The sequence below is a fragment of the Bacteroides galacturonicus genome (assembly GCF_003096855.1).
Taxonomy (GTDB): domain Bacteria; phylum Bacillota; class Clostridia; order Lachnospirales; family Lachnospiraceae; genus Lachnospira; species Lachnospira rogosae.
Map to the genome: position 1 here is coordinate 115,343 of NZ_QEOA01000003.1, position 57,671 is coordinate 173,013.

Below are 57,671 nucleotides of genomic sequence, written 5' to 3' on the forward strand. Positions count from 1 at the left end.
AATTGAAGCTCCTAAGAATTTTAGAAGATGTAAGAATATTACATTGTCGAATGTGGTTATGCCTGATGCGGCTGAGACACTGTGGAACTGCGATGATGTTACAATGCAGAAGGTCAGTGCCAAAGGTGATTATTTTGCAATGAACAGCCATAATATGAAGATATTGGATTTCCAGCTTGCTGGTAATTATCCATTTGATGGTGCTGAAAATGTAGAAATCCATAATGCCAAGCTTCTGTCAAAAGATGCGTTCTGGAACACGAATAATGTCACAGTATATGACTCATTTATATCAGGAGAGTACCTTGGCTGGAATTCTAAAAATCTTACACTTATTAACTGTACAATAGAAAGCCTTCAAGGTATGTGTTATATAGATAATCTTGTTATGAAGAATTGTACATTGATTAATACTACACTTGCGTTTGAATATTCTAATGTAGATGTGCAGGTTAATGGAAAAATTGATAGTGTTATGAACCCATCAAGAGGAATTATAAGGGCAGATGAAATTGGCGAACTTATTATGGAAAAAGATAAGATTCATCCTGAGGATACAGATATTGAATGCCCGGTTATTTCAAAAAGAACACAAAGATGATTATCTGTAAAATATTATTTTGCAGTTATCAGATATATTATAAATTTATTGAAGCGAAAGGAGAATATATATTATGTCAAGAAAGAATTTTGGAGCAAAGCCATTAACTTATCCACAGCCTGTATTTATTATTGCAACATATGATGAGAATGGTAATGCAGATGCTATGAACGCAGCATGGGGTGGAATAAGCGAAGGTGATGAGTTATCTCTTTGCCTTAGTGCAGGACATAAGACAGTTAAGAATTTATTAAAGACAGGTGCTTTTACAGTAAGTATGGCAGATGCCAAGCATGTCGCAGAGTGCGATTATGTAGGTATTGTGTCAGCTAATACAGTTCCTGACAAGCTTTCAAAGGCCGGTTTTACAACAACTAAGAGTGAGAATGTCAATGCACCAGTTATCAATGAACTTGCAGTATGTGTTGAATGTAAGGTCAAAAGCTATGATGAGAATATATGCAGACTTGTAGGACAGATAGTTAATGTAAGCGTTGATGAAGCTACACTTACAGATGGTAAAGTAGATGTTGCTAAGGTTGCACCAATTACATTTGACCCATTTAATAATGAATATTATGTACTTGGTGAAAAGGTTGGTAACGCATTTTCTGATGGAAAAGCTATCAAATAATTCAAAATAAGTGTTAAGTAATCAATTAACAGAATATTAGTATGTGAAATCCGCATTTATTCAGACAGTAATGTCTGGATAGGTGCGTTTTTTATAAGGAATTGCGATTATATTAAGCTTAAATTAAGATGGAATATTTTATAATATAAATATTTATAAGTATTGTTATACTTTGTAGTATTTTGCCGATATATTGTATGTAAATAATGTCAGAACGGATTTTGACAGATTGATTTTTCATTCAAGGAGGAGTGGATATGAGTAATACAATTTACAATGGAAGTTATCCTTCAATAGCAGAGAATTATGTTTACAGCAGTACAGGCACTTCAAAGGTAAAAACTAAGAGTGATGCAGGTAGCAATACTGCGAAGACAAGCGACACAGCATCTATTAAGGATACTTCGACAGTTAATAACACAAAGGCAGACGGAAAAGTTGCTGTAAATGGACAGACAATTGGCAATCCAAGATTAAGTGAGAAGGCATCTAAGTATTATGACCAGCTTAAGAAGAAATATTCTAATATGAATTTTATTCTGGTAAGTGAGGACCAGAAAGAATATGCAAAGGCACAGGCTTCAAACTATGCCAATGCTAATAATATGGTTGTTCTTATTGATGAGGATAAAATTGAGCGAATGGCTGAAGATGAGAATTACCGCAAGCAGTATGAAGGAATAATTGCCAATGCCGCAAGTGGTCTTTCACAGCTAGGACAGAGCATTGCCGCAACTGGAGCTAATGTTAAGGGTTACGGTATGCAGGTAAATGATGGTGGAACAGCTTCATTTTTTGCTGTACTTAAGAAGTCAGGGGCAGCACAGAAAGAAAGGATAGCCAAGAAAGCTGAACAGAAAAAAGAAGCTAAAAAGGCAGAAGCAAAGAAAGCTAAGAAGAAGGAAGAACAGGAACGTCTTGAGAACAAGAAAGACAGCAGGATAGATGATAACAGTGGAATAGAGGAAGATGAGGATACAGTAACTATAACAGCTTCTTCTATGGAAGAATTGTTACAGAAGATACAGGAATATACACAGAAGTATATGAACGATGATGTAAAGACTGATGATGAAAAGAAGGTAGGTCAGCAGTTCGATTATTCTGTGTAAAATATTATTGCAAAAGTACAATGGAAAGATAAATATATTTCTTTCATTAGAGAAAGGGGTTATGTATGGCTTTGAGTATTAATATTAATGTCAATAATTCAGATATTAGCATTAAGAACAGTAAGACTGGTGCTAAGAAGAATATTAAGTCTATATCAGCAGGTAATCTTAACGATATGACGGATAGGGAATTTAATATCAGCCAGAAAAGAAAGATTGCCAGAAAGCAGGCCATGAAGCTTATTTCAGATGCATGGGATAAGGATAATAAAGCAGCACAGGGTATTAAGGATATGGAGTCAGAGAAAGCAGATATTGCTAATATTAATGCTGATTTAAAGTCAAAGCTGAAAGATATAGATAAAAGTCAGAAGGATTTGCAGGAATTATATGGCGTACATTCAGAGTCACAGGAGCAGAAGGATCTTGAATTATTAAAGAAATATCAGGATAACAGAAATGGTGTATCTAATGACAAGTTTAGCAAAGAAGAAATTGACAGATTAAAAGAATTGCAGAATGAGCCATTAACAGAATATCAGAAGAAAGCCCTTATGATTAACAGTTCTAAAGATGCCATAAGGTCTCAGATAGACCAGAATGATCTTAAAGCAATGAATAAGACTATGTCTATCAATAATGCCAAGTTAGAGCAGCTTAAATCTCAGGATATGTTAAAAGCAGGAGATGCGGCAGACAGTATTATTGAAGCTGCTGATAAAGATATATTTGGTATGCTTGTTAATGAAGGTAAGCAGAATATAGATGATAATATGAAGGAACAGCAGGAAGAAGCTAAGAAAGCAGAAGAAGAGAAGGAAAAGAAGCAAGAGCAGATTGATGAAGCCAAGAAGAAACGTCAGGAAGAGAAAGAGCTTCTTGAAAATGAACAACAGGCAGACAAGCTTGAGCTTGATAATTCAATTAATAGTCAGGCTGTAGACCATTTATCAGAAGCACAGCAGCAGGTTGAGCAGCTTATGAAGAATAATAATATGGTTAATGAAGATATTAAAGGAATTGAGATTGACCTTAATTTCTAATTGACATTTTGTAGTAAATTCGTCTGGCAATTTGTTAGGCAATAATTATTGAAGTTAATAAAAAGCTGTCGTAGAAGACATATTTTTACAGTATATAGAGTTCAATAGCTTCTATATATTGTATAAAATGTTTCATACGGCAGCTTTTATTACTAATTATTAATTGATATATTTCCCATATTTACAGTGGCTTTTAGCAGAGTAGAGGAACTAAGATTATTAGTGTATGTGTTGGAGCATTTATTATTATATAATGTGATGTTACCCATATCTACACTAAGGTCGTAACCACAATCTTTATTCTCAGGCATACGGATGGTTAAATTACCCATATCTACATTAATAATTGCTGACTTATATGTGCAGTTATCAAATTTGCAGTTACCCATATTAATCTCTGCGTTAATCTTTTCAATATTGCTGTTAGAAGCTTTAAAGTTACCCATATTTAATGAAGCTGTTAAATAACCAATATCTATAGAGTCGATTTTAACATTTCCTACATTAGAAGATAAATGCAGGTCGCTTATAGACGCATTTTCGGGTATTCCTATTGTTATTGTACAATCTGCATTTTTAATATTACCAAGGAAATGTTCTGTAGATTGTGTCACATTAAGAGTACTGCCGTTAACAACAGCAGTAGCTTTAAAACGCTCTCCGCCCTCATATTTGAAGCTGTAAGTATCGTCTTTTACAATATTGATATGAGCTACAGTGCCATCGATTGTAATATTAGAAAATGCTTTTAATTCTTCGTAGAAATCGCAATTGTTTCCAGAAGAGGAAGCGGTTAATCGGTTGAATGGTGCGGCATTAAATATATTTCCTAATATACCAGCTATTATACATAAAGCGGTTATTATATATATGATAATAAGATAAATTCTTTTATTCATAGTGTTCTCCTATCTTAGACCCTCATATTATTTTCTTAAAACATTTTTTAATAAAGCATAGATTACCCCGGCAATAGGCCATATAACCCAGGTTATGTGCCAGTAGAATGTTAAAAAGCTGATAGAAAGGTAAATACAGCTTACTGTTGACCAGTACACGGACATAATAGCGGTGGCTGTAGGATTAATATATTCAACAGACTTATTAGCTGGTTTGGCATAATTGCCAGCTATTGTGTCAGGGTTGTTAAGTGATAGAAGCACTTTATAGGCTTTTGAAGCATTTGCCTGATATACAATTAAGAACACACCAATGCCGACAAAACATAATACTCCGGCACCACCAAGGTCGTCAAGAATTTCAAAGTTAAGTGCATCAATTATTATTGGAGGTATAACGCTCATGACACATAATGCAACACCAATGCTTAGACACAGCGAATGAATTGTACGCATATGGTCACATTCATTCTGAATATATGAGGCAGACTGGTAGTCAACGCGGCATTGTTTGTATTTGATATCATCAAATTGCTTAAGCATAATACCTGATAATACGAAAAATCCGACTGCAATCGCAATTACTGCCAACATAACAGCTACCATAATGTTTTCAATAAAGGTAATTCCAATCATATCTCCAATAATTGGAAATATAGGGCTTATAATACATAAAAATACGCCGATTGCAATGAGAATACTTTTCACATTGTAAGCTCTTATGTATTTCTTGATTTCTTCTATCGAAAGACATCTTCTGTTATCAGAAGGTGTATTGTACTGTTGTCTGTTAAGTCCGAGTGTTTCGGAAAGTTCATCAAGATTGCCGAATTCAGATATAACAGTTCCAACAGCTTCATTCTCACTTAAACCTTCTGATATCAGCTCATTGTATTTGTCTTCCATCATTCCCCATAGTTCCTGCTTGGCACGAAGAACTTCAGGAGTGTTCGGCATATTGGCGAACATAGTTTCAAGATAACTTTTGATTGTTTCCATAAGTTAATTCTCCTTCTTAATAAATTGTTCAACGACTTCTTTGGTAAGTGCCCATTCTTCACAGCGGGCTTTGTAATACTCTCTTCCGGCATCAGTTATGCTGTAGTAAGTTCTTTTCTTTCCACCATTGTCACCTACACCAGGGAATGAAGTTATATATCCATTCTTTTCCATTCGTGTAAATGCAGAGTAGAGAGTTGTTTCTTTCATAATATACTTTTCATTGGATAGAGCTTTAATCTGCTTAGATATTTCATATCCATATGATGGTTTGTCTAATAGAAGATAGAGTATCATAGTGTCGTTGTAACCTCTGATAATGTCACTACTTATACCAGCCATAAAACCTCCAAAAAAAATACTACGACTGGCATACTACGTTAGTCGTAGTATGTCTGTCGTAGTATTATATATCATAATATATTATATACTGTCAATACATTTGGTATAAAAATGTTATATTGGTTGGAAAATAGTATTTTAACTGTCATAAATAAAAAGAGGGGTTCTTGTTTGCTGACTACGCATAAGGAAGTTTTTTGAAATGTAGATGGAGTAACACTTTTCAGGGGGTTACTCCGTTTGCGTTTATGCTAATATTTGCTTGTATTCAGCGGGATTATCCTTAACTGTCTGTATAAGTTTTTGAAATTCCGATTCGTCTGGCTTTTGAAAAAACCGATTGCTGTAAAGGTAATATCCACTTTTACGGAATTGTGAGCGTGTTTCTTTAACTTTTCAATTTTTTGCGTAAAATAAAAAAGATTCCTGAAAAAACATATCGAAAACCTAAATTCTTACGCTATTATGTTTTATCTTAGCGAGCAGACCGTTTGTGTCCACAAATGGTAAAACTGCCACAATCCGTACCGTATTAGCGAGCAGTGTATTTGTTTCCTCAATAAAACAAATACCTCGTTAGGATTACATCTTAAGACCTTCTGTTAAAAAGAGTGCAAGATAAGTATATTTCTTAATTTGTGAAAATAGGAAAGAAGAAATAGATACCCTTGTAGCTAAAACGGAAATTGCTCAAGGATTGATTTTTACAAATTATATGATATCATAATAGTAAGATATCTTGATATCATTTGGAGGTGTTTTTTAGTGAATGAAAGAACAAAACAAGTACAATTCCGAATGCCTGAAGAAACACAAAAAGAATTAAAGAAAGCACTAATTGATGATAATAGCAGTTTTACTGATTTTTTTAATGAAGCAGCCATAGCGTACTTAAACAATCCCCAATTATATAAGCAAAAAAATTCTGTATTATTAAAAAATGAAAAAAACAACGAGGTGTATAATAATGGCTAAAAAGGAAGTTAAAACAGATTTGTGGGTATATGACCTATTAAAGCAAGCAGAAATATCATTAGACGCACAAGGAAGTAATATAAAAGAAATAGATGAAGCATTGAAAACTGCTTCTAAAAAAGGCACAGGAAATGTTGGTTTTCCCGAGTATGTTGGTGTTGTCAAAGATTATCTTTTAGTTATCGAAGATAAGGCTTCTTTGAGTAAACATATTAAATTAGACGACAAGAATTGTATTAGTGTTGAAGTTAATGCTGTGCGAGATTACGCAGTAAATGGAGCATTGTTTTATGCAAAACACCTTGCAAAGAATACTACTTATAAGAAAATTCTTGCTTTCGGCGTGTCTGGAGATGAAAGAAAGCACAAAATTTCTCCGTTATATGTAGACGAAACAGAGTTTTATAGAGAACTTCCCGAAGTGCAATCTTTTATTTCCTTTAACGAGGATAATATTGACGAATACTATACAAGAGAAGTTTTGAAAGAAGATACCGATACAGAAAAAGAAACTGCTGAAATTCTGAAAGACGCTGCTGTATTACACGAAGATTTGCGTAATTATGGTAATCTCCTTGATACAGAAAAGCCATTGATTGTATCAGGTATTATGCTTGCACTCCGAGAAGCAGAATTTAAGAATTTTTCTATTAACGATTTAACGGGCGACACCATCAAAACAGATGGTCAAAAAATATATGACGCTATTGACGCTAATCTTAAAAGAGCCAATGTTTCCCCTGCTGTTAAGAAAGATAAAATCTTGGGGCAGTTTGCTTTTATAAAAGACACTGTAAAACTGAATGAAATCGATGAGAAGTTAAACAAGACACCGCTTAAACATTTTGCTGAGTTCTTGTATGGAAAAATCTATCGCTCTATCCGATATTCCAAATCGGCAGAAGATTATATTGGTCGATTTTATGGGGAGTTTATGAGTTATTCGGGTGGCGATGGACAGACACTTGGAATTATTCTTACACCGAAGCATATAACACAGTTGTTCTGTGAATTGCTAGACTTAAAGCCTGAAGATGTTGTTTTTGACCCTTGTTGTGGTACAGCAGGATTTTTGATAGCAGCAATGCACAATATGCTCCAAAAAGCAGACAACGATATTCAAAAAAAGAGCATAAGGCAAAATCAGTTGCATGGTATTGAATTACGCCCGAATATGTTTACGATTGCCACTACCAATATGATTTTGCGTGGCGATGGAAAAAGCAATCTTATAAATGATGATTTCTTGAAACAAGAACCTAATAAGTTACAGTTGAAGCAAGCAACAGTCGGAATGATGAACCCACCATACTCACAAGGTTCAAAACAAAATCCCGACTTGTATGAAATAGCATTTACGGAGCATTTGCTTAATTCGTTAGCTGTTGGTGGAAGATGTGCAGTTATTGTTCCGCAATCTACAATGACAGGAAAATCCAAAGAAGAAGCGTCTATAAAGGCTAATATCCTTAAAAAGCACACTTTGGAGGGTGTTATCACTTTGAATAAGGACACTTTCTACGGAGTGGGAACAATGCCTTGCATTGCAATCTTTACAGCAGGAGAACCACACCCTGCTGATAAAATGTGTAAATTTATCAATTTTGAAGATGACGGATATAAGGTTGCTCCACATATCGGTTTGTTAGAAACTGAGTCGGCAAAGGATAAGAAACAGCATTTGCTTGATGTGTGGTTCGACAGAATAGAATGTGAAACAAGTTTTTGCGTACAAACTACTGTTGAAGCAGAAGATGAATGGCTACACAGTTTTTATTATTTCAACGATGAAATACCAACGGAAGAAGATTTTGACAAAACAATCGGAGATTATTTATCTTTTGAATTTTCAATGATTATGAAAGGTAAAAAATATCTTTTCGAGGAGGTGAAATCTGATGTTCAAAATGAAATTGACGGATAGAGAATGGAAAGCGTTTTACATTTCCGATGAGAAAGAAAATGGAGTATTCAAGTTAAGGGCTTCACTGTCGGGAATTGATAAAAACAAACTTCTTGATAGCAATGAACTTTCGATACCCTATATTACTCGTTCAGATTTTAATAATGGTGTTTCTCTGTTTGTTGGAAAAGAGCAAAAGGACAAATTCAAAATTGACAACGGAAATGTTATTACGATTGGGTTAGATACACAAACGGTATTTTATCAACCATATCCGTTTTATACAGGTCAGAATATACAAGTTCTTTACAATGACCATTTGGACAAATATGTTGCAAAGTTTATAATCCCACTTCTTAAAATGCAGGTTTCCAAATTGTCTTGGGGAGGAAATGGTGCAACATTAGGGAGATTAAAGCGTATGCAACTTTTACTGCCAATATCAGATGACGGACAACCTGATTATACATTTATGGAAATGTTCATTAAAGAGCGTGAAGCACAAAAGAGAAAAGAATATCTTGATTATTGCAAAGAACAGCTTAAAATTATCGGGGGGGGGTATAACCTAATACCTCTTGCTGATAAGCAATGGAAAGCATTTTTCATTGGTGGAGATAATGGGTTGTTTGAAATATATTCTGGAAAAAGATTAACAGTTGCAAATATGACTGAGGGCGAATGTCCGTTTATTGGTGCAACTGATTCTAATAACGGAATAACTAACTGGGTCGGTAATAGAAATGAAACATATGACTCAAATGTTTTGGGCGTGAACTATAATGGAAGTGTTGTAGAAAACTTCTACCACCCTTATCATTGTATTTTTTCTGACGATGTAAAAAGGCTTCATCTAAAAGAATGTGAGGATAATAAGTTTGCCTTGTTGTTTTTTAGCAGATTGATTTTAATGCAAAAGGCAAAATACACCTATGGATATAAATTTAATGGAACAAGAATGAATAGGCAAAAAATTTTAGTGCCAATAACAGATAGTGGTGAGCCGGATTATGAATATATGGAAAAATACAGTAGGAACTTATTGAGAGATATGATACAGAGGTATATTGATTATGCAGCAAACTGAATCAATATGCGTGAATGTTTTTTATTCAAATCTTTACATCTTATTTGTAAAATAATGGGTTTTAGTGTATCCCTAATGACTACCGTTTGGATTTGTCTATCCAAATGGTCTGCTCGCTAAGATTAGACAGTATTTAATAGTTCACACAAAACAAGGCACAACCAACGGATTCTTTTGCTCCGAAGGCTGTGCCTTTTCGTTATGTTATGTATAAATTACTTTGACTTTTTTCTTCTTGGCTTGCAGAATTTTAAACAGAACATCATCAACACAGTCCGTATATTTGCCCGCCGAGATAAGAGTGTTTTTCTCTGAAATAAGGCTCTTGATTATTAGTTTTCTTTCTTCCGATGTAAGATAAATATGATATTTTTTCGTACAAATATCACTTCCGTGTTAACGATTTCAGTTGCTCGATGTCGGATGTTATTCATCTTCTGAACCCATAACATCATATCTTTGGTTTTCAGACTCTCTGTAACATTTTCTTTCTCGGCAAGTGATTTTACAATCTGTTGAAACATTTTTCGGCTCGTATATCTACCTCTGCAAGGTGTTTGTTGAGCGTACCTTTGGTCAAATAGTTGTAATAAATAATGCGATTTTTTTCTTTCAGATGTCTTAGGTATCGCTGTCCCCACACACCAATTTCAAACGGTTATTCCTTTGGTAGTACAAGTGTTGGCAGACTGTAATCGCCGTTTGCTGTATAAGTTCCGGCAAGATTTTCGTAAATAGATTTAATTGAAAATCCTCCTTTGTTTTAGTGTAATTACATTTTACAAAAGATTTTTCAATAAAACCAATGTGCCGATTGCAGAAAAATAGACACCAACCAATTTGAACCGACCCCCAAAAGTTAGACTAAAATCTAACGATTGGGAGGTCGGTTTATTTATGCCAAAATATAGTTTTGAATTTAAGAAAAAAGTTGTAGAAGCTTATTTTCGAGGTGAAGGTGGTTATACATTTTTAGCTGAGAAATATTGCGTCAAAAACAGACGGCAAGTATTAAATTGGGTTCATTATTATGAAGAATTCGGTGATGACGGATTGCGACGTTCTAGAAAGAATCAAGAATACTCTTTTTAATTCAAACATCCCCCTGCTTTAGCTGTGGGGAGTGTCAACCCAGCTTAATACACCAGTTTTTACGGCGTTTTCATATCTTGAAATTTTATATTTCAGACGTTTCATAGTTGCTTCAATCTGTGCATGCTGTTCTTTAAGGGCATCAAGCTGTTCCTGTAAAAGCTGTCTTCTTGCTTCAAATGTTTCATCGCCTTCCTGATAAAGTTTCACATATTCAATAAGTGCTTCAATAGGAACTCCGGCATTACGCATACAGATGGCATTTTCAACCCAGCCAAGGTCATTTTCTGTATAATTTCTTATGCCACCGGAAGTGCGGGCAACAGTTGGTATAAGACCAACACGTTCGTAGTATCGTAGTGTATCTTGTGAAATATTATATTTCTGGCTTACTTCTTTGATTGTCATAATATCCTCCATTCATAATGGTCATTGGACTGATTATTATATCGTTATATTAACACTTAGAGTCAGCTTAAAGTCAAGTGCATTGTGAATGAATTAAAAAAATCAGGTGGAGAAGCACAGAAAATGTGGTATACTGTCATATAAAAGACTGTCCTATAAGCTGGATTAGCTAAGCGTTCTTAGATGTACACTGCGGAATGAATGATAATAATAATAGATAAGCACATACAAAATTCGTTAGTGCAGGACAGAGTTGTGATACAGTAATGTATTCGGAAAAGAGGTTTATTATGGGTTATGATAATGAATTTGATAATAAAATAAACAAGCTTACAGATTTTATTAATGAGTGTAATAGCATAGTGTTCTTTGGAGGTGCTGGGGTATCGACAGAGTCTGGAATACCAGATTTTCGTAGTAAGGACGGTTTATATAACCAGCACGATGTTGAATTTGATATGTATGAGCCAGAATATCTGCTCAGTGAAGAGTGTCTTCATCATAAGCCTAAGGTATTTTTTGAATTTTACAGACAGAAAATGGATGCAAGAAATGTAAAGCCTAATATAACGCATTATATGCTTGCCAGATTAGAGAAGCTTGGAAAGCTGGATAAGATTATTACACAGAATATTGATGGACTTCATCAGATGGCTGGAAGCACTAATGTGATTGAACTTCACGGTGCAACTACAAGAAATTATTGTGAAAAATGCGGTAAAAAGTATCCGGCAGATTATATATTTGAGAGCAGGGAAGCAATTCCAAGATGTGTTGAGTGTAACCATATGATACGACCAGATGTGACTTTGTATGGTGAACAGCTTCCAGCAGGTGCATATGAGAGTGCGGTGGAGGCTATAAGAAAGGCTGATATGTTAATAGTGGCAGGAACATCATTAAAGGTATATCCAGCGGCAGGACTTGTATGGGAATTTGCTGGAAAGCATCTTGTCGTAATGAATAAAGAACCGTTGGATTTCAAGCTGGATATGAATAAAGACATAGAGTTTAATTGTGCGATGGGTGATGTGTTCAGGGCACTTGATAAGAATATACAGTGATGAGAACATATGAATACAGTGTCAGTTATAATAGTATTAAGCTGTTGAATTAAGAGAATATATATAAATAAACACACTTTACTGGGCTGCTTAATTAAAGTTGACTTGTCAACAATCTAATGTTATGTTGATATAGCATTCACTAATGAATGTTAACAGAATGGAGAAATCATATGTCAGGGAATAAAGAGCAGATAGATGTTTCATTAATTGGTAATGACAAAATAGAAGAAGCAATTGTTAACATACAGAAAGAACCGACAGAGGAAAATCTTGTAAGAGCATTGTCTATAGTAAAACACAGAATGAATGATAAAGGTCAGCTGATAATAGCAGTAGAGCCGCCATTGCCAGATGGTAAGCTTAATTTGAAGGTTATAAAGACAGAAGACGGACAGATGTGGTGGATAGCTTACACAAGCTTTGATGAAGAATTAAAAGGTGCAGATAACATTAAATCGACGTTTTTAACAGATATAGATAAGCTGTTGAATTCAGCTTTGCAGGTTGATGAGATTAGCGGCATTATAATTAACCCTTGGAATAAGACGCTTATGATTGATAAAGAACTTATAAAGATTATAATAGGAAAAGAACAATAAAATGTTATATAAGTTTATAAGTATGAAAAAGAGGCGTAAGATAATATGCAGGAATTAAATAAAGCGATAGATGATATACGGTCAAAAGGTGAATTGTCAAATGGGATAACAACACGCTATGCTGTGCCTGAAGATGCAAAAAGACTTCTTGAGATATATGCACCATATGTAGAGAATACAGCAATAACATTTGAATATGATGTACCAACATTGGAAGAATTTATTGAAAGAATCAGACATACACTTGAAAAGTATCCATATATTGTAGCGTTGAATAATGGCACAATCGTTGGTTATGCGTATGCTGGAATGTTCCACGAAAGAGAAGCATACAGCAGATGTGTAGAAACATCTATATATGTTGATAATAATATGAAGCATATGGGCATTGGTGGAATACTTCATAAGACATTAGAAGATGAGTTAAGGAAAGATGGCTTTCTTAATATGTACGCCTGTATAGCCTGCCCTAAGAAAGAAGATGAATACCTTAACAGAAACAGCATAGAGTTCCATAGTCATCAAGGATACAGGCTTGTAGGAGAATTCTATGACTGCGGATATAAATTTAAAAGATGGTACAATATGGTCTGGATGGAAAAGCTCATCGGGGAACATACTGATAAATAAAATATATGTGCAGGAAAGAGGAGTAGTATGAAAAGTACATTAATTAAGGATACAACTAAATCAGAGAGAATAGAGCTTGTTAAGCAGTGGGAGGAAAGTGAGGGCTGTGAGAGCAGTGGAATAGATCTTATGGAATTCTTCCGTGATTATATTGACGGAGTTAAGGAGATTTCAGAGGTCAATGCAGCATTTACAGCAAGATACATTTCTGAAATTCCTGATGATAATTCAGGCATAAGCTGCGGAATGGGCGGCAGGAGATAAGGGGAACTGGCGTGAAGAATATATTATTAATAGCTACTGGTGGAACAATAGCCTGTTCGTCCTCTGATGAAGGGCTTACACCATCAGCTAATGTCAACGAACTGCTTTCATATATACCGCATATTAAAGAAAAATGTAAGCTTTCAGGAATTTCAATAATGAATATCGATAGTACCAATATGAATCCTGAACTTATGATGAATATTGCAAAGACGATAAAAGAATACAAGGATGATTATGATGGATTTGTCGTGGCACACGGAACGGATACAATGAGTTATACCGCTGCTGCACTTGTATATATGCTGAATAACTTTTATAAGCCTGTTGTTATAACTGGATCACAACTGCCAATGGAAGCAGAATATACAGATGCGAAGAAGAATTTATCAGATGCGATAATATATGCGTGTGAGGGAAGGGCTGGTGTATATGTGGCATTTGATGGGTGCATAATTAATGGTGCACATGCAAGAAAGGTTAAGACACGCAGTTATGATGCATTTGAGAGTGTTAATTATCCAGTTGTTGCACATATTAAGCATAGCAGGATAACACATAATGAGGCTGTGCAGGGTGACTATAATAAGTCTGATAACAGCGGAATAGAGCCGGAGTTATGTTCAGATGTGATGCTTATTAAGCTGTTTCCGGGAATAGATAATAAGATATTTGAATTTATTAAGGGACACTATAAAGCTGTTGTTATTGAAAGCTTTGGGATTGGTGGAATTCCGAATATAGATAACAATATTGTAGAGGAAATTCACAAGCTTATAGAGGCTGGTGTTGCAGTTGTTGTGACAACACAGTGCAATTATGAGGGTGTTGATCTTGATATATATGAGGTGGGAAAGAAGCTGGCTAAAGAAAATGTTATTATAGCCGCTGATATGACGACAGAAGCGGTTGTTATGAAGCTTATGTGGGCATTGGCACATTTTGGTAAAAATGCAGTTACAGATATTAAGAAATATATTGAAACACCGGTATTCTGTGACAGAAGTTATTAACAGCAGGGAGCTTATGACAGCTTCAATCAATGAATGCAGACGGAATAATTAAAGAATATTATATAATATAAAATACCCTGTTATGTAAGGATTAACTCCAACAAGTTTATTCTTAATCCTTACATAACAGGGTATTTTGTAATATGTTGATTATTGATTATTGTGCTTAATAGTGTCTATAAGACTATGCATTCTTGTATTGATTGATTCAAGAATCTTCATATTGGCATCTTCTGTATTAGTGGTTTCAGCAGCGTGTGCAGAGAGCTGTTCAGATACAGCTGATATTGTCTGTATAGAGTCAACAATTACGCTGTTAGCCTGTTTGAGTTCATCAATACTTGATGAAAGTCTTGAAACATTATCACGGACAGTATATGTATTAGTCTGAATATTATCAAAGCTTTTGGCTGTATTCTCAGTAGAAGACTTTTCAGTATTAATTCCGTCTATCATAGTGTAGATAACTGATACAACATCTTCAATAGCTGATGACATATTATGTATAAGCTTTGTTATATTCTCAGTTGCATCACCTGTCTGTGTTGCCATTTTGGAAATCTCAGAAGCAACAACGGAGAAACCTTTTCCAGCTTCACCAGCTCTTGCGGCTTCAATACTTGCATTTAATGCTAAGAGTTCTGTCTGGGAAGCAATCTCCTCAATCATAACAATAATAGAATGCATCTGTGAAATATGGTTGTTAAGGTAAGTAAGCTTATCAGCAACCATTTCTCCGTTCTTAACAGATATATCAACTGTAGTAACAAGATGCTCAATATCTTTACTGCTCTGTGTAAGGATATCAAGGGTTTCTGCCATACTTGCAGAGATTTCATTAGCGGACATATCTACAAGTTCAACTTTTTTCTGAATTGCATCTGTCTGTGTAAGCTGGTTCTGTACGGCATTGGCTGTATCAGTTGCACCGTTGGATACGTCAGACATAGTTGACTGTGTGATCTTTGAAGATTCCTGTAACTTTTCTAAATCAGCATATACTTCAGAAATACCATTCTGCATTGTAGCAGACATTTCTGATATCTGACTAAGAAGCTCATCACTCTGCTCTTTTGATTTAGAAATGTTATTAATCTTCTGGTCTGCATTAGCTTTAGTTGCAAGAGCAAGCATACAGGCATATATACCAGTTATTAATACAATTATGAGCTGTATAACGGCGGCATCAGTTCCAAGATAGCCCATTCTGCCAGTTCTTGCACCGATAATAATAGTGATAATATTTTCAATAACTACGCCAAAATTGACAAGAAACATAAGACGGAATTCGTTATATAATGAAACAATAAATACCATAGGAAGTGCAAAGGCATACATAGTAATACTTGTTGTTGTAAATATGTTGCAGGTATAGAAAACAGCATATCCTATAGCTACTAAGTGCTTGATTGCATTAGTTTCGTGGTTCTTGTTCCAGAAAATAAATTCAGCAATCACAGGTGCCATTCCGATAGCAAAGATAATAATTGCGTAGGCGAATGATGTTATACCAACTGCTGTCTGCATAAAAACAAGAAGGCTGATAACAAGCACTTCTATTAAGTGTGCTAGCATAGCTACACGATTGTTTCGTTCCATTTCGGGAACTTCTCTTTTGATTTTGATAGGCATAAGTACCTCCTGATGTATATTGTTATTTAAGTGCCTAGAATACTAACCCCCATTATAATATATATAATTTGATATTTCAATGATACATTTATGGTTCTTCCGACACAGATAGCTTTTATATAATAATTACATTTTTTGTCAGATTAATGCTGTCTTTATAATATTATATTGATTGTTTCGTTTTGAATATTTATAGGCATTATTTCTGTAAAATAATATGAAACAGCGATATTTCACCTTGAAATAATACAATAATAATTATAATATACATTTATAAAATAAGTTTATAAAAGTTGGAGGTGCCATATGTTATTTAAAAATCCAATTATTCCGGGATATAATCCTGATCCAAGCATATGCCGTGTAGGAAGTGATTATTATATTGTGAATTCCACATTTGAATTCTTCCCAGGAGTGCCTGTATATCATAGTAAGAATTTGGTTAACTGGGAGCTTACAGGATATTGTCTGGACAGGCGTTCACAGTTAGAACTTGAGGACTGTCGTAATTCGGGAGGAATATATGCACCAACGATACGATATCATAAAGGTATGTTTTATATGATAACAACAAATGTTACTGATAAAGGTAATTTTGTTGTTCATACAGAAGATATTAACAGCGAATGGTCTGAGCCAGCGTGGATTGACCAGGGGGGAATTGACCCGTCATTATTCTTTGATGATGATGACAAATGTTATTATTGTTCAACGGGAATAATTGACGGTGTACGTGGAATTGTTGCATTTGAGATAAATCCGCTTACAGGTGTGATATTATCTGAGAAGAAGCTTATAAGTGAAGGTTGTGGTGGACAGTGTCCGGAAGGCCCACATATTTATAAGAAGGATGGCTGGTATTATCTTATGATAGCAGAAGGTGGAACGGAATATGCACACCGTGAAACAATCCAACGTTCGCATAATGTATATGGTCCATATGAGGCTTGTCCGGATAATCCTGTTATATCTCATAAGGAATATAAGAAATCAGAGATTCAGGCGACAGGACATGCGGATTTATTAGAGGATGAGAATGGTAACTGGTGGCTTGTGTTTCTTGGAATAAGAAGATTCAGCCATGCTTTGCTTCATAATCTTGGGAGAGAAACATTTCTTGCACCAGTAAAGTGGGAAAATGGCTGGCCGGTTGTTGGTTATAATGGCAATGGAACAATTGAGCTTGTAATGGATGCACCACTGCCTGGACTTGATTGTGAAGAGAGTTCTGCCAATATCCGTATTGATAAGCAGTCCGGACAGCCAATTCTGTACGAAGACCACAGTGTGGATATAGATTTTACAGATGAACTGCTTGATAAAAGGCTTCAATATACAAGAAATCCTGATATGTCAAAGTATATATATGATAATAAAAATGCTGTGCTTACACTTAAGGGAACAGATATAACACTTAACACGGCTGGCAAATCACCAACAATTGTGTCATTTAAACAGCCGGAATTCACGACAACTTTATATGCGTGTCTTGATATAGCAAGATGTAATGCAAAAAGATGTGGCGTTGCGGCATATTACAATAACGATTATCATTATGAGATATACATAGGCAATGATGATAATGGCAGGTATATAGGATTTTATAAACATATACACGATATGGGTGTTGAGCTTGAAAGAATTCCCATTAATAATGAAGATATGAATTCAAAGCTTTTGATAAAAATAGATACAGACAGGGAAAAGTATACATTTTCTTATGCAATAGCTGACACTGCTAATCTTGGTGCAAGGGTGGCATACAGGCAGATTGGTTCAGGACTTAATGCAGGACTTAGCACGGAGGGTACGCGGACAATGACATTTACTGGTACATTGTTCTCGTTATTTGCGGAAAATGGAGATGGTGTATTTAACATAGGGGTAAAGCTTTTAATCAATCCAGATGAGAATTACACATTATAATATAATTATGTCTGTAGATTAATGTATACAGAAATGAGGGTAATTATGGGAGATAATAACTGGTCATATTCAAAAATATATAAAGAAATTAAACCCTATGAGGAATATGGTATGTATGATGTTGCGTGGCACGATGGTATGTCAGCGGCAGATGGCCACATAGGTGTAATTACATCGTGTGCACCTTTAAATGACAGCTTTATATTCCAGAATGTTGAGTATATTATGCCGTCAGAAGAGCCAAGATATGTGCCTTTAGAGGTTGGAGGACAGCTGGATGAGGCAAGGCAGTCAGTTATTAATATGGACGATACCTGGGATATACACAACAGAAAACGTACCAATATGTATTGTCATCATCCAGGACACCAGCTCAGGGTGAAATTATGCAGGAGTGCTGATATAACAGATACTAACGCATTAATATCAGAAGCTGCAAAACACCCTCATATGACACGAAATGATGATATAAATATTACGGATTATGAACGATATACAGATTTTAACAGGTCTGAGATTGTTGTTAAATATAAGGCAGATGGAAGAACTATAACTAAAAGAACTTTTGCATCCTTGACTGATGATGTTGTTATTACAGAGATTACAGGAGCGAAGGATTTTATCGTTAATATTTCAGTTGATGATTTTGAGGCAATGCATAAGTTTGGTATGGATAAGAATAAACAGGCAACCTCAGAGAGAGGAATGAAGTATTCGCGTTTTGTTAAAGATGATATAGTTGGTGTTGTGGCACATTATCCTTCATTTGAGGGAAGTGAGCTTGCAAATGGAGGGTTTGCAGGTGCAACCAGATTTATTACAGATGGTATAGTCAATATGATAGAATTGAATAAATCAGACAAGGCATATACCTGTATAGATAATATAGTACCAATTATTCAATTGAATAAATCGGACAAGATTATTCTTATAACATATCTTGATTGGACAGATAAGCTTGGCAGGCTTGAAGATTTCCAGTCAGAATGTGAGAGTGGCAGTATATTTGATACAGAGCTTATTAGAAAATGTTTTGCAAAGGTAAATGATAGTTTAGGCACAGCTGATAAAGCGTTTTTTAATAATAAAGAAATTTTCTATGATGCTGCAATCAAAGAACATAGTATTAAAAGTGCTGAAAGATATAACAGGGTATCATTATATTTATACGATAATACTGATTGTATATCTAATAAAAATGATAAAGAAAAGAAATATTATGATAATGTCTTTAAAGCTGATGACAATAGTAAATGCGCAATAGCTGATAATGAAGATAGGTACAATATATATAATATGGCAGCTAATGAGGAGCTTCTAGATAAGCAGAAAGAAGTTCCAGATATTCTTATTCCGCTTCTTGAAAGAATATATAATAATGCAAGATATGGGCTTATGTCAGGGGCTGGCTATACAGCACCAAGGCTTAATGGACCAGGTGTTGGAGAGTGGAATCTGATGTGGCGTAATGCGTATACCATGGATGCTAATGTTAATATTCAGGTATCGGGAATCAACAGCGGCAATATGTATGAAGCTGGCGTTGGGTATATTTGGTTCGTATTAAGACAGCTTAAAGACTGGGAGATTAATGCTAAAAAGGTATATGGAATGAAAAATGCCCTGTTAGCACCTATCAATACTGACGGACAGAGGGCAATGATGGTTGAGTATGACATTAACTATCCGTTCCAGTATTGGAATACGGGTGCAAGCTGGATGATACTTCCTATAGCAGAATGGGTTGACTGCTATGGTGATGTGTCAATTACAACAACTGATCAAAAGATAATAAAGCAGTATAATCAGGCTGTCTTTAATGTAAAGAAGGATATTCTTATGCCGCTTCTTCAAAAAACTTATAATTTCTGGGAGCAGCTCTGCACACCTGAGTACTTCACAGATATTGAGGGCAATGCAAGATATGAAAAGGGTAAGACACATTTATTTACTGGTGAGAAGTATCTTATAATTCCGTCATTTTCACCAGAGAACAAGCCGCTTGGCTATAAGAGTGCAATAACAGCCAATGCTTCAATGGATATAGCTGCGGCAAAAGATATTATAGCTATGTATATTGATATGGAAAATGAACTTCAGAATGAAGGATACAAGGAAAGAATTAAGAAGGCTGAAAAGTTAAATAATGAGCTTCCGGATTATCAATATGATGAAAGCGGTGCAATAAGAGAGTGGGCTATGAAAGAGTATCAGGAAAATAATGCCCACAGGCATATAAGCCACCTTTATTGTGCATGGCCGGCATATCAGACACAGCATAATAATAAGCTTGCCAACGCCTGCCGACAGGCTATATTAAACCGTAATAAGGAGAATTCCGGAAAAGATGACACGGCATCACACGGCTGGATTCATAAGGCACTTGTTGAGGCAAGGCTTAAGAATTCAGAGGAAGTGTATAATATATTAAATATGCTTGTGCATAGCGATATATTTTATTCAACATTATTTACCGACCATAATACGAACAGGGCTAAGGGTGTCGCCTGCACAGATACATTATATGGAATAACTGGAATTATTAATGAAATGCTGGTGTATTCGGATAAGAACACGGTAGAACTGCTTCCTGCATTAAGCAGTAATATACCAGCAGGAAATATAAGCGGACTTTTAACACGTGCTGGTGTGAGAGTTGATTATTTAAGCTGGGATGTTGATAAGAGAAATGTAAAAGCAGACTTAACTGCATTACGGGATACAAGCTTTAATCTTGTGCTTAATAATAAGGCGTATATTGGTGAGGAAAATGAAAGTAAATGCGTTGCAGTTCAGTTAAAAAAGGGTGAAAGGTATTGCTTTATGGGTTGATAGTGAAAATGCGGAAACACCGATATAGTAGAGTGTTTCCGCATTTTTTATTTTATTTGAACTTGAATGTATTCTCAAGTGTCTCCCACTTGGTATCTTTCTCGCTGAAATTAAGTGGGGTTCCGTCTTCAAGCTTGTATCCAGATGGGTCAGCACTGCCTGGATATTTGCCTGTAACCTGTGGCCATTCAATGCCAATGCTTGGGTCGTTCCACGCAAGACCGCCCTCATCACCAGGATGATAGAAGTCAGTTACTTTGTAGCAGAACTCAGCTTCGTCACTTAATACGAGGAAGCCGTGTGCAAAGCCTTCGCTTATATAGAACTGCTTCTTGTTCTCTTCTGTAAGTTCTACGCCAAACCATTTGCCGTATGTCTTAGAACCTGCACGAAGGTCAACAGCAACATCAAATACGCTTCCTTTGATTACACGTACAAGCTTTCCCTGAGGAAATTCTTTCTGGAAGTGTAAGCCACGAAGAACACCCTTAACAGAGCGTGACTGGTTATCCTGAACAAATACCATATCAAGACCGGCTTCGTGCATATCATTCTGATTGTAAGTTTCCATAAAATATCCGCGGTTATCACCGTGAACAGTAGGTTCTATTATATAAAGTCCTTCAATATCGCAAGGAGTTACTTTAATCTGTCCCATAGTTATTACCTTTCTTTGATTAATCTAAAAATACTGCCACCTGACAGATAAAAATAAATTGTCAGGTGGTATATAAAAATATATTAATTATCGGTTAGAATACATTTTCTCATAGTAGTTCTGGTATTCGCCTGAGATGATAGTTTCCCACCATTCCTTGTTGTCAAGATACCACTGGATTGTCTTCTTTATGCCGTCTTCAAACTTAGTTTCTGGTAACCAGCCAAGTTCGTTGTGGATTTTAGAAGGGTCGATAGCATAACGCATATCGTGTCCCTTACGGTCGCCAACGTGAACGATAAGTGATTCTGGCTTGCCAAGTTCTTTACAGATAAGCTTAACGATGTCAATATTTCTCTTTTCATTATGTCCACCGACATTGTATACTTCACCGACACGTCCTTTGTGAATGATAAGGTCAATAGCCTTGCAGTGGTCTTCAACATAAAGCCAGTCACGGACATTAAGACCTTCACCATATACAGGAAGTGGCTTATCATTAAGAGCATTGGCAATCATAAGAGGAATAAGCTTTTCTGGGAAGTGGTATGGTCCGTAGTTGTTAGAACATCTGCTTATAGTTACAGGAAGTCCATAAGTTCTGTGGTAAGCTAATACTAAAAGGTCAGCACCAGCTTTTGATGAGCTGTATGGGCTTGATGTATGTATAGGTGTTTCCTCTGTGAAGAAAAGGTCAGGTCTGTCAAGTGGAAGGTCACCATATACTTCATCAGTAGATACCTGATGATAACGCTTAATTCCGTACTTTCTGCATGCATCCATAAGAACAGCAGTACCTTTGATGTTAGTGTCAAGGAATACTTCCGGGTTCTCGATAGAACGATCAACGTGTGACTCGGCGGCAAAGTTTACAACCATATCTGGGTGTTCTTCTTCAAAAAGCTTGTATACAGATTCTCTGTCAGTAATACTTTCCTTAACAAATCTGAAGTTAGGATTATCCATTACAGGAGCAAGTGTTGAGAGATTGCCCGCATATGTAAGGCAGTCAAGACAGATAATTCTGTAATCTGGATATTTCTTTAACATATGGAAAATGAAGTTGCTTCCGATAAATCCGGCACCGCCGGTAACAATAATATTCATATATAATCCTCGTTTCTGTGCACATATTAATAATTAAAATGGTGCAGTGTGCGCTACACACCAAATGATAATATATTCTAGCTATGAAGTACGTCAATATATTTGCCGTCAAGCACATCTTTTAAATACTGTCCGTACTGGTTTTTCTTTAAGACTTCATAAGTCTTAAGTACGTCCTCTTTAGTTATCCAGCCGTTAAGATAAGCTATCTCTTCAAGGCAGGCTATTTTACGGTGCTGATGTGTTTCAATTGTCTTAACGAAGTTAGTAGCTTCAACAAGGCTTTCGTGAGTACCAGTGTCAAGCCAGGTAAAGCCCTGACCTAAAAGTTCTACATTGAGGTTGTTGTTCTCAAGATATATACGGTTAAGGTCTGTTATTTCAAGCTCACCTCTTGCAGATGGCTTTAAATTCTTCGCATACTCTACAACCTTGTTATCATAGAAGTAAAGACCTGTTACACAGTAATTGCTCTTAGGCTTAGCTGGCTTTTCTTCTATAGATATAGCCTTGCCGGCTTCGTTAAATTCTACAATACCAAATCTTTCAGGGTCATCAACGTAGTAACCAAATACTGTAGCACCTATGCCTTCTTCAGCGTTTTTAACAGCATTTTTGAGACGTTCCTTAAGTCCGTTGCCAGCGAATATGTTATCGCCAAGAACCATAGCAACAGTGTCATCGCCGATGAATTCCTCACCGATAATGAAAGCCTGTGCAAGTCCGTCAGGTGATGGCTGTACAGCATAAGAAAGATTAACACCGAACTGGCTTCCGTCACCGAGAAGCTCTTTGAATCTAGGTGTATCCTGTCGAGTAGATATTATAAGAATATCACGAATTCCAGCAGTCATAAGAACTGACATAGGATAATATATCATAGGCTTATCGTATATAGGAAGAAGCTGTTTACTTGTTACCATTGTGAGTGGATAAAGGCGTGTGCCAGAACCACCAGCGAGAATAATACCTTTCATAGTCATTCCTCTTTTCTTAATAAATAGTGTGTTTTAAATAAATTAATACCTGTTTAGCAGATTAGTGCTTACTAAGCAGATTATAGTTTTTTAGTAAATTGATATTTGCTTTTTGTTTTGATATATATATAATAAAAGGTGACGTAACGTTATCTTCAAGTATTTTTTGTGATACAAGAAGAAATTTTATCATTATTTATGATTTTTATGGTTTCAAACAGATCTTCAAATAGGATTTTAATAGTCCTTAAAATATAATTTCAAATAAGCTTTCAAATAGGATTTGCAATAAGTTTTTAAACAGAATTTCAGGTATGATTACAGTAAAATATACCATAAAGAAAAGAGGAAGTTATGCATAAAGAAGGTTATTATTCTTCTGGTGAGTTTGCCAAGAAAGCAAATGTCACAGTAAGAACTATAAGATATTATGATAAACAGAATATTTTAAAGCCGTCACTGCTTACAGAGGACGGAGTGAGGTTTTATACGGATTCAGATTTTACGAGGCTGCAGCAGATATTGTTGTTTAAGTATCTGGGGTTTTCACTTGAGGATATAAGAAATATGACTATAGGTGATTCAGATTATAACATTCTTCTTAATTCGCTTAATTTGCAGTTTAAGCTTATTCAGGACAAAATAGCACAGATGGAGCTTGTAAAGAATGCGATTGAAGACACGATAGATACATTTAAAAATAACAAATCAGTAGATTGGAGCAATATGCTTTCGCTTATCCATCTTACTAATATGGAAAGCACTTTAAAGACACAGTATCTTAATGCTGGAAATATAACCGCAAGAATTAATCTTCATGCAGAATATTCAGTTAATAAGCAGGGTTGGTTTAACTGGATATATGAACAGAGCAATATACAGACCGGACAGCGTATTCTGGAGATAGGCTGTGGTGATGGAAGACTGTGGGTTGATAATAAGAATAATGTAAGAGAACTTTCAGGGCTACAGGTGTTCTTAAGCGATATATCCGATGGTATGGTGAATGATGCAAGAAGAAATATAGAAGCGGAATATGCTAACGAGAATGGGGCGGATAGTACTGCACATAAGACAGGACAGTCTGTATCATTTAAGTTTAATACATTTGACTGTGCGGATATTCCTTATAGGAATAATTATTTCGATATAGTTCTTGCTAATCATGTATTATTTTACTGTGATAATATAGAAAGCGTTCTAAAAGAAGTCAAAAGAGTGTTAAAACCGGGTGGAGTATTTATATGTGCAACTTATGGGGCTTCGCACATGAAAGAGATTAGTGATCTTGTAACAGAGTTTGATAAAAGAATTGTTCTTGCTGCGGATAATCTGTATGATAAATTCGGGCTGGATAATGGAGAGGATATATTGATTAAGCATTTTAATAATGTAGATGTCAGAAAATATAATGATCACCTGTTAGTTGATAAAGCAGAGCCGCTTATTGAATATATTCTTTCCTGCCACGGCAACCAGAACCAGTATCTTCTTGACAGATATTCCGATTTTAAAACATTTATAAGAAATAAGCTTGCAAGGAAGCCTTTTAAGATTACTAAAGATGCAGGATTATTTATATGTAAAGATATATGGTAATTATATTAATAATGTGGTAAAATTATACAGCTATTGCAATTTACGCGATTAAATATCTATTATAATGGGAATGTTATTTATAACAGTATAATGATAGGCAGATTATTAAATTATAGAAGAATAGAGGTATACAATGGCGTTATCCAAATTATTTTTAAATGCAGGTGAAGCGTTAAGGCCAGTTCTTGTAAAAGTGCTTCCGATGAAACTGCTAAGTAAGCTGAAGGCGGGAATTATTAATAATGCAACAGAAAAGCTGTCGGCAGATACTATAGAAAAGTATGCACCGGGACGATACAAGGAAGGTGCTAATATAATAGGCAATATAAAGGGGGATAATGGATTAGGACAGAGTGCACGTATTATGTGCAGTCTGCTTGATGAGAATAATGAGCCACACGTTATAAGGGATTTCTTTGTTCCACCGGGAGGCTCAAGAACCAATGATATGTATGACAGCAGGCTTACAACACAGCTTCCATATGATGTTAACATAATACATGTTAATGCAAGTGAGTTTATGGTAGCATATTTAAGCCTTGGCAAAGATGTATGGGATTACAGATATAATATAGGTTACTGGGCGTGGGAATTAGAGACATTTCCAGAGGAATGGCTTCCGGCATTTAAGCTTGTCGATGAAGTGTGGACACCATCGGATTTTGTTACTAATACACTTAAGAAATATACTGACAAGCCTGTGGTTACGGTTCCACATTGTATAGAACCTGTTGCAAGTGCACAGTATGGCAGGAAGCATTTTAATCTTCCAGAAGACAAGTTCCTGTTTTTAATAATGTTTAATAGTGGAAGTGTTATGGAAAGAAAGAATCCATTGGCAGCTATTAAAGCATTTAAGCAGGCATTCCTGAAAGATGAAGCAACTAAGAACAAGTATAAGGATGTAGGTCTTGTAATTAAGATAAGTGAGTCAGAGCTTTCAGCAGACGATGAGAAGATTATAAGCTCTATTGTAGATAAAGAAGATAATATTTACTTTATGTGTGGACAGATTAATAAGACAGAAGTTAATTCTCTTCTTAAAGACGTAGATGTATATGTATCACTTCACCGCTCAGAGGGCTTCGGGCTTGTAATGGCGGAGGCTATGTATCTTGGAACACCGGTTATAGCAACGGCGTGGTCGGGTAATACAGAGTTTATGAATGATCATACGGCGTGTATGGTTGGATACGATATGATAGAACTTGATAAGGACTATGATGTATTTAAGAAGGGCAATGTGTGGGCAGATGCACACATTGATGAAGCTGCTGATTATATGGTAAGGCTCTATGAAGACAAAGAGTATTACAACACCAAGGTAGTTAATGGACAGGCATATGCCAGAGAACATCTTGCATACAAACGTTCAGCGGATATTGTGAGTGAGCGTTTAAGACAGATTCATTCAAAGTCTTAAGGGTTTTAAATTATTCGTTTGACAAAGAAAATGATTGTTATTATAATATGCAGGATTTAGATATAGAGGAGAAATTTCTGATGCAACATATTAAAGAATTATATGAATATAGGGAAATGATTATAAGTCTTGTAAGAAAAGACTTAAGAGGAAGATATAAGGGTTCGGTTCTTGGATTTCTTTGGACATTTGTCAACCCTTTATTACAGCTTATTGTGTATACAATTGTGTTCTCAATAATAATGAGGGCAAGCTATGAACAGTATTATCTGTTTCTTTTCGTGGCACTTGTGCCTTGGATGTTCTTTTCATCAAGTGTAACTGACGGTGCGGCAAGTATATTAAAAGAGAAGGATATGGTTAAAAAGATATACTTCCCAAGAGAGGTTCTTCCAATATCAACAGTTACAAGTGCATTTGTTAATATGATACTTACATTTGTTGTTGTATTTATAGTTGTTATTGTATCAGGAAGAGGTATTAATCCACTTGCATTATTATGTCTTCCTGTTGTTATGGTTGTAGAGTATGTACTATGTCTTGGTATTGCACTTATAGTATCATCACTTACAGTATATCTCAGGGATTTACAGTATATTCTTGGAATATTTGTTATGGCACTCCAGTATATGACACCGGTAATGTATGGCGTTGATATGGTAGAGAATTCTGGTGCTGGTGACTGGCTTATTTTAATATTTAACTTAAATCCTATGACACCTATTATTAAAATATACAGACAGATTATTTATTATGGACAAGTTCCAGAACTTGGTTCGCTGGCTCTTGCATTAATAATAGGTATTGTATTTATAGTTGTCGGAGAAGTTCTGTTTAAGAAGCTTCAGAGAGGTTTTGCAGAAGAATTCTAATTAGAATAGTATAGACAATTAGATATATAAGCAGAAATGAGGATTATGATGGATAAAGATAATGCAATTGAAGTAAAAAATATAACTAAAGATTTTAAAGTGTATTATGATAAGGGAAGCGAACTTAAGGAAAAAATGCTTTTCTGGAAGCGCAACAGATATGAGAAAAGACATGTTCTTAATGGTATAAGCTTTAATGTTAAGAGAGGTGAGGCTATAGGTTTAGTAGGTAAGAATGGCTGTGGTAAAAGTACAACACTTAAAATGCTTACTAAGATTATATACCCTGACTCAGGAACAATTGAGATGCGTGGAAGAGTATCAAGCCTTATAGAGCTTGGAGCAGGTTTTCACCCGGATATGAGCGGAAGAGAAAATATATATACTAATGCTTCTATATTCGGACTTACCAAGAAAGAGATAGATGCAAGACTTGATGATATTATAGCATTTTCAGAACTTGAAGATTTCATAGATAATCCAGTAAGAACTTATTCTTCAGGAATGTATATGCGACTTGCTTTTGCAGTTGCTATCAATGTAGATGCTGATATTCTTCTTATTGATGAAATCCTTGCCGTTGGTGATGCTAACTATCAGGCAAAGTGTTTCAATAAGTTAAGAGAGATTAAGGCAGAGGGAACAACTATCGTTATTGTATCACATTCATTAGGTCAGATTGAGCAGATATGTGACCGTTCTATATGGATAAAAAATGGTCTTATAGAAGCGGAAGGAACTCCAAAAGATGTCCATCTTAAATATCTTGACTATATGAATCAGGAGAGAATGGAACAGGCTGAGAAAGAGCAGCTACGTCAGGCAAAGCTTGAACGTGAGCAGATGGAGAAGAAGAAAGAAGAAGAACGTATCAAGAAAGAGCGTGCGAAGGTTAATTCAAGATACGGAAGTGAAGACGCAAGATTTACAGATATTCATATGTATAATGAGGCTGGCGAGGAGAGCAGAATATTCAAGACAGGAGAGAAAGTTATACTTGACCTTGGTTATCACGTTGATAATAAAGTTACTGATGCAGTATTTGGATTTGGTATATTCAGAAATGATGCTCTCTGGTGCTATGGTACTAATACAAGAATAGACAGAATAGAGAATTTTGACATTGATAAAGACGGAAGATATAAGGTAGAACTTGAAGATCTTAATCTTATACCTGGTAATTACTGGGTAGATATAACTATTGAATATGGAGAGGGTATACCTGTTGATTATTATAAGCAGGCTCTTAAGTTTGAGGTTGTATCTAATATAACAGATGTTGGCGTTACAAGAATTCCACACAAGTGGGAATTACACATTTAAGATGAGGAGATAAGAATAATTATGAAAAGGGCAGTGCCATGGATAAGAGTGGCTGGATTTATTGTTGGGCTTGTTGTACTGGTAGCAATATTTGATTACGCGTTTGCACAGACAGGATATGTAAGATATGTGCTTACATATTTCCAGAATTCAGATGAGGATATAGATACACTTGTATTAGGTGCATCGCATGCAAGAAGTGCAATTGACCCGCAGAAGATAGATGATGTTAACGACACGAATTCATTCAGTCTTGCAATACCTGGTGAGATGGTAAAGGATTCTTATTATGTGTTACAGGAAGCGTGCCGCAGTAAGAAGATTAAGACACTTATATTTGATGTGGATTACCAGTATTGGATGGAACCTCAGGCAGAAGGATATTTTCAGGAACCATTCATATACAACCAGCTTAGCTGGTCATCACCAGTAAAGTGGAAGTATATGGCAGAGAATATGCTTAATCTTGATGTTAGGAATGCATTTACGAAGAGAAATGTATATCTTTGTACTCCATCATCAGTAAAGACTAATATTTCACAGAAGCGTTCGCAGGAATATAAGGATGCGGATATCTACTCAATAGAGGTACCAGATGCCAATGGCCCATATATTGGAAAGGGATTTTTCTATCGTGAGGTAAGCGGACTTAAGCCTGGTGGTGATGCTTATGTTGATGGCTGGGTAGGCAGAGAGAATGATGGTCTTTCAGAGGTGGCTGTAACCAAGTTCAAGCAGATAAAGAAGTTCTGTGATGATAATGGTATTGAGCTTATATGTGTTACATCACCAATAACACCAAGCGTTATGCAGAAGCTTGGAATGGGAACTGTTAATGATGTACTTTCACAGTTCTTTGAAGAACAGAATGTACCTTATTATAATTTTAACAAAGCCAGATTATCAGTTCTTGACAGAAGTGATCTTGATTATGGAGATAAAGAAGGTCATATGGGTGGAGAACTTGCAGAAGAATATTCAGAAGTATTAGCAGAAGTGTTAAAAGGACATTTTAACGGAACATTAGATGAAACAAAGTATTTTTATAATACCTTTGATGAGATGTATAAAGAGATGGAGGAACAATAAATGTCATTCACAACAGTAGCCTTTTTTGTATTTTTATTAGCTGGAATAGTTGTTTATTATGTTCTTCCCAAGAATGTACAGTGGATATGGCTTCTTATATTAAGTTATATATATTATTTTACATTTAGTATTAAAGCTTCTTTATTTATGGTATTTGCAACTGTAACTATATATTTCGGAGGCATTTGGCTTCAAAATATACAGAATACAGGTGACAGATATTTAAAAGATAATAAAGAAACACTTTCAAGAGAAGATAAGAAGGCTTATAAAGAAAGCCTTAGAAGAAAGAAAAGATGGGTGTTGTTCCTTATACTTCTTTTGGATTTTGGAATGTTAGCAGTTGTAAAATATAGTAATTTTGCAATAGAGAATATTAATTCCGTACTTGGACTTATAGGTAAAGAACCAATAGGTCTTCTTGGAATGGGACTGCCACTTGGAATATCGTTCTTTACATTCCAGTCTGTATCATATGCAATTGATGTATATCAGGGAAAGTATGAGTGTGAGAAGAACATATTTAAGATGGGATTATTCGTATCATTCTTCCCACAGCTTTTACAGGGTCCAATTGGAAGATATGACAGATTAGGAAAGCAGCTTTACAGTGGACACAGCTTCAATTTAAAGAATGTAGAATACGGACTTCAAAGAATCGGCTGGGGACTTTTTAAGAAGGTTGTTATTGCAGACAGGGCGGCAGTGCTTGTTCTTAATGTATTTAATAATTATGAGGCATACAGCGGATTTCATTATATTATGGCAGTGCTTATGTACTCTGTAGATTTATATATGGATTTCTCTGGTGGAATAGATATAGTTATCGGTGCTGCACAGATGTTTGGAATTACAATGGATGAGAATTTCAGACAGCCATATTTCTCTAAGTCAATAGGTGAATTCTGGAGAAGATGGCATATTACACTTGGTACATGGATGAAGGATTACATATTCTATCCGATGTCACTTTCTAAGAAGATGAATAAGTTCGGAAAGTGGGGAAAGAAGCACTTTGGCAATACATTTGGAAGAACACTTCCTATATGCTTTGCTAATATAGTAATATTCTTTATCGTAGGTATATGGCACGGAGCAGCCTGGAAATATATTGCATATGGACTTTACAATGGCTTTATTATTGCAATAAGCAATCTTTTAGAGCCTGTATACAAGAAGCTTCTTTCAAAGTTTCATATTAATGCAACAAGCAGGGGCTGGACTTTATGGCAGATTATAAGAACATTTATACTTGTTAATATAGGCTGGTACTTTGATATGGCTGACAGTGTAAGTCAGGCATTATGTATGATAAGATGGTCAATTCAGGGATTAAGCTTTTCACAGCTTAACAGTTCATTATTAGACCTTGGAATAGAAGCAAGAGATTATATAATTATAATCGCTGGATGTATTATAGTATTTATTATAAGTGTACTTAAAGAAAAAGGTATAGCTATAAGAGAGAGCATAGCGGCCAAGCCATTAGCGGTAAGATGGATTGCTTATTATGCGTTGATAGCTGTTATATTAATATTTGGATATATAGGAGCAACACAAGGCTTTATATATGCTAATTTCTAGCTTGTAAATGTAAGTGGTGTATCAGATACACAGAAATGAGGAGTATATGTCAGAACAGATTAATGTAGAATCAATTATGAAAGAGATTAAGAAAGAGATTGAAGTTAAAGGTTATACTAATGACTTATTAAGCTTTGATGATGTTATTGTTGATGTTGGTTCAATGAATGTTAATAAGTTTGATAAAGTAAAATTCAATGAGGATATATATGTTGCCAACCACGAATGGGAAGTTAATCCATACAGACCATTACAGGGTGGAAAAGTAACAGTATTCTTTAAAAAGGCAATAAGAAAGCTTGTATATTTCTTTGTAGAACCTATCGTTATGGCTCAGGATGGATTTAATGCTTCAATTGTCCGTTTGATGAACCAGATGAACTGTTATATAGAAGAAAAAGATAAAGAGATAGCTGAACTTAAGAAAGAGATAGAAGAATTAAAGGGCGGAAAGTAATATGCGTATTTTTCAGTTATTATCTACTATTGCTTATGGCGATGCTGTTAGTAATGATACAGTAGCTATGGAAAAGGCAATCAAGCAGATGGGATATCAGACAAGAATATATGCCGAAAGCATAGTACCACCACTTGATAAAAAGACGGCACTTGCAATTTCAGAATTAAAAGATGTATCGAATGATGATATTATAATATTCCATATGTCAACAGGAAGCCGCCTGAATTTTGATGTGGCTAAGTATCCTTGCCGTAAAATTGTAGTGTATCATAACATAACACCACCAGAATACTTCAAGAATAATGATGAAAGATTCAGTGATATATGTGAGTATGGTCTTAAAGGTGCTAAGTCATTAGCTGATAAGGTCGATTATTGTCTTGCTGTTTCAGAATTCAATAAAAAGGATCTGCTTAATATGGGTTATAAATGCCCTATTGATGTACTTCCAATTATTATACCAATGTCTGATTATGATAAAGCACCAGACAAATCAGTTGTAAAGAAATATTCTGATGACTATGTGAATATATTATTTACAGGACGTATTGCACCTAATAAGAAGCAGGAAAATCTTATATCAGCATTTTATTATTACAACAGGCTGTATAATAAGAAGTCACGTCTTATACTGGCTGGTTCGTTCAGATATGATGATCCATATTATATAAGGCTTACAGAATATACTAAGAAGCTTGGTATGGGTGGAACAGTTATATTTACAGGACATATAAAGTTTGACCAGATACTTGCTTATTATAAGACAGCAGATGTATTTCTATGTATGAGTGAGCATGAAGGCTTCTGCGTTCCGATTGTTGAGGCAATGAAGTTCAAAGTTCCAATAATTGCTTATGGCAGGGCTGCTGTGCCTGAAACTATGAACCATAAGGGTATGATATTAGATGATAATAATCCACAGTATGTAGCTGCCTGCATTGACAAGATGGTTAAAGATAAGAAGTTAAGGGATTATGTTATAGAAGAACAAAATGAAAGACTTGAATATTATAGCTATGATAATATATCTGCAATGTTCAAGGAGTATTTGTCAAAGTTTATTGATAAGAAGGATTGAGCATTATGAAGAAAATTGGATTTGTAGTTCCATGGTATCATAAGGATATACGAGGGGGAGCAGAACAGGAATTAAGAGGAATTGTGACCCACTTGAAAGCCAATAATGTTGATTTGGAAATAATAACAACCTGTGTAAAAGAGTTTACTGCTGACTGGACTGAGAATTATTTCAAGGAAGGTGTAGAGATAGTTGATGGAATTCCAATAAGAAGATTCAAAGTAAGAAAAGGCAATATGAAAGAATTTCATAGAATTAATGCCAAGGTTATGCAGGGAAAGACAATATCCTATGATGAAGAAGATATATTCATAAGGGAAATGGTCAATAGTCCTGATATGTATGATTATCTCAGGGAGCATAGTGAGGAATATCATAGATATGTGTTTATTCCATATATGTTTGGTACAACTTATTATGGGATACTGGCGTGTCCATTTAAGTCAATTCTTATTCCGTGCCTGCACGATGAGGCATACGCTTATTTCAGACATTATAGAGAGACATTCAGGGATTTAAGAGGAATTATATTCCACGCAAGACCGGAGATGGAACTTGCCAATAAAGTGCTTGATTTAAGAAATGTTAATCAGGTGCTTTTAGGAGAAGGCGTAGAAACAGATTTTGAATATAATGCTGACAGGTTCAGAAAGAAATACAATATTAATGAACCATATATAATATATGCAGGACGTAAAGATGAAGCCAAGAATATATATACACTTATAAAATATTTTGGCGAATTTACAAGAAGAAATCCTGATAAGAACTTAAAGCTTGTCTTAATAGGCGGAGGAGATATTAATATTCCAGAGGATATTAAAGATAAGGTAGTTGATCTGGGATTTCTTGATATACAGGATAAATATGATGCCTGTGCAGGTTCTGTATGTCTGTGCCAGCCGTCAAAGAATGAAAGCTTCTCTATTGTAATAATGGAAAGCTGGCTGTGTGAAAGACCAGTTCTTGTTAATGCGGCTTGCAATGTAACAGCTAATTTCGCTAAAGAGTCTAATTCAGGATTATATTTTAATGATTATTTTGAATTTGAAGGATGTGTTAATTATTATATGGACAATCCTGTAATTGCTGAGACTATGGGTAAGACAGGACGTCAGTTTGTATTAGATAATTTCAAATGGGATGTAATTGTTAAGAGATTTCTTGATTTTTTTGAAAGTTAGAAACGGAGATAAATATGAAAAAGATAGCTATTATAAATCAAAGATACGGATTAGAGGTTAATGGCGGTTCTGAACTTTATTCAAGACAGATTGCTGAAAGACTTAAGGCTAAGTATGAAGTAGAAGTTCTTACTTCCTGTGCTGTTGAATATGTTAAATGGCAGAATTATTACAAGGAAGGTGTTGAGGATATTAATGGTGTAACTGTAAGAAGATTTAAGACAGTACACGAAAGAATTCCTAAGGTATTCTCAGCACTTGATTCTGAAATGCTTTCTAATCCCAATGCGGGCGAAGAATTATCGGACAGATGGATAGAGCATATGGGACCATATTGTCCAGAGCTTGTAGAATATGTTGATGAACATCAGGACGAATATGAGGCAATTATTGTTGTAACTTATCTTTACTATACAGCGGTTAAGAGTATTGTAAGAATTAAGAATAAGGCAATATTTATTCCTACAGCACATCAGGAACCATTTATACATTTTGATATGTATAAAAAGGTGTTCGGGGCTGCGGATGCGTTTGTATTCCTTACAGACGAGGAAAAGGATCTTGTACACTCAATATTCCATAATGAAGATGTTCCATACGAAGTATGCGGTGTTGGTGTAGATGTCCCAACAACTGTTGATGCTGATAGATTTAAGAAGAAATATAACCTTGATAATTACGTTATATATGTAGGACGTATTGATGAAGGTAAAGATTGTCCAAGACTTTTTAATTATTTTATGGAATATAAAAAGCGTAATAAGAATAATCTTAAGCTTGTGCTTATGGGCAAGGCGGTATGTGAGATACCTAAGCACCCTGATATTATAAGTCTTGGTTTCGTTACTGATGAGGATAAATTTGACGGAATAAGCGGTGCTAAGGCACTTATACTTCCATCTAAGTTCGAGAGTCTTTCAATTTCAGTATTAGAAGCTATGACATTATCAAAGCCAGTTATAGTTAATGGTATATGTGATGTGTTAAAGGGCCACTGCGTTAAGAGTAATGGTGGTCTTTATTACAAGAATTTCTTTGAATTCGAAGGCTGTGTTAATTATCTGCTTGAACATACAGATGTATATGAGATTATGTGTAAGAATGCACGAAAGTATGTTGAAGATTACTTCCAGTGGGAAGATATTATGAAGAAGTTTGATGACATAATTAAGCTTGTGGGAGAGAAGAATGAAGCAGAAAATAAGTAATCATATGAAGAATAACTGGCAGGAATATGCAAGTGTTATACTTATGCTGTTTATTATAACAGTGGCAATGATTTATAAGTTTAATCTATTTAATTTTGATATAACATATCCAATAGCATATTCAGGCGGAGATGACCTTAGTATGCTTGTAGATGCCAAGATGTTCTCAGAACAGGGCTGGATTATGACAACGGACAGGCTGGGTGCACCAAATGGAACACAGATGTATGATTTCTCAGCTAACTATCTGCATAATGCCGGAATGGTTATAATGAAAATATTTGTATTCCTTGCTGGCGGTAATGCTGTTGTAGGATTTAATCTTACATATTTAAGCATATTTATATTTGCAGGAATTGTGTCATATATCGTAATGAGACAGATTGGAATTAACTGCTGGATTTCAGCATTGACATCAGCAGTATATGGAATGTCACCATTTATGCTTGCAAGAGGTGTGGGACATATGGTGCTTGCAGAGGCTTATTTTGTGCCTTTATCATTTCTTTTATGCTTTTATATTCTTGAAAGAGAAGAAGTGTTTAAGTTTGATAAGCAGTTCTTTAAAAGACCAATCAATTATGTTGTAATTGTAATTGCACTGCTTATTGCTAATAATGGAATAGGTTATTATCCATATTTCACCTGCTTTATACTTCTTGTAACAGGTGTATGCAAGTGGTTAAAGAATAAGAAGCCGGAAGGGTTTGTCAGAGCACTTTCAATATGTGTAGTTATTGCAGTATTCTTTATTCTTTGTATGGTGCCAGCCAAGATATACAATTTACAGCACGGTGCTAATCAGGATGCTGTATCAAGAGCTGGATTTATTGAAACAGAAATGTATGGTTTAAAGCTTATTATGCTATTTATGCCTAGAAATGCACATGGCATAGGTATAATACAGAAAGCTATAGATATGTATGACAGCAATACTACATATCTTAATGAAAATGTTACAGAATACCTTGGAATTATTGCAATCATTGGTTTCTTTATACTTATGTTCACTTTGTTTATGAACAGGGACAGTGCATTAAAGAAGAGATTAGGAGCACTTTCTGAGATTAATATTATGCTTGTGCTTCTTGGTACAACAAGCGGACTTGGAACTATGATAGCATTTCTGATCACAGATAAGATAAGAGGCTATAACAGAATTTCAATATTTATTGAATATGTATGTATATTGGCGGTGGCTATGCTTATGGGAGCTATTGTTGATAAGCTTAAAGCTGATAAACGCACAGCTTCAATTATTGTAACAGCAGTGACAGGACTTGTATGTGTGTTTAGTATATGGGAAGGCTGCGGTGGCAAGACACCAACAGAAACCTATAAGGCAATACAGGATGAATATGCAAGTGATGATAAGCTTGTGTCATACATTGAAAGTTCAGTTGATGATGGCTCTATGATTTATCAGCTTCCATATCATAAATATCCGGAGGGTGAGTCACAGAATGATATGTGGGATTATCATCTTTTCGTTGGTTATCTTCATTCAGACACACTTAAATGGAGCTATGGTTCTGTTAAGGGAAGAGAAGGCGATAGCTGGAATGAAGAAATCGGAAGCCTGAAAGCCGATGATATGGTTAAGGCTTTAAAGGAAGCGGGTTTTGCCGGAATATATATTGACAGAAGAGCGTACCTTGCAGAACAGATAGAACAGTTAGAAAGTGATTTGACAGAAGCAACAGGAACAAAGCCGGTTATAAGTGATAATGGCTGTCTTAGCTTTTATAAGTTTTAGATGACATAGCTCTGGATAGAATTAAAAATGGTTTAGTGATGATAATAATGAAGCTATGATTTATATTGCTCATATGTGTATGTGGTTCACGTCTGCGAAATAGAAGATATAAGCGATACGATTTTGGGCGACACAGAGAATCCGGTAGAATTATATATTGACAGTATACGAATATTTGTAAAGTATAAGAATAATTATAAAATGATTAATAGAATGGAGATTAGAATATGAGAATACGTTTAGCTGATTATGTTGCAGATTTTCTTGTAAGCCACGGTGTTACAGATGTGTTTTCTGTAGTAGGTGGAGGAGCTATGCACCTTAATGATGCACTTGGACACAATGAAGGGCTTAAGGTAACTTATAATCATCACGAACAGGCTTGTGCTATGGCGGCTGAAAGCTATGCAAGAATTGATAACAGAATTGCAGCAGTATGTGTTACAACTGGACCGGGTGGAACTAATGCACTTACAGGTGTAGTTGGCGGCTGGCTTGATTCAATACCGATGTTTATAATAAGCGGACAGGTAAGATATGATACAACAGCAAGGTATGCCTTATCGTATACTGAAACTCCGTTAAGAGCTATGGGTGATCAGGAATATGATATAGTAAAGTCAGTATCTAATATGACTAAATATGCAACTATGATTGAAGACCCTAAGGATATAAGATATGCTCTTGAGAAGGCATGGCACCTTGCTACAACAGGAAGACCAGGTCCTGTATGGATAGATATTCCGGTTAATTATCAGGGTGGATATATTGAAACAGATGAATTAAGGGGTTATGATCCAGAGGAAGATGATAAGCTGCTTCCACCGCCTGTTGAGGATAGCGTTGTCAAGGCTGTTCTTGAAAAGATTAAGAATGCGAAAAGACCAGTATTTCACGCAGGTTATGGAATAAGACTTTCGGGTGCATATGATGTGTTCCGTTCAGTTGCCAAGAAGCTTAATATTCCTATCGTGACATATTGGAATGCAGTTGACCTTATTGAAGATGATAATCCTCTTTATTGTGGAAGAGCTGGTAATATGGGTGACAGACCAGGTAACTGGGCTATACAGAATTCTGACCTTATATTAGCAGTAGGAACAAGAATATCAATCCGCCAGACAGGATATAACTGGAAGACCTGGGCGAGAGCCGCAGAAGTAATAATGGTAGACATAGATAAAGCTGAGTTAAAGAAGCCAACTATCCACGTTGAAATGCCAGTATGGGCAGATGCAAAGGATTTCCTTACAAAGCTTGATAAATACGCTTCAGATATAGCACCTGTATTCAGAGGAGATGAGTGGTGCAGTACAACATTGAAGTGGAAAAAGGAATATCCTGTTGTACAGCCAAAGCAATGGGAGGAAAATGGAAGTACAGCTAATGTATACGCATTTATTAAATACTTAAGCAGCCAGCTTCCAGAGAACAGCCTTACAGCAGTATCTAATGGGGCGTGCTGTGTTGTAGGTAATCAGACTTATGTCATTAAAAAAGGCAGCAGAATGGCTAACAACAGTGCTGTTGCCAGTATGGGATACGGACTTCCAGCAGCTATTGGTACTTGTATCGGTGGCGGCAGAAGAACTACTATATGCCTTGAGGGTGACGGCAGTATTATGATGAATTTGCAGGAACTCCAGACAATAATTACTAACAAGCTTCCAATTAAAGTATTCCTCATTAATAACAATGGTTATCATTCAATAAGACTTACACAGAATAATCTGTTTAAAGAGCATTGCAAAATAGGAATTGGTCCAGAGTCAGGAGATTTATCTTTCCCTGAATTCAAGAAGATTGCTGAAGCATTTGGTTATGATTATTACAGTGCTTCATCTAACAAAGAGATGATGGAAACAGTTGATAAGGTATTAGAGGCAGATGGTCCTGTATTCTGTGAAATATTTACAGATACCAAGCAGGTATGGGAGCCAAAGAGCAGTACTAAGAGATTAGAGGACGGAACACTTGTAAGTCCTCCACTTGAGGATTTAGCTCCATTTTTATCAAGAGAAGAACTTAAAGAGATTATGTTTATACCATTATTGGATGAAGAATAAATCAGACAATGAAATTATGAATATAAAATAGCTGGTTGTAATAATAATCAGTAATAAAGAGTTAATAATAGAGAGTTAATAATAATGAATAGTGAGAATAATTTAATAAGAAAAATATTCAGCATAGGCATAGCATATCTTGTTGTATTAGCTGGCATTGAGCTGTATGTATATAAGATAGAGGGCAATCCTGTATACAGTGGAAAGATTACATCAAATATAATTCCATATGCTGTATTTCTTCTTGTGTTCTGCCTGCTGGTATGTATTATTATGAACATTCCGGCAGTAAAGAACAGATTAAAGTTATCAGGCAGTAATAATAAAGTGTACAGTGTTATATCAGCTCTTATTATATTAGTTGTATTCGGCATACTTATAGGCTGTTATCTTAATGAGGTTAATCTGTTTGACGGACCGGCAGCAGATGATTACCTGTATCACGCTAATGAAAAGATTACTGTGATTGCATTGACAGCTATATTTATAATAATGCTTGCTGTTATTAAGAAAGAAAATGCAGTGGTACAACCGGTTAAGAATAAGGTGTATCTGTATTTATTTGCGGTAGTAGCAGGGCTTATATATGCTTATTCATTTTATCTGCCTAATGTGTATTCAACAGATTATAATGTATATCATTTTGATGCGTATTTTAATACAGTGTATTCAGCGGTTAATGGTGTTGCAAGAAGCGGTCTTAATTCAGGTGTGTATGGATATTATGCACTTATATTAGCCCCAATATTAAAGCTTATTGGTGGTGGTATTAATACATTTATGATACTTATGGCAGCCTTGTCAGCATTTTCATATATGGCAGCTGCCTATGTAATAATTGAACTTGTAAGTAACAATGCAGTCAGAATAATGGCGGTTACTGCACTTATTGTTGTTAATTGTTCACTGCATACAGGAGTTTACTTCCAGCTTGTACCACATAGAACATTATTTGCAGGCATAATACTCGCTTATTTATTCTTTGGTGTTAAGAGAAAATACTGTTATAAGCCTGTATATATAATTATTAATGTATGTCTGCTTATGATATCAGTAATATGGAACTTTGAAACAGGCATTGTATACACTATAGCAGTAGCAGCATACTATATTATTGATAATGTCAAAAAATATAATTTCAAACAGGCAGGTCTGTATACAAACACATTGATTGTTGTATTGGCACTTATAGGAACAATAGCAGGAGCGTGGGTTATTACAGGAATTATCAATGTTCTTATGGGTGGAAGCTTTATAAGCATTAAGCAGTTCATATTCCCACTTATGAATTCAGACTATTTTGATTATCTTAGATATGAATACCAGAAAGGCATTGTTGCGTGGCTTATAACAGCATTTTTTGGACTGTTTTTTATAGGGAATGTCTTCTTTAATTCTAATCTTAATACAGGTGATAAGAATATTGACGACAGCAGATATGATGCCTTTATGGCAGTTGTTGCAGTTATGGCACTTGGGCAGATGACATATTATATTAACCGTACAGCGTATGGTAATCTTACAATTGTTCATTTTACAACAGTGATTATGATTGCTGTATTTGCAGATTATTGTATAAAGAATTACCAGAAGAGCAAGGCAGGATATCTTTCGATACTCTTAAAAGGCTTTGCGGCATTGTCAGCAGGGATACTTCTTGCTATGTGTGCGGCAGGAGTATACAACTATTCATATGTTGAGGGCGGTAATGAACTGTCAGATATGAGAAATACAGAAGTATATAACAGTGAGATACAGCATATAGCGGATGTATGTGCTAAAGACACTAAGGCGATAGGATTTTCAATTCCTATGGTATATTACGAACTTGGCTGGGATAGTGGATATTATTTTATAGACTTTGCAGATTTAGATGTATATCCTCAGTCATTGGAATATTTACAGAATGAACTTGATAACATTGATGAGCCGATAATTATGGATTATAATGCACATTATACTTTAACTGATAAAGGTGTTAATCTTGATAAATTCTATGAACGCTTTGAATTATCAGATGAATTTACAGTAGGCTCAGCAGTGCTTGAATACTGGGTTCCAGTTAATTAATAATAGAGGTTAAATTATTAATTGGTTATGTCCGGTTAAAATATTTTGTTGCGTTTTAAACATTATAATAACTATAAAATACCCCTTATATATTGGGTGTATGACCAGAAGATAAAAATCTTACTGGCTGTATTTCCAATATATAAGGGGATTTTATTGATATAAGATTTATTCCAGCTATTTCCTGTTAATATGCACATTCTTTAATATCAGGCTGTAGCCGTCTTTTTTGAAGCATTTAATTATTAAATCAGAAGTATCATTAACTTCGATATTATTAATTATAGTTTCATTATCTGTTGAGGCAGAAGCCTTGGCAATAACACTGTCATCAGCAAGGTTACATATTTCAAAATAAGTATCTGAATTATTGTCATCAGATGAGTAGTTTATTGTAACGGAATATGTTCCTTTTTCAACACCAGGAAGTGTCATATTCATAATGTTGCCAGAAACAGTATCATCAGCGACAAGATAGCCATTACTGTCAAGTTCAGCCTCTCCGATATCAACGCCTTCTGAATACATAAAATTAATATTTTTGGTACAGTTATTATCGAATGCAGTTAAATCAAAAGGATTGATTTCTGATACATATATAAGATAATCGCCGTAATTATTAACAAAAGTATATTTGTTAACTATAAATTCAGGAAGTGTTGTCAAATCATCAAGTGTTGTGATAAGCACGGTTCTTCCTGTCCACTGGCTGTTTTCATCATAATAAAGATAATCGCCCCAGCGGTTGCTTCTCTGATAAGTATCATCAGTAAGTGTTCTGTATACAAGATTAAGATCCATTATTCTGAAATTTCTTGCATCTATCTGCATTTGCGCAGAAGTTGTACCCCATACATATGCTATAGGAACATCAAGAGTATCGACTTCTTCAAGAAGAGGAACAAGAGTATCGGAGTCTATAGTCTTTTCGTGATAGAGCCTGAATAATCCAACGCTTTCACATAAGAGCACGAATGATATTGCAAATGTAATGAGTGCTTTAAATATATGCTCATCACTGAGCTTATTAATAGCCTTTAAGCATATTACAATCTGCATAAGGTATACAATAATAAGGTAGCGGTATTCAAAAAAATATCCATCATATAAAGTATAAGAGAATATGAATATTGCGATATTAACTAATATTATTGTATATGGAATTATCTCTGTAAAGTCGATATCCTTCTGTTTTATTTCTTTAATAATGCGTTTAACAGATATTACCATAAGAATTAATATGAATAATATAAAGCCTATGGATAATATCTGGATTATTCCCCTGAATGAGAAAAGGCTTGTTGTTGTTTCAATAGAAATTCCACACAGTAATTGCAGATATCCCATTATAAGACTTCCTATGTTGTGCCAGAATTCATATATACCTGTTAATACCATAGAGCTTTCTTTAGACTGGAAAACAAATATATGACCTGATATGGCTTTGCAGGCAAATGTTAATACAAGCTGTGCCATAGTAAATATAAAGCCATAGTCTTTAAGCACCTTTAAAGAATTCTTATAGATAATCTTAAAGACATAGTAGAACACACAAGGAACTAATATTGTAATAGCAACATATATTCCACTTGAAATTGCTGTAAGCATAGAGAAAAGTGTTGCAAATACAATTGATATATATAATTTGATATTGTTGTGCGACACATTTTCTGAGCCAGCCTGTAAAGCTTTATTATTACGGTGTTCTAACTGTACGACAACCCATAATAAAAGAAGCATAGTTATTATCTTTACGCTGTAAGAGCCCTGCTCGCCAAGAACCATTGCAAAATAAGAAAGGTTGTTATCTATGAAATGGTCTGGTGTCATAAATGGGCATAAAAGGAAGATAAATCCAAGAGCAATCTCAAAAGCGGATAATTTGAATTCCTTTAATAGGTTATAGAATATAACAGCTATTACAACATCAAGTATAATATTGGCGATTCCAAATCCGAGAAAGATATTTCCTGTAATGCCGTAGAAAAGTGCGGCAAGCGGAGTCGGTGAATCAAGACCAAGAGTAGTTGTCAGTGCAAAGGTTGATGGAACTAAAGATTTACATCTCCATATTTCAACAGCCTGCAGATAAGCTGATGAAGCATCAAATCCAAGGTGATGTTCAAGTTCAAATAAGTTACTGTAAATAATTATTGCAGACTGTACAACAATAACGAACAGCATAAAAATAAAAAGGATACCCTTAGGTGTTATTTTATTATCCTTTTTGAACTGGTTAATTAAGTTATATGACATACATTATCTCCTATTATTTATAGAATATAAAAGCTTTAATGCCAGTTGGCGTTGCTGGAAAGCTAATGATTTATTATATAATATCATATAGAAAATGTCTAATAAAACAGATACATATTGTTGAATAATAAAGTCCAGTTTGATAAAATTATTATAAATATAATTAATTAAGGGAATAGTGAACTGATTAAAGATAGACTTGGCAGTGTGTGCAGGCGTTAAAGAGCAAAATCCAGATAAGGGGCTTATGACACAAGAAAGAACTGCCCAATGGGAGAATGATAAAGAGTTTATTGGAAGGATAGAGAGCCAGCTTACAGAAAAGCTTGGCATTTCACCAATTGTAAGTAATGATGGCACATTAAGTTTCTACAAGTTAAGATAATGTTATGCAAAGACCATAATTCAGTGAATATAAAGCCAGGAAAAATTGACAAATAGGGTCTGTTGGGATATAATTTTAAAGCTTATAGAAAGGCGTAGTGTGCCTATATTGAAACGTTAAATATTCAGTTATTTAAGAAATGAGGTATATCATGAAAAAAACAGCATTGATAATGGCAGGTGGAAAAGGCGAGAGATTTTGGCCAAGGAGTAGAGTGAACCTTCCAAAGCAGTTCTTGTCATTAACAGATGACGGTAAGACGATGATTCAGCTTACGGTGGAAAGAATAAGTCCATTAGTTGACATTAAAGATGTATATATTGCAACAAATGCTAATTATAGAGAGCTTGTTAAAGAACAGCTTCCAGGTATTCCAGAAGAGAATATTCTCTGTGAACCAATAGGAAGAAATACAGCACCTTGTATAGGTCTTGGAGCGGTACACGTTGCATCTAAATATGATGATGCAGTTATGATAGTTCTTCCATCAGATCATCTTATTAAGCATAATGATATATTTAAAGATACATTTGTTAATGCCTGTGAGGTTGCTGAGAGCGGAGCTAATCTTGTAACAGTAGGTATTACACCTAATTATCCAGAGACGGGCTATGGTTATATCAAATATAATAAGGATAACAAGGAAGGTGTGAGCTATTCAGTTGAAAAGTTTGTTGAAAAGCCAGACCTTGAAACAGCCAAGTCATATCTTGAAGATGGTTCTTATCTTTGGAATTCAGGTATGTTCGTATGGAAGGTTTCAACAATACTTGACTGTTTTAAGAGCTTTATGCCATCAACATATGATGGACTTATGAAGATTAAGGCTTCTGTTGGAACAGCTGATTATCAGGCTACACTTGAGAAAGAGTTCCCTGACCTTGAATCACAGTCAGTAGATTATGGAATTATGGAAAAGGCTGATGATATATATACATTAGCTGGTAATTTTGGCTGGGATGATGTTGGCTCTTGGCTTGCAGTCGGTAGAATTAAAGAGAACAATGAAGATGGCAATGTTGTCAACGGCAATGTTGTTACTGTTAATACAAAGAACTGTGTAATTGAAGGAGCAGACAAGCTTATAGCAACAGTAGGCTTAAGAGATATGATTGTTGTTGATACTAAAGATGCGACACTTATTTCAACTAAAGAGAATGCTGGAGAGATAAAGAAAGTCCTTGCAAGTTTAAGAGAAGCAGGAAAGAATGAATATTTATAAAATATGCAGACTAAATTAAAGAATGGAGTAGAATTATGAAAAATGCATTAATTACAGGTATTACAGGACAGGACGGCTCTTATTTGGCAGAACTTCTTCTTGAAAAAGGCTATAACGTATATGGTCTTATGAGAAGGAAGAGTGTCGTTGATTATGGTAATGTAGACCACATTAAGGATAAGATACATTTTATATATGCAGATATGCAGGATATCGTATCATTAATATCAGCTATGAGAATATCACAGGCAGATGAGGTATATAATCTTGCTGCACAGTCTTTTGTAGCTACATCATGGGATACACCTTGTACAACAGCAGATATTGATGCTATCGGTGTAACTAATATGCTTGAAGCTATCAGAATAGTTAAGCCAGAGTGCAGATTTTATCAGGCATCAACATCAGAGATGTTTGGTAAGGTACAGGCAATCCCTCAGACAGAGGATACACCTTTCTATCCAAGAAGCCCATATGGAGTTGCTAAGCTTTATGGACATTGGATAACAAAGAACTATAGAGAAAGCTACAACATGTATGCCTGCTCAGGAATTCTTTTTAACCATGAATCAGAAAGAAGAGGAAAAGAGTTCGTTACAAGAAAAATTACTAATGCTGTAGCACGTATTAAGTTAGGCCTTCAGGATCATGTTGAACTTGGTAATCTTGATGCAAAGAGAGACTGGGGTCATTCAAAGGATTATGTAAGAGCTATGTGGTTACTTTTACAGCAGGAAGAGCCAGATGATTATGTAATCGCTACTAATGAGACAAGAACAGTAAGAGAATTTGCCAAGACAGCATTTGCTGCGGCAGGAATTGAAGTTGAGTTCGAGGGCGAAGGCGTTAATGAGATAGCAAAGGATAAGGCAACAGGTAAGGTTGTACTTAAGGTTAATCCGGACTTCTTCAGACCAGCAGAGGTTGAACTTCTTATTGGTAACCCAGCTAAGGCAGAAGCAAAGCTTGGCTGGAAGAGAGAGATTTCTTTCCAGGAATTAGTTGAGAGAATGGTTAAGAATGACCTTGAATTAGTAAAGAAAGAAGCAGAAGCTAATAACTAATAAATGTTAAATGTTACGAGGAGTCAGGGCAGAGATTCTGTCCTGACAATATTTGATTATCAGAAATGAGGTAATATATGAAAGCATTAGTAATTGGCGGAGGCGGTTTTGTCGGTCCATATCTTGTAAGACATCTTACTGATGATTGTGGATACGAGGTTACAGTTACTAAGACAGAGAAAGAACAGCTTGTTATGGATAATGCAGTTGTTAAGAATCTTGATATTCTTGACATTGGACAGATAGTAGAATTGCTTAAGGCTGAACAGCCTGATTATATATTTCATCTTGCTGCACAGTCATCAGTTGCATATTCGTGGAAGAATCCAACGCTTACAATTGATGTTAATATAAAAGGCTGTGTTAATCTTCTTGATGCTGTAAGACAGCTTGATAAAAAGCCAAGAGTACTTCTTATAGGTTCGGGTGAAGAATACGGACATATCAAAGAGGGTGAATGTCCGATTGTTGAAGATAATACAGTTCGTCCAGGCAATATATATGCCGCTACAAAGGCATGCCAGAATATGTTGGGAAAGATATATTCTGATGCTTATGGCCTTGATATAATGATGGTAAGGGCATTTAACCATATAGGTCCTAACCAGACACCTATGTTTGTTGTAGCTGATTTCTGCAAGCAGGTTGCAGATATTGAGAAAGGCAGACAGGAGCCAGTTATATATGTTGGTAATCTAAGTGCCAAGAGAGATTTTACAGATGTAAGAGATGTAGTAAAGGCCTATGCACTTCTTGTTGAACATGGCAGACGTGGAGAGACATATAATGTAGGAACTGGACACGCAATTGCAATCAGTCAGATACTTGATGAGATAGTAGCAATGTCTGATACAGCCATTGAGGTTAAGGTTGATGAGAATAAGCTACGCCCTGTAGATGTTCCAATTATAGAACCTGACATAGACAAGATTAAGAGTGAAGTCGGCTGGCAGCCGGTTATTTCATTAGAGCAGACTCTTAAAGAAACACTTGAGCATTGGAGAAGTGTGGATTGATGAAAAATATAAAAGGATATTAAATATACTTAAAAAAGACTGGAGGAACAGTATGAAGGTTGTATTATTAGCTGGTGGTTTCGGAACAAGAATAAGTGAAGAAAGCCAGTTTAAGCCAAAGCCAATGATTGAGATTGGCGGTAAGCCAATTCTTTGGCATATTATGAAAGAATATGAATATTATGGATTTAATGAATTTATTATATGTGCTGGTTATAAGCAGTATGTAATAAAGGAATGGTTCGCTGATTATTTCCTTCATAATAGTGATATTACATTTGACTTTACTAAAGGTTCTAATGATATGATAATCCACGAACAGCATTGTGAGCCTTGGAAGGTAACTGTAGTTGATACAGGACTTAATACTATGACAGGTGGAAGAATTAAGAGAGTACAGAAGTATGTAGGTAATGAACCTTTCCTTATGACTTATGGTGATGGCGTATGTGATGTTGATATATCAAAGCTTGTAGAGTTCCATAAGGAACACGGAAAGATTGCTACTCTTACATCAGTTATGCTTGAACAGCAGAAGGGTGTTCTTGATATTGGCGGAGATAATGCTGTTAAGTCTTTCAGAGAGAAGAGTGTTATGGATGGTGCACCAATCAATGCTGGTTATATGGTACTTAATCCTGAAATATTTGATTATATTGAAGGTGATAACACAGTATTTGAGAAAGATCCACTTGAGAAGCTTGCTAAGGAAGGACAACTTATGTCTTATATGCACAATGGCTTCTGGCAGTGTATGGATAACAAGAGAGAAATGGATATGCTTGAGAAGTATCTTAGCACAGGAACAGCTCCTTGGAAAAAATGGTAATTATTATCAGGAAGGGATAAGATATAAAGATGGATTTAAGTTTTTATAAAGGCAAAAAAGTTCTTGTTACAGGACATACAGGATTTAAGGGTTCTTGGCTTTGCAGAATTCTTGTAAAAGCAGGAGCAGAGGTTACAGGATATTCACTTGAAGCACCTACGGATCCTAATCTTTTTTCAATGGCAGACGTTGAGAACAATATTAATTCTGTTATAGGTGATATAAGAGATTTAGCACATTTAAAGGAAGTGTTTAAGGAAGTACAGCCTGAGATAGTATTACATCTTGCTGCACAGCCTATTGTAAGGGATTCATATAAAGACCCTGTATACACTTATGAAACTAATGTTATGGGTACAGTTAATATATGTGAATGTGTAAGACTTAACCCTTGTGTTAAATCATTCCTTAATGTAACTACTGATAAGGTATACCATAATAATGAATGGGCATGGGGTTATAGGGAAAATGAACCACTTGACGGATATGATCCATATTCTAACAGTAAATCCTGCTCAGAGCTTGTTACACACAGTTATATCAATTCATTCTTCAATGATATGGATGTATCTGTATCAACAGCAAGAGCTGGTAATGTAATCGGCGGCGGTGATTTTGCCAATGACAGAATTGTGCCAGATTGTGTAAGAGCAGCTATTAAGAAGGAAGATATAGTTGTACGTAACCCACATTCAACAAGACCATACCAGCACGTATTAGAACCACTTGCAGCTTATCTTATGATAGCTATGGAACAGTTCAAAGATAAGAAGTATGCTGATTTCTATAACGTAGGTCCAGATGAAAGCGATTGTATAACAACAGGAGTTCTTGTAGACACATTTTGTAATAAATGGGGCGAAGGACTTAAATGGGTTAACAAGTATGACGGAGGTCCACACGAGGCTAATTTCTTAAAGCTTGACTGCTCTAAGTTAAAGACAACATTTGGCTGGAAACCACGCTGGAACTTTGATACAGCTATTGAAAAGTCAGTTGAATGGTCAAAGGTATATGCGGCTAATGGCGATGTAGTTAAATGTATGGATATGCAGATAGACGAATTCTTTGCAGAATAATTAATTATGGAGGATAAATAATGTTTGATAATAAGAATGAATTAGAAGCAAGAGAAGAAATTCTTGCAATGGTAGATGAGTACTGCAAGAAGTATCATAACCAGAAACAGTACAAAGAGGGAGACAGAATATCATACGCAAGCCGTGTGTATGACAGCAAGGAAATGATGAATCTTGTTGATTCAGCACTTGAATTCTGGCTTACATCAGGACGTTATACAGATGAGTTTGAAAAGAAGCTCGGTGAATACCTTAATGTAAAGTATGTATCAGTTGTCAACTCAGGTTCATCAGCTAACCTTAACGCATTTATGGCACTTACATCACCACTTCTTGGTGAGAGAAGAATTAACAGAGGTGATGAGATTATCACTGTTGCTGCTGGTTTCCCAACTACAGTTACTCCAGCTATCCAGTATGGTGCAGTTCCTGTATTTGTAGACGTTACAATTCCACAGTACAATATTGATGTAACAAAGCTTGAAGAAGCATATTCAGATAAGACAAAAGCTGTTATGATTGCACATACACTTGGTAATCCATTTGATTTATCAGCAGTTAAGGAATTCTGTGATAAGCACAATCTCTGGTTAGTAGAAGATAACTGTGATGCACTTGGTTCAAAATATACAATTAATGGAGAAGAGAAGTTCACAGGTACAATCGGTGATATAGGAACAAGCAGCTTCTATCCTCCACACCATATGACAATGGGTGAAGGTGGTGCCGTATATACTAACAACCCACTTCTTAACAAGTGTATCCGTTCATTCAGAGACTGGGGACGTGACTGCGTATGTCCTTCTGGTAAGGATAATCTCTGTGGACACAGATTTGATAAGCAGTATGGCGAGCTTCCATTAGGATATGACCATAAGTATGTATATTCACATTTTGGTTATAATCTCAAGGCAACAGATATGCAGACAGCAGTAGGCTGTGCACAGCTTGAGAAGTTCCCTTCATTTGTTGAGAGAAGAAGACATAACTTTGACAGATTAAGAGCAGCACTTGCTGATATTGAAGATAAGGTAATTCTTCCAGTTCCTTGTGATAATTCAAGACCAAGCTGGTTTGGTTTCCTTATTACAGTAAAAGAAGGTCTTGACAGAAAGGCAATCGTAGAATATATCGAAAGCCACGGTGTCCAGACAAGAAACCTCTTTGCTGGTAACCTTATAAAGCACCCTTGCTTTGATGAGATGAGAGCAACAGGAGAAGGCTACAGAGTAGTAGGAACTCTTGACAACACAGACAGAATTATGAGAGATACATTCTGGGTAGGTGTATATCCAGGAATGACAGATGAGATGATTGATTATATGGCTAAGACAATCAAGGAAGCTGTTAATCAGTAATTTATGGTCATAAGGAAAGTACATTAATATGGGTAAGACAATATACGGTTTTATTGAAAAAATTTATATGTTTTTTGTTGAGCTGCTTTTTAAGATTATCAAAAAGGACTTAACAGACAAGAAAAGACAGACATTCAAGGAATTCTTACAGTTTGGATTAGTAGGTGTGTCTAATACAATTATTTCTTATTTACTTTATGTTGTAACACTTTTGCTTGTATCTAAGAGCGGTGTAAAGTTTGATTATATCATTGCGAACATTGTTTCCTGGTTACTTAGTGTTCTTTGGTCATTTTACTGGAATAACAAGTTTGTATTTAAGAAAGAAGAAGGCGAAAAAAGAAATATATGGGCAGCATTATTTAAGACATATGTTTCTTATGGATTTACAGGATTGATTCTTAATAATATATTATCAGTATTGTGGGTATCAGTTCTTCATATAAGCAAAATGTTAGCACCTATTATTAATCTTGTTATAAGTATTCCTATCAACTTCTTTATGAATAAGCTTTGGGCATTTGGCAAAAAGTAATTAACTAATTATGATGGAAGGTAAGTAACTTGGGTAGAATTCAGCTATTAGATTGTACATTACGAGATGGTGGATATGTTAATGACTGGAATTTCGGTCATAATAATTTAATAAGTATATTTGAAAGGCTTGTAAATGCCAGAATTGATATAGTAGAAGTTGGATTTATTGATGAAAGAAGAAAGTTCGACATCAATAGAAGTATCCTTCCTGATACCAGAAGCTTTGAAGAAGTATATGGTAAATGTAACCATAAAGATACTATGGTTGTAGGTATGATAGACTACGGTACTTGTAGTCTGTCTAACCTTCAGCCTTGTAATGAGTCCATATTAGATGGAATAAGGGTAATATTTAAAAAAGATAAAAGAAAAGAAGCTGTTGAATACTGTGCCAAGGTAAAAGCACTTGGTTATAAGGTATTTGTACAGCTTGTTTCAATTACAAGCTATAATGATGAAGAATTGCAGGATTTAATAAAGCTTGCTAATGATATAGAGCCATATGCAGTATCAATGGTTGACACATATGGTCTGTTGCAGAAGGATAGCATTTTGCATTATTTTTATATGCTTGATGAGGGGTTAAAGGAAAATATAAGTCTTGGATATCATTCGCACAATAATTTCCAGAGAGCATTTGCTAATTGTCAGGAAATGCTTCTATGTAATACGAAAAGAGATGTACTTGTAGATGCTACAGTATATGGGATGGGGAAAAGTGCAGGTAATTGTCCGATAGAGCTTCTGGCTATGCACCTTAATGATTATTATAATAAGAATTATGATATAAGCCAGATTTTGGAAGCCTTGAACTGTAATATTATGGATATTTACAGAACTAAGCCTTGGGGCTATAATATGTTCTTTTATATGGCGGCATTTAACAGCTGTCATCCAAGCTATGTTTCATATCTTATGGATAAGGAAAACTTATCAATAAGGCAGATTAATGAAATATTATCTGAACTTGCTAAGAGTGAAGATAAGCAGCTTATGTATGATGAGCAGTTTATAAAGCAGTTATATGATAATTACAAGAAAATAATTACAGATATTTCAGATGAATCATATAATAATTTAAAGAAAGATTTATATAATCAGAATATCATTATAAAAAGTGCTGGGGTTAATCAGGATATTATGGTTAAGCCTGATGTAGATGACAGCAAAGTAACAGTATCAGATGATAACAGAATTTATAAGGGAACGGTAATATGGGTTAACAGTCTTGCTAAAGATATTACGATATCGTTTGACAGTCTGACTGATAAAGGCATAGATGATAAATCAGACCAGCTGGATGAGTATGTATTTATCAGTGACAGTAAAAGCTATGTTAATCTGTCAGCACAGTTATCAGACAGACCAGATACAGTAAAGATTATTACATTAAGTGATGTTACGCCTAATAATGGTGACCATTTTGATTATGTATTTGATAAAGAAGAATTCAAGAATACTACTGGCTCAGATGAAGCTGGTGATAATTCATTATATATATTAAAGTTGATTTTAGGAAAATGCGGTTTTATCATATAAATATCACAAGAAAAAGGAAATAACTATGGGAAAATATGAGATAGCGGTATTTGATGTAGACGGAACACTTCTTGATACAACAGAAGGAGTTCTTGCATCAGTAAAATATACAATAGATAAGATGGGATTTGAGCCATTAAGTGAGGATGTTTTAAAGACATTTATCGGACCACCAATTCAGGACTCATTCGCTAAAGCATATAATCTTAGTGGAGATATATTACAGGACATTGCAACCTGCTTTAGAAACAGATATAAGGATTATGAGCTTCTTAAGGCAGTTCCATATGATGGAATATATGAAGTGTTTGACAAGCTTATGGAAAGAAATGTAAAGCTTGCGGTAGCAACTTATAAAAGACAGGATTATGCTGAGGCAATTTTAAAGCATTTTGGATTTGATAAGTATACTAATATATTATATGGTGCTGACCATAATAATAAGTTAAAAAAGGTTGATATTATCGAGAAATGTATGGTTGACTTAGGAGTTACTGATTATTCTAATGCAGTTATGATTGGTGACAGCAGTCACGATGCTATCGGTGCAGAAAAGATTGGCATGGATTTCATAGGTGTAACCTATGGATTTGATTTCAGGGCACCAGAAGATGTATACAAGTTCAAGGCAGTAGGAGCGGCGGCAATGCCTTTAGACCTGCTTAATTTAATATAAAGATAGAATATTATTAAAAGGATGGATAAACATTATGAGAATGAAAGTTGCAAAATATATATCAGAATTCTTTGTTAAGCAGGGTGTAACCGATATGTTTATGATAACTGGTGGAGCAGCTATGCACCTTAATGATGCATTTGGACATCAGGAAGGCTTAAAGATTACTTATAATCATCACGAACAGGCTTGTACAATTGCTGCAGAAGGTTATACAAGACAGACAGGAAAAATTGCTCCTGTATGTGTAACTGGTGGTCCTGGCGGAACTAATGCAATTACAGGTGTATTCGGTGCATATGTTGATTCTATTCCAATGTTTGTTGTTACCGGACAGGCTAAAAGAGAGACAACAGTATGGTCAACTAACCTTCCGCTTCGTCAGCTTGGTGATCAGGAAGTTAATATTACATCAGCAGTATCTACTATGACTAAGTATGCCAAGATGATTACAGATCCTATGAGTATAAGAAAAGAAGTTGAGAAGGCTTGGTTTCTTATGCTTAATGGACGTCCGGGTCCGGTATGGCTCGATATTCCTGGCGATGTTGCCTCAACATTTATTGAAACAGACGATTTAGAGGGCTTTGACAAGCAGGGTTATATTGATGAGCACTGGGCATCATTTAATCAGGATAATCCGGTATATGATGAACAGTATACTAAGGATGTGCTTGCGAAGATTAAAGAAGCTAAAAGACCTGTAATACTTGCAGGAACAGCTATAAGACACGCTAACCAGCAGAATGAATTCATTAAATGTATAGATAAGCTTGGAATTCCAGTTGTTACAGCGTGGGACGCACACGATATTATATGGGATGAGCACCCATTATATTGTGGAAGACCTGGTACAGTAGGTACAAGGGCAGGTAATTTCATAGTTCAGAACGCAGATTTACTTATTGTATTAGGCTGTAGAATGAATATCCGTATGATAGGATATAATTTTGGCGATTTTGGCAAAAATGCTTATAAGATAGTTGTTGATATAGATGATGCAGAGCTTAATAAGCCAACAGTGAAGGTTGATTATCCTGTTCACGCAGATTTAAGGGATTTCTTCAAGTCTGTTAACGAGGCAGAATATGAGAAGAATAACAGCCATAAGGAATGGGTTGACTGGTGCAGACAATTAGATAAGAAGTATCCAGCCACACTTCCAGAATATTATGAAGATAAAGACGGCTTAAATCCATATGTGTTCACAACAAAGTTATTTGAGGAATTAAATGAAGATGACAGTGTTGTGTGCAGTAATGGTGCGGCGTGTGTTATAACATTTCAGGCGGCTGATATTAAGAAGGGTCAGAGATTATATACTAATTCGGGTTGTGCGGCAATGGGTTATGGACTTCCAGCAGCAGTAGGAGCAAGCGTGTCAGAACCAGATAAGAGAATTATCTGTGTTGAGGGTGATGGAAGCTTTATGATGAATATGCAGGAGTTACAGACTATTGTATACAATAATCTTGATATCAAGATATTCCTTATTAATAATAATGGATATCATTCTATCAGACAGACACAGACTAATCTGTTTAAGGGACAGCCATATGTAGGAATTGGTGGAGGATATGGTCTTAGCACACCAGACTTCTCAAGAGTAATACCAGCTTTTGATATTCCTTATTACAGAATAGACAGACTTGATGGCATTAATGAAACTATAGATGAAGTTATTAACCATAAGGGTCCTGTATTCTGTGAGGTAGTTGTAGACTGGCACCAGAATTTTGCACCAAAGTCAAGTTCAAAGGTACTTCCAGACGGAAAGATAGTATCAGCGGCAGTTGATGATATGGCACCATTCCTTGACAGGGAAGAATATGAAAGCAATCATCTTGCATAACTGTAATTGATAATTTATAATCATTCATTGGGACAGCGTAAATATCAGTAATGATAGTCTTGCTGTCCCATATCAGGATAAATATAGAAACCAGTATATAGAAATGGGGATTTTAATGAAAAGAGCGGTAATTACAGGACCTACAGGTTCTATTGGATTAGCACTGATTAATGAACTTGTATCTAACGGAGTAGAGGTTGTTGCTGTTGTAAGACCGGGTTCAAGACGTGCAGACAGAATTAAGACAAGTGATATGGTAAAGCGTGTTGACTGCGATTTGTCAGAGCTTAATAAACTGCCAGAGCTTATTCGAGAGGGAGCTGATGTGTTCTATCATTTTGGCTGGGACGGAACATTTGGCAACAGCAGAAATAATATGTATGGACAAAATCTTAATGTAAAATATGCACTTGATGCGGTTGAAGCTGCTTTTGCACTTGGCTGTGATACTTTTATAGGTGCTGGTTCACAGGCTGAATATGGCAGATATGAAGGCTCTTTGAATGAGAGTGTTCCTGCATTTCCTGAAAATGGTTATGGGATTGCCAAGTTATGTGCTGGACAGATGACAAGAATTGCCTGTAAGCAGAAGGGAATGCGTCATATATGGACAAGGATACTTAGCATATATGGTCCTTATGATGGTGAGAATACAATGGTTATGAGCACTATTTACAAGCTTCTTAATTCAGAAAAGCCATCTTGTACTAAGGGTGAGCAGATGTGGGATTTCCTTTATTCAAAGGATGCAGCATTAGCAATGAGATTACTTGGTGAGAAAGGTACAGACGGTAGAACATACTGCATAGGAAGCGGTAAAGCAAGACCATTAAAAGAATATATTGATATTATAGGACAAAATGCCAATAAAAATGTCACAATAGGATATGGAGATATTCCATATGGTCCTTTACAGGTAATGTACTTGTGTGCAGATATTACAGCGTTAAGAGAAGACACTGGATTTGAGCCAAGGTATTCTTTTGAAGATGGTATAAAAGAGACAATAGAATGGTGTAGAACACAGAATTTATAATATCTTAGATGTAATAAAGAAGTAAGAATGGAGATTAAGATGAAGAAGATTAGTATTATGGTACCTTGTTATAATGAGGAAGAAAATGTTATACCTCTCAGCGAAGCGTTGATAGAGATGTTTGCAAAGGATCTGCCACAGTATGATTATGACATAACATTTATTGATAACGACTCAACTGATACAACAAGAGTTAAGTTAAGACAGTTATGTGAGGGTAATAAGAAGATTAAGGCAATATTTAATGCTAAGAATTTTGGACAGTTTAATTCTCCATATTATGGTATTATTAATACAGATGGCGATTGTACAATACCAGTATGTGCAGACTTTCAGGACCCTATTGATGTAATTCCAAGACTTGTAGCAGAATGGGAAAAGGGCTATAAGATAGTATGTGCAGTAAAGTCAAGCAGTAAAGAAAGCAAGATAATGTATTTCTTAAGAACCTGTTATTACAAGCTTATTAAAAAAATGTCTTCTGTTGAACAGATAGAGCATTTTACAGGTTTTGGTTTATATGACAAGTCATTTGTACAGGTTATGAGGGATTTGAAAGATCCAATCCCATTTTTAAGAGGTGTTGTTGGAGAATTAGGGTTTAAGAGAACTGAGATTGAGTATACACAGGCACAGAGAAGAGCAGGAAAGACACATAATAATTTCTTTACCCTTTATGATGCTGCAATGTTAAGCTTTACATCATATACTAAGCTTGGATTAAGACTTGCAACATTTGTTGGTGGATTCTTTGGTCTTGTCAGCATAATTGTTGGAATTGTATACCTTGTTCTTAAGCTTGTATACTGGAACAGATTTACAGCTGGGATGGTTCCTCTTATTCTCCTTGTCAGCATATTAGGTTCATTACAGCTTATATTCATAGGTCTTATGGGAGAATATATATTAAGTATGAACCAGCGACTTATGAACAGACCATTAGTTGTTGAGGAAGAAAGATTAAATTTTGATGATGCTGATAAGTCAGATAAGTAATAGCTGATTAACAAGATAAGCAGTATCATCTAAATTACTGGATAAATAGTAAGAATAATATCAGATAATATATTAAATAATTAAGCCACGTCAGAGGAAATGTTCCTGATTACAGGAATAGTTTTGATGTGGCTTTTATACTGTTAATTTGTCTTATATTCTGTTATAATACTTATAAAAAGTGGGTTAGATTGGAGGATTTGATTATGTTAAAAGATTGGAACAAGGTAGAACAGCCAACAGCAGAGGAAGTGGATAAAAGACTTGCCAATGCAAAGAACAGCCTTTTACAACAGCAGATTGCTATGAAAGAA

The 57,671-nt window shown here is 35.4% G+C and carries 51 protein-coding genes and 1 pseudogene (2 of these 52 running past the window's edge); 42 read left to right on the plus strand and 10 right to left on the minus strand.

What is annotated here, in order from left to right; all coding sequences use genetic code 11:
* The 4 genes from C7390_RS03385 to C7390_RS03400 form a co-directional block, all read left to right on the plus strand.
* Positions 1-601, plus strand: partial view of a DUF3737 family protein gene (locus C7390_RS03385; protein ID WP_116443613.1) — the 3' portion only. It extends 260 nt beyond the left edge of the window; only the last 601 of its 861 coding nucleotides appear in the window; its start codon lies off the left edge, out of view; its stop codon occupies positions 599-601.
* A gap of 73 nt (positions 602-674) precedes the next feature.
* On the plus strand, positions 675-1,235 hold the full coding sequence (locus tag C7390_RS03390; protein WP_055175692.1) for a flavin reductase family protein: 561 nt from the start codon (positions 675-677) through the stop codon (positions 1,233-1,235).
* Between the two features lie 257 nt (positions 1,236-1,492).
* Positions 1,493-2,347, plus strand: a complete 855-nt coding sequence (locus C7390_RS03395; protein ID WP_022502990.1) for a DUF6033 family protein — start codon at positions 1,493-1,495, stop codon at positions 2,345-2,347.
* 65 nt (positions 2,348-2,412) lie between these two features.
* The gene (locus tag C7390_RS03400) at positions 2,413-3,390 is read left to right on the plus strand and encodes a hypothetical protein (RefSeq protein ID WP_022502989.1); all 978 of its coding nucleotides are present in this window, start codon (positions 2,413-2,415) and stop codon (positions 3,388-3,390) included.
* A gap of 152 nt (positions 3,391-3,542) precedes the next feature.
* On the opposite strand, the gene C7390_RS03405 is transcribed toward C7390_RS03400, so the two are convergent.
* From C7390_RS03405 to C7390_RS03415, 3 genes are read right to left on the minus strand one after another with little or no spacing between them, the layout of a single operon-like run.
* On the minus strand, positions 3,543-4,289 hold the full coding sequence (locus tag C7390_RS03405; RefSeq protein WP_055306391.1) for a DUF4097 family beta strand repeat-containing protein: 747 nt from the start codon (positions 4,287-4,289) through the stop codon (positions 3,543-3,545).
* A 27-nt stretch (positions 4,290-4,316) separates the two neighbouring features.
* On the minus strand, positions 4,317-5,288 hold the full coding sequence (locus C7390_RS03410) for a permease prefix domain 1-containing protein (RefSeq protein WP_022502987.1): 972 nt from the start codon (positions 5,286-5,288) through the stop codon (positions 4,317-4,319).
* Between the two features lie 3 nt (positions 5,289-5,291).
* Positions 5,292-5,630, minus strand: coding sequence for a PadR family transcriptional regulator (locus C7390_RS03415; RefSeq protein ID WP_022502986.1), 339 nt, complete (start codon positions 5,628-5,630; stop codon positions 5,292-5,294).
* A 765-nt stretch (positions 5,631-6,395) separates the two neighbouring features.
* Here C7390_RS03415 and C7390_RS03420 point away from each other — a divergent pair.
* Genes C7390_RS03420 through C7390_RS03430 form a run of 3 tightly spaced genes read left to right on the plus strand, consistent with a single transcriptional unit; the run spans position 6,396 to position 9,595 of the window.
* Positions 6,396-6,605 carry a hypothetical protein gene (locus tag C7390_RS03420; protein WP_116443614.1) on the plus strand — a complete coding sequence of 70 codons (210 nt, stop codon included), beginning with the start codon at positions 6,396-6,398 and terminating at the stop codon, positions 6,603-6,605.
* Entirely contained in the window at positions 6,598-8,529 is a 1,932-nt protein-coding gene (locus C7390_RS03425; RefSeq protein ID WP_116443615.1) for an HsdM family class I SAM-dependent methyltransferase, read from the plus strand. Before C7390_RS03420 ends, C7390_RS03425 begins: the two co-directional genes overlap by 8 nt.
* Complete coding sequence (locus C7390_RS03430) at positions 8,504-9,595, plus strand: restriction endonuclease subunit S (RefSeq protein ID WP_116443616.1); 1,092 nt, start codon at positions 8,504-8,506, stop codon at positions 9,593-9,595. The genes C7390_RS03425 and C7390_RS03430 overlap by 26 nt, the downstream gene beginning before the upstream one ends.
* 332 nt (positions 9,596-9,927) lie before the next feature.
* Here C7390_RS03430 and C7390_RS13860 read toward each other — a convergent pair.
* A pseudogene (locus C7390_RS13860) lies at positions 9,928-10,238 on the minus strand (TnpV protein).
* Between the two features lie 254 nt (positions 10,239-10,492).
* Here C7390_RS13860 and C7390_RS03445 point away from each other — a divergent pair.
* A complete protein-coding gene (locus C7390_RS03445) occupies positions 10,493-10,687 on the plus strand; it encodes a helix-turn-helix domain-containing protein (RefSeq protein WP_116443617.1) in 195 nt (64 codons plus the stop codon).
* A gap of 18 nt (positions 10,688-10,705) precedes the next feature.
* On the opposite strand, the gene C7390_RS03450 is transcribed toward C7390_RS03445, so the two are convergent.
* Positions 10,706-11,095 (minus strand): MerR family transcriptional regulator, encoded by a 390-nt coding sequence (locus C7390_RS03450; protein ID WP_116443618.1) that lies wholly within the window; start codon positions 11,093-11,095, stop codon positions 10,706-10,708.
* Between the two features lie 290 nt (positions 11,096-11,385).
* Here C7390_RS03450 and C7390_RS03455 point away from each other — a divergent pair, with 290 nt between their 5' ends.
* From C7390_RS03455 to C7390_RS03475, 5 genes are all read left to right on the plus strand, one after another.
* Positions 11,386-12,159: an NAD-dependent protein deacylase gene (locus C7390_RS03455; RefSeq protein ID WP_116443619.1), complete on the plus strand. Its 774-nt coding sequence runs from the start codon at positions 11,386-11,388 to the stop codon at positions 12,157-12,159.
* Positions 12,160-12,332: 173 nt separating this feature from the next.
* Entirely contained in the window at positions 12,333-12,761 is a 429-nt protein-coding gene (locus C7390_RS03460; protein WP_116443620.1) for an SseB family protein, read from the plus strand.
* A gap of 45 nt (positions 12,762-12,806) precedes the next feature.
* Complete coding sequence (locus C7390_RS03465) at positions 12,807-13,391, plus strand: GNAT family N-acetyltransferase (RefSeq protein ID WP_082421601.1); 585 nt, start codon at positions 12,807-12,809, stop codon at positions 13,389-13,391.
* A gap of 27 nt (positions 13,392-13,418) precedes the next feature.
* Complete coding sequence (locus C7390_RS03470) at positions 13,419-13,655, plus strand: hypothetical protein (protein ID WP_055175670.1); 237 nt, start codon at positions 13,419-13,421, stop codon at positions 13,653-13,655.
* Between the two features lie 11 nt (positions 13,656-13,666).
* The gene (locus tag C7390_RS03475) at positions 13,667-14,668 is read left to right on the plus strand and encodes an asparaginase (RefSeq protein WP_055306394.1); all 1,002 of its coding nucleotides are present in this window, start codon (positions 13,667-13,669) and stop codon (positions 14,666-14,668) included.
* A gap of 150 nt (positions 14,669-14,818) precedes the next feature.
* Here the strand turns inward: C7390_RS03475 and C7390_RS03480 are convergent, their stop codons facing one another.
* Entirely contained in the window at positions 14,819-16,300 is a 1,482-nt protein-coding gene (locus C7390_RS03480) for a methyl-accepting chemotaxis protein (RefSeq protein WP_055175666.1), read from the minus strand.
* A gap of 306 nt (positions 16,301-16,606) precedes the next feature.
* On the opposite strand from C7390_RS03480, the gene C7390_RS03485 reads away from it, so the two are divergent.
* Positions 16,607-18,226 carry a glycoside hydrolase family 43 protein gene (locus tag C7390_RS03485; RefSeq protein ID WP_055306395.1) on the plus strand — a complete coding sequence of 540 codons (1,620 nt, stop codon included), beginning with the start codon at positions 16,607-16,609 and terminating at the stop codon, positions 18,224-18,226.
* Positions 18,227-18,271: 45 nt separating this feature from the next.
* Complete coding sequence (locus C7390_RS03490; RefSeq protein ID WP_318295547.1) at positions 18,272-21,058, plus strand: glycosyl hydrolase family 95 catalytic domain-containing protein; 2,787 nt, start codon at positions 18,272-18,274, stop codon at positions 21,056-21,058.
* Between the two features lie 52 nt (positions 21,059-21,110).
* Here the strand turns inward: C7390_RS03490 and rfbC are convergent, their stop codons facing one another.
* The 3 genes from rfbC to rfbA all read right to left on the minus strand — a co-directional run bounded on the left by rfbC (position 21,111) and on the right by rfbA (position 23,800).
* Positions 21,111-21,716 (minus strand): dTDP-4-dehydrorhamnose 3,5-epimerase, encoded by a 606-nt coding sequence (rfbC, locus tag C7390_RS03495; protein WP_022502976.1) that lies wholly within the window; start codon positions 21,714-21,716, stop codon positions 21,111-21,113.
* 87 nt (positions 21,717-21,803) lie between these two features.
* Complete coding sequence (gene rfbB, locus C7390_RS03500) at positions 21,804-22,823, minus strand: dTDP-glucose 4,6-dehydratase (RefSeq protein WP_116443622.1); 1,020 nt, start codon at positions 22,821-22,823, stop codon at positions 21,804-21,806.
* Between the two features lie 77 nt (positions 22,824-22,900).
* Positions 22,901-23,800 (minus strand): glucose-1-phosphate thymidylyltransferase RfbA, encoded by a 900-nt coding sequence (gene rfbA, locus C7390_RS03505; protein ID WP_055306398.1) that lies wholly within the window; start codon positions 23,798-23,800, stop codon positions 22,901-22,903.
* Positions 23,801-24,154: 354 nt separating this feature from the next.
* Between rfbA and C7390_RS03510 the strand changes: the two genes are divergently transcribed.
* The 13 genes from C7390_RS03510 (at position 24,155) to C7390_RS03570 (ending at position 41,512) form a co-directional block, all read left to right on the plus strand.
* Positions 24,155-25,399, plus strand: a complete 1,245-nt coding sequence (locus tag C7390_RS03510) for a MerR family transcriptional regulator (RefSeq protein WP_116443623.1) — start codon at positions 24,155-24,157, stop codon at positions 25,397-25,399.
* A 133-nt stretch (positions 25,400-25,532) separates the two neighbouring features.
* Positions 25,533-26,822 carry a glycosyltransferase family 4 protein gene (locus tag C7390_RS03515; RefSeq protein WP_116443624.1) on the plus strand — a complete coding sequence of 430 codons (1,290 nt, stop codon included), beginning with the start codon at positions 25,533-25,535 and terminating at the stop codon, positions 26,820-26,822.
* Positions 26,823-26,902: 80 nt separating this feature from the next.
* The gene (locus C7390_RS03520; protein WP_022502971.1) at positions 26,903-27,694 is read left to right on the plus strand and encodes an ABC transporter permease; all 792 of its coding nucleotides are present in this window, start codon (positions 26,903-26,905) and stop codon (positions 27,692-27,694) included.
* Positions 27,695-27,742: 48 nt separating this feature from the next.
* Positions 27,743-29,017, plus strand: coding sequence for an ABC transporter ATP-binding protein (locus tag C7390_RS03525; RefSeq protein ID WP_022502970.1), 1,275 nt, complete (start codon positions 27,743-27,745; stop codon positions 29,015-29,017).
* A gap of 21 nt (positions 29,018-29,038) precedes the next feature.
* Complete coding sequence (locus C7390_RS03530; RefSeq protein WP_022502969.1) at positions 29,039-30,106, plus strand: hypothetical protein; 1,068 nt, start codon at positions 29,039-29,041, stop codon at positions 30,104-30,106.
* Positions 30,107-31,690: an MBOAT family O-acyltransferase gene (locus tag C7390_RS03535; RefSeq protein WP_055175645.1), complete on the plus strand. Its 1,584-nt coding sequence runs from the start codon at positions 30,107-30,109 to the stop codon at positions 31,688-31,690.
* 46 nt (positions 31,691-31,736) lie between these two features.
* Positions 31,737-32,147, plus strand: coding sequence for a hypothetical protein (locus C7390_RS03540; RefSeq protein WP_022502967.1), 411 nt, complete (start codon positions 31,737-31,739; stop codon positions 32,145-32,147).
* Between the two features lies 1 nt (position 32,148).
* The gene (locus C7390_RS03545; RefSeq protein WP_022502966.1) at positions 32,149-33,228 is read left to right on the plus strand and encodes a glycosyltransferase; all 1,080 of its coding nucleotides are present in this window, start codon (positions 32,149-32,151) and stop codon (positions 33,226-33,228) included.
* Between the two features lie 5 nt (positions 33,229-33,233).
* Positions 33,234-34,412 (plus strand): glycosyltransferase family 4 protein, encoded by a 1,179-nt coding sequence (locus tag C7390_RS03550; RefSeq protein WP_022502965.1) that lies wholly within the window; start codon positions 33,234-33,236, stop codon positions 34,410-34,412.
* Between the two features lie 14 nt (positions 34,413-34,426).
* Positions 34,427-35,620 (plus strand): glycosyltransferase family 4 protein, encoded by a 1,194-nt coding sequence (locus C7390_RS03555; RefSeq protein WP_022502964.1) that lies wholly within the window; start codon positions 34,427-34,429, stop codon positions 35,618-35,620.
* On the plus strand, positions 35,601-37,376 hold the full coding sequence (locus tag C7390_RS03560; RefSeq protein WP_022502963.1) for a hypothetical protein: 1,776 nt from the start codon (positions 35,601-35,603) through the stop codon (positions 37,374-37,376). The genes C7390_RS03555 and C7390_RS03560 overlap by 20 nt, the downstream gene beginning before the upstream one ends.
* A 227-nt stretch (positions 37,377-37,603) precedes the next feature.
* Positions 37,604-39,442: a thiamine pyrophosphate-binding protein gene (locus C7390_RS03565; protein WP_022502962.1), complete on the plus strand. Its 1,839-nt coding sequence runs from the start codon at positions 37,604-37,606 to the stop codon at positions 39,440-39,442.
* Between the two features lie 84 nt (positions 39,443-39,526).
* The gene (locus C7390_RS03570) at positions 39,527-41,512 is read left to right on the plus strand and encodes a hypothetical protein (RefSeq protein ID WP_022502961.1); all 1,986 of its coding nucleotides are present in this window, start codon (positions 39,527-39,529) and stop codon (positions 41,510-41,512) included.
* A gap of 177 nt (positions 41,513-41,689) precedes the next feature.
* Here the strand turns inward: C7390_RS03570 and C7390_RS03575 are convergent, their stop codons facing one another.
* A complete protein-coding gene (locus C7390_RS03575) occupies positions 41,690-43,768 on the minus strand; it encodes a hypothetical protein (protein WP_116443625.1) in 2,079 nt (692 codons plus the stop codon).
* 247 nt (positions 43,769-44,015) lie between these two features.
* Between C7390_RS03575 and C7390_RS03580 the strand changes: the two genes are divergently transcribed.
* The 14 genes from C7390_RS03580 to pap form a co-directional block, all read left to right on the plus strand.
* Positions 44,016-44,153, plus strand: coding sequence for a hypothetical protein (locus C7390_RS03580; RefSeq protein WP_318295548.1), 138 nt, complete (start codon positions 44,016-44,018; stop codon positions 44,151-44,153).
* A 151-nt stretch (positions 44,154-44,304) separates the two neighbouring features.
* Positions 44,305-45,375 (plus strand): mannose-1-phosphate guanylyltransferase, encoded by a 1,071-nt coding sequence (locus C7390_RS03585; protein ID WP_022502959.1) that lies wholly within the window; start codon positions 44,305-44,307, stop codon positions 45,373-45,375.
* A 35-nt stretch (positions 45,376-45,410) separates the two neighbouring features.
* Complete coding sequence (gene gmd, locus C7390_RS03590) at positions 45,411-46,439, plus strand: GDP-mannose 4,6-dehydratase (protein WP_022502958.1); 1,029 nt, start codon at positions 45,411-45,413, stop codon at positions 46,437-46,439.
* A gap of 77 nt (positions 46,440-46,516) precedes the next feature.
* Positions 46,517-47,455, plus strand: coding sequence for a GDP-mannose 4,6-dehydratase (locus C7390_RS03595; RefSeq protein WP_090139433.1), 939 nt, complete (start codon positions 46,517-46,519; stop codon positions 47,453-47,455).
* A 52-nt stretch (positions 47,456-47,507) separates the two neighbouring features.
* Positions 47,508-48,284, plus strand: a complete 777-nt coding sequence (rfbF, locus tag C7390_RS03600; RefSeq protein WP_022502956.1) for a glucose-1-phosphate cytidylyltransferase — start codon at positions 47,508-47,510, stop codon at positions 48,282-48,284.
* A 29-nt stretch (positions 48,285-48,313) separates the two neighbouring features.
* Entirely contained in the window at positions 48,314-49,363 is a 1,050-nt protein-coding gene (rfbG, locus tag C7390_RS03605) for a CDP-glucose 4,6-dehydratase (protein WP_022502955.1), read from the plus strand.
* Positions 49,364-49,383: 20 nt separating this feature from the next.
* A complete protein-coding gene (rfbH, locus tag C7390_RS03610) occupies positions 49,384-50,721 on the plus strand; it encodes a lipopolysaccharide biosynthesis protein RfbH (protein WP_116443626.1) in 1,338 nt (445 codons plus the stop codon).
* A 28-nt stretch (positions 50,722-50,749) separates the two neighbouring features.
* The gene (locus tag C7390_RS03615; protein ID WP_022502953.1) at positions 50,750-51,256 is read left to right on the plus strand and encodes a GtrA family protein; all 507 of its coding nucleotides are present in this window, start codon (positions 50,750-50,752) and stop codon (positions 51,254-51,256) included.
* Positions 51,257-51,285: 29 nt separating this feature from the next.
* Positions 51,286-52,797, plus strand: a complete 1,512-nt coding sequence (locus C7390_RS03620) for an aldolase catalytic domain-containing protein (RefSeq protein ID WP_116443627.1) — start codon at positions 51,286-51,288, stop codon at positions 52,795-52,797.
* Between the two features lie 25 nt (positions 52,798-52,822).
* Entirely contained in the window at positions 52,823-53,473 is a 651-nt protein-coding gene (locus C7390_RS03625; RefSeq protein WP_022502951.1) for an HAD hydrolase-like protein, read from the plus strand.
* Positions 53,474-53,507: 34 nt separating this feature from the next.
* A complete protein-coding gene (locus C7390_RS03630) occupies positions 53,508-55,325 on the plus strand; it encodes a thiamine pyrophosphate-binding protein (RefSeq protein WP_090139435.1) in 1,818 nt (605 codons plus the stop codon).
* A 115-nt stretch (positions 55,326-55,440) separates the two neighbouring features.
* A complete protein-coding gene (locus tag C7390_RS03635) occupies positions 55,441-56,361 on the plus strand; it encodes an NAD-dependent epimerase/dehydratase family protein (RefSeq protein ID WP_022502949.1) in 921 nt (306 codons plus the stop codon).
* A gap of 39 nt (positions 56,362-56,400) precedes the next feature.
* Positions 56,401-57,357: a glycosyltransferase family 2 protein gene (locus C7390_RS03640; protein WP_022502948.1), complete on the plus strand. Its 957-nt coding sequence runs from the start codon at positions 56,401-56,403 to the stop codon at positions 57,355-57,357.
* Positions 57,358-57,563: 206 nt separating this feature from the next.
* A protein-coding gene (pap, locus tag C7390_RS03645; protein WP_055175622.1) for a polyphosphate:AMP phosphotransferase crosses the window boundary here: on the plus strand, positions 57,564-57,671 show its beginning. Its footprint extends 1,365 nt past the window's final position; only the first 108 of its 1,473 coding nucleotides appear in the window; it begins with the start codon at positions 57,564-57,566; its stop codon lies beyond the right edge, outside the window.

Bases quoted from the DNA above. Each gene is read 5' to 3' on its own strand.
- C7390_RS03390 (WP_055175692.1), top strand. From the start codon at position 675: ATGTCAAGAAAGAATTTTGGAGCAAAGCCATTAACTTATCCACAGCCT.
- C7390_RS03395 (WP_022502990.1), top strand. From the start codon at position 1,493: ATGAGTAATACAATTTACAATGGAAGTTATCCTTCAATAGCAGAGAAT.
- C7390_RS03400 (WP_022502989.1), top strand. From the start codon at position 2,413: ATGGCTTTGAGTATTAATATTAATGTCAATAATTCAGATATTAGCATT.
- C7390_RS03405 (WP_055306391.1), bottom strand. From the start codon at position 4,289: ATGAATAAAAGAATTTATCTTATTATCATATATATAATAACCGCTTTA.
- C7390_RS03410 (WP_022502987.1), bottom strand. From the start codon at position 5,288: ATGGAAACAATCAAAAGTTATCTTGAAACTATGTTCGCCAATATGCCG.
- C7390_RS03415 (WP_022502986.1), bottom strand. From the start codon at position 5,630: ATGGCTGGTATAAGTAGTGACATTATCAGAGGTTACAACGACACTATG.
- C7390_RS03425 (WP_116443615.1), top strand. From the start codon at position 6,598: ATGGCTAAAAAGGAAGTTAAAACAGATTTGTGGGTATATGACCTATTA.
- C7390_RS03430 (WP_116443616.1), top strand. From the start codon at position 8,504: ATGTTCAAAATGAAATTGACGGATAGAGAATGGAAAGCGTTTTACATT.
- C7390_RS03445 (WP_116443617.1), top strand. From the start codon at position 10,493: ATGCCAAAATATAGTTTTGAATTTAAGAAAAAAGTTGTAGAAGCTTAT.
- C7390_RS03450 (WP_116443618.1), bottom strand. From the start codon at position 11,095: ATGACAATCAAAGAAGTAAGCCAGAAATATAATATTTCACAAGATACA.
- C7390_RS03455 (WP_116443619.1), top strand. From the start codon at position 11,386: ATGGGTTATGATAATGAATTTGATAATAAAATAAACAAGCTTACAGAT.
- C7390_RS03460 (WP_116443620.1), top strand. From the start codon at position 12,333: ATGTCAGGGAATAAAGAGCAGATAGATGTTTCATTAATTGGTAATGAC.
- C7390_RS03465 (WP_082421601.1), top strand. From the start codon at position 12,807: ATGCAGGAATTAAATAAAGCGATAGATGATATACGGTCAAAAGGTGAA.
- C7390_RS03470 (WP_055175670.1), top strand. From the start codon at position 13,419: ATGAAAAGTACATTAATTAAGGATACAACTAAATCAGAGAGAATAGAG.
- C7390_RS03480 (WP_055175666.1), bottom strand. From the start codon at position 16,300: ATGCCTATCAAAATCAAAAGAGAAGTTCCCGAAATGGAACGAAACAAT.
- C7390_RS03485 (WP_055306395.1), top strand. From the start codon at position 16,607: ATGTTATTTAAAAATCCAATTATTCCGGGATATAATCCTGATCCAAGC.
- C7390_RS03490 (WP_318295547.1), top strand. From the start codon at position 18,272: ATGGGAGATAATAACTGGTCATATTCAAAAATATATAAAGAAATTAAA.
- rfbC (WP_022502976.1), bottom strand. From the start codon at position 21,716: ATGGGACAGATTAAAGTAACTCCTTGCGATATTGAAGGACTTTATATA.
- rfbB (WP_116443622.1), bottom strand. From the start codon at position 22,823: ATGAATATTATTGTTACCGGCGGTGCCGGATTTATCGGAAGCAACTTC.
- rfbA (WP_055306398.1), bottom strand. From the start codon at position 23,800: ATGAAAGGTATTATTCTCGCTGGTGGTTCTGGCACACGCCTTTATCCA.
- C7390_RS03510 (WP_116443623.1), top strand. From the start codon at position 24,155: ATGCATAAAGAAGGTTATTATTCTTCTGGTGAGTTTGCCAAGAAAGCA.
- C7390_RS03515 (WP_116443624.1), top strand. From the start codon at position 25,533: ATGGCGTTATCCAAATTATTTTTAAATGCAGGTGAAGCGTTAAGGCCA.
- C7390_RS03520 (WP_022502971.1), top strand. From the start codon at position 26,903: ATGCAACATATTAAAGAATTATATGAATATAGGGAAATGATTATAAGT.
- C7390_RS03525 (WP_022502970.1), top strand. From the start codon at position 27,743: ATGGATAAAGATAATGCAATTGAAGTAAAAAATATAACTAAAGATTTT.
- C7390_RS03530 (WP_022502969.1), top strand. From the start codon at position 29,039: ATGAAAAGGGCAGTGCCATGGATAAGAGTGGCTGGATTTATTGTTGGG.
- C7390_RS03535 (WP_055175645.1), top strand. From the start codon at position 30,107: ATGTCATTCACAACAGTAGCCTTTTTTGTATTTTTATTAGCTGGAATA.
- C7390_RS03540 (WP_022502967.1), top strand. From the start codon at position 31,737: ATGTCAGAACAGATTAATGTAGAATCAATTATGAAAGAGATTAAGAAA.
- C7390_RS03545 (WP_022502966.1), top strand. From the start codon at position 32,149: ATGCGTATTTTTCAGTTATTATCTACTATTGCTTATGGCGATGCTGTT.
- C7390_RS03550 (WP_022502965.1), top strand. From the start codon at position 33,234: ATGAAGAAAATTGGATTTGTAGTTCCATGGTATCATAAGGATATACGA.
- C7390_RS03555 (WP_022502964.1), top strand. From the start codon at position 34,427: ATGAAAAAGATAGCTATTATAAATCAAAGATACGGATTAGAGGTTAAT.
- C7390_RS03560 (WP_022502963.1), top strand. From the start codon at position 35,601: ATGAAGCAGAAAATAAGTAATCATATGAAGAATAACTGGCAGGAATAT.
- C7390_RS03565 (WP_022502962.1), top strand. From the start codon at position 37,604: ATGAGAATACGTTTAGCTGATTATGTTGCAGATTTTCTTGTAAGCCAC.
- C7390_RS03570 (WP_022502961.1), top strand. From the start codon at position 39,527: ATGAATAGTGAGAATAATTTAATAAGAAAAATATTCAGCATAGGCATA.
- C7390_RS03575 (WP_116443625.1), bottom strand. From the start codon at position 43,768: ATGTCATATAACTTAATTAACCAGTTCAAAAAGGATAATAAAATAACA.
- C7390_RS03580 (WP_318295548.1), top strand. From the start codon at position 44,016: ATGACACAAGAAAGAACTGCCCAATGGGAGAATGATAAAGAGTTTATT.
- C7390_RS03585 (WP_022502959.1), top strand. From the start codon at position 44,305: ATGAAAAAAACAGCATTGATAATGGCAGGTGGAAAAGGCGAGAGATTT.
- gmd (WP_022502958.1), top strand. From the start codon at position 45,411: ATGAAAAATGCATTAATTACAGGTATTACAGGACAGGACGGCTCTTAT.
- C7390_RS03595 (WP_090139433.1), top strand. From the start codon at position 46,517: ATGAAAGCATTAGTAATTGGCGGAGGCGGTTTTGTCGGTCCATATCTT.
- rfbF (WP_022502956.1), top strand. From the start codon at position 47,508: ATGAAGGTTGTATTATTAGCTGGTGGTTTCGGAACAAGAATAAGTGAA.
- rfbG (WP_022502955.1), top strand. From the start codon at position 48,314: ATGGATTTAAGTTTTTATAAAGGCAAAAAAGTTCTTGTTACAGGACAT.
- rfbH (WP_116443626.1), top strand. From the start codon at position 49,384: ATGTTTGATAATAAGAATGAATTAGAAGCAAGAGAAGAAATTCTTGCA.
- C7390_RS03615 (WP_022502953.1), top strand. From the start codon at position 50,750: ATGGGTAAGACAATATACGGTTTTATTGAAAAAATTTATATGTTTTTT.
- C7390_RS03625 (WP_022502951.1), top strand. From the start codon at position 52,823: ATGGGAAAATATGAGATAGCGGTATTTGATGTAGACGGAACACTTCTT.
- C7390_RS03630 (WP_090139435.1), top strand. From the start codon at position 53,508: ATGAGAATGAAAGTTGCAAAATATATATCAGAATTCTTTGTTAAGCAG.
- C7390_RS03635 (WP_022502949.1), top strand. From the start codon at position 55,441: ATGAAAAGAGCGGTAATTACAGGACCTACAGGTTCTATTGGATTAGCA.
- C7390_RS03640 (WP_022502948.1), top strand. From the start codon at position 56,401: ATGAAGAAGATTAGTATTATGGTACCTTGTTATAATGAGGAAGAAAAT.